We start from the raw sequence: 54,917 nt of genomic DNA, 5'->3' as shown, positions 1-54,917 counted from the left end.
GGCATCTGCCCGTGAACGAGGTCCACCTGCCCCTCGCCAAGCGCAGCACGCAGGCGCCGAAAGCGGTCCTCGGCGCTCGTCAGGTCCGAAACCTCGCTTTCCGCGACCAGCGGGCAGACCCAATAAGCCTGCCGCCCCTCCTTCAAAGCTGCGCGCAGCCTTTCGACCACCTCGTCGTAGCGAGCCGCGGCGACGAGCGCGGTCTTCACCGGAGTTCGGCCCGGCGGCTTCTCGTCCAGGATCGAGACGTCCATATGGCCGTATTGGGCGAGGCTCAGCGATCGTGGGATCGGCGTCGCCGTCATCACCAGGGTGTCGACCCGCTCGCCCTTCTGTCCCAAGGCAAGACGTTGGCTGACACCGAAACGGTGCTGCTCGTCCACGATGGCGAGGCGCAAGTCGGCAAAATGCACGTCGTCGCTGAAGACGGCATGCGTACCCACGAGGATGTGGATGTCGCCGTTCTGCAGGGCGGCGAGTTTGGCGGCCCGCTCAGCGCCCTTGTCGCGGCCGGTCAGGATCTCGATCACGACACCGGCCTGCTCGGCGAGCGGGGTCAGGCTCTCCAGGTGCTGGCGTGCAAGAATCTCGGTCGGCGCCATCATCGCGCCCTGCCCGCCCGCCTCGACCGCCGCCAGAAGCGCCATGAAGGCGACGAGCGTCTTGCCCGACCCCACATCCCCCTGCAGCAGCCGCCCCATCCGGTGCGGCGAGGCCATGTCCTCGGCAATCTCGGCGATGGCCCGTTCCTGCGCGCCGGTCAGGGAATAGGGCAAACCTGCGCGCACCCGGGACGACAGCCGTCCTGACGGTCGGCTCACCCGCCCCACCTTCCGCCGCCTGTCCGCCCGAACGAGCGCGAGCGTCAGTTGGTGGGCGAAAAGTTCGTCATACGCGAGCCGACGCCGCGCCGGAGCGACGGTCGCAAGGTCACTGTCGGCGTCGGGGGCGTGGGCCGTCGCAAGCGCGCGGCGCCAGTCGGACCATCCTTCGGCGGCGATCACGCCGGGGTCGATCCATTCGGGCAATTCGGGTGCGAGGCCGATCGCCCCAGCGACCGCCTTCGCCATGCCCCGCTGGGTAAGGCCGTTGGTCAGGGGATAGACCGGCTCGTACCGCGGCAGCGTATCGGCCTCGTTCGTGTGCAGGATGTAGTCGGGATGCGCCATCTGCGCGATGCCGTCGAACAGCTCCACCCGCCCTGAAACGATGCGCCGCTGACCCTCGGGGAGCATCCGCGTCAGCCAGTCGCCCCGTGCGTGGAAGAAGATCAGGAGGAACGAAGTCCGCGCGTCCTCGACCTCGACCCGCGCGGGTCCGCGCCCCGCGGCCGGCCGATGACGCCCCACGGTCACTTCGACGGTGACAGTGCCCGGCAGTTCGACATCGCGAATGGACTCCTGCCGGCGACGGTCGATCCCGGCATGGGGCAGCGTGAAGATCAGATCGCGGGGAGTCGCGATCTTCATCTGCGCGAAGATGCGCGCGCCCTTGGGCCCGACGCCCGGCAGAACCGTGAGATCGGAGAACAGCGGCCAAAGGGCCTGGGGCCGGCTCATGCGTCTCCGATGAGGGCGAGCCAGCCGTCTTCGTCGAGGGTTTCGACCCCGAGATCGGTCGCCTTCTTCAACTTCGATCCCGATCCCGGCCCCGCGATCAGAAGGTCGGTCTTGGCCGAGACCGATCCCGCCACCTTGGCCCCAAGCGCTTCGGCCCGTGCCTTCGCCTCGGCCCGCGTCATCTTCTCGAGCGAGCCAGTGAAGACCAGGGTCTTGCCGGCGACCGGGCTTCCCTCGGTGTGCGGCCGAGAGACGTCCTCGATCGTCAGATGCGAGACGAGGCGGTCGATTGAGGCGCGCTCTGCCTCCTGCGAGAAGGTCGTGACCAGGGACCGCGCGAGGACCGTTCCGACCCCGTCGATGGACATCAGTTCTTCCCATGCCGGTCCTTCGCAGGGTTCGGCGGCGAGCATCGCGGCCTCGAACGCCGACCAGCTGCCGTAATGCCGCGCGAGGAGACGGGCGTTCGTCTCTCCGACATGGCGGATGCCGAGCGCGAAGATGAGCCGGTCGAGCGGGATCGACCGACGATCTTCGATCGCTGCGAACAGGTTGCGGGCCGAGGTTTCACCCCACCCCTCCCGGTTCTTCAGCTGGCGGTGATTTCCCGGACCGAAGCGCTCCGCGAGCGTGAAGATGTCGGCCGGGGTCTCGATCCAGTCGTCACGATGGAATTCCTCGACCAGCTTCGCCCCCAGCCCCTCGATGTCGAAGGCGGCCCGCGACACGAAATGCTTGAGCCGCTCGACCGCCTGGGCCGGACAGATCAGACCGCCCGAGCAGCGTCGCACCGAGTCCCCTTCCTCTCGCGGTGCGTCCGAGCCGCATTCGGGGCAGGTCGTCGGGAAATCGAAGGGCTGCGCATCCCTTGGCCGACGCGACAGGTCCACTTCGGCGATCTTGGGGATCACGTCGCCCGCCCTGTAGACCTGCACCCAATCGCCCTCGCGGATGTCACGCCCCCCGCGGATCTGTGCGCCCTTGGCGTCGCGGCCGGCGATATAGTCCTCGTTGTGCAGGGTCGCGTTCGAGACGACGACTCCGCCGACGGTCACTGGCTGCAACCGCGCCACCGGGCTGAGCGTGCCGGTTCGCCCCACCTGGATCTCGATGCGCTCGAGCACGGTCCAGGCGGTCTCGGCGGGGAACTTGTGCGCGATTGCCCAGCGCGGCGTGGTGGAGCGGAAGCCCAGCCTGGTCTGGTAGCCCAGGTCGTTCACCTTGTAGACGACCCCGTCGATATCGTACCCAAGCGTGGCGCGACGCGCTTCGATCATGCGATAATGCGCCAGAAGGGCCTGGGTGTCTTCGCACAACTGGGTCAGCGGATTGGTCTGGAAACCAAGCGTCGCCAAGCGCTCGACCGCGGAGGTCTGTGTGTCCGCGAGAGGCTGAGAGATCTCGCCGTAGGAATACGCGAAGAATCGGAGGGGTCGCGCAGCAGTGATCTTCGGGTCGAGCTGACGCAACGACCCGGCGGCAGCGTTGCGTGGGTTCGCAAAGACCTTGTCGCCCTGCTGCTCCGCCCGCGCGTTCAGCGCTGCGAAATCCGCGTGGGTCATGTAGACCTCGCCGCGCACCTCGAGGACAGCGGGCGCACCGCCCAGGCGCCGCGGGATGTCGCCCACAGTCAGGGCGTTGTCGGTGACATTCTCGCCGACAGTTCCATCGCCGCGGGTTGCCGCGTGGACCAGAGCGCCCTCCTCGTAGCGGAGCGACAGCGACAGGCCGTCGATCTTGGGCTCGGCAGTGAACGCAAGAGGCGCGGTTTCGGGCAGACCCAGATAGCTGCGTACCGAGCGGACGAAATCGGTGACGTCCTCCTCGTGGAATGCATTGTCCAGCGACATCATCCGCCGCGCGTGGCGAATTTTGCCGAACCCGGATTTTGGCGCCGCTCCGATCACGTCGCTCGGGGAATCACGCCGCTTGAGGGTTGGAAATCGCGCCTCGATCGCAGCGTTTCGCTGTTTCAGGCGATCGTATTCCGCGTCCGAAGCGGTCGGTGCATCCTGGCCGTGATACGCGTCATTGGCCTCGGCGATGATCAGCGCGAGGCGCCCAAGCTCGAGGCGCGCGGCCTCTTGCTCCAACTCCTCGACCGGGATCTCACCGGACGCCCCATCGGTCTCAGTGGCCATATCCGCCCCCAACTTCCGCACCAGCCTTGCCGGAGGTTCTAGGCACGCAGGCGGAGGTCGTCCAGAAGCACGGTCAGCCGGCGCGGGCGACCGGGTCGAGCGATTTCTCCGGCTCGGGATCGCGCAGGACGTATCCGCGGCCCCATACGGTCTCGATGTAGTTCTTGCCGCCGGTGGCTTCCGCGAGCTTCTTGCGAAGCTTGCACACGAAAACGTCGATGATCTTGAGCTCGGGTTCGTCCATGCCGCCATAAAGATGATTCAAGAACATCTCCTTGGTCAACGTCGTCCCCTTCCGCAGGCTCAGAAGCTCGAGCATCTGATATTCCTTGCCGGTCAGGTGGACCGGCTGATCGTCGACCTCGACCGACTTCGCGTCCAGGTTCACCGCGATCGGGCCCGTCCGGATCACCGACTGCGAATGCCCCTTCGAGCGGCGGATGATCGCGTGGATTCGGGCAACCAGCTCCTCCCGATGGAACGGCTTGGTCAGGTAATCGTCGGCACCGGACGCGAAACCCTTGACCTTGGTCTCCGGATCATCGGCACCGGTCAGGATCAGGATCGGCGTGTCGATCCGGGCCATCCGCAATTGGCGCAGCACGTCATAGCCGTGCATGTCCGGCAGACCCAGGTCGAGAAGGATGAGGTCGTAGTCGTACAGCTTGGCGAGATCGACACCTTCCTCGCCCATATCAGTCGTATAGGTATTGAGGTTGGCGTGCCCAAGCATCATCTCGATGCTGCGCGCGGTGGTCGGGTCGTCTTCAATCAACAATATACGCATCGACCACTCCGTTTTCGCTGCCCGTTCATCCTTCACCGTAAATCATTAACCTAAAGTTACCGAATCGGCGATCGCTGATCTAGATAACCGAATACAGCTTACGGTTGTCTATACTTTTGCACACGTGTCGCCCGAAGAGCGGCTTCCCCATGCGTGGAAACAGCGCGCGTCCAGCTCTCCAGTTCCTCGTCGGACAAGTCGTACATCCCCATCGCCTCGTCCTTGGTGATGAGCCCTGCCATCACGGCCCGCACGACAGTGGCCTTCCGACTGGCGACCCAGCGTTGCGTGCCAGCGTCCGGCAGATCGGCGCGCGTCATCGACTTCCCCCCCGGCAGGGCCACAGCCCGCGGTCCCGATAATTTCTTCAGATACATCCCGTTCCCCTTCCGTTCCCAATTCGACCTTGTGCCGGAACGGTTTAAAGGGTGGTGAACGCAGGCCTTGAGAATCCACGGCATTTTCCCTACCTACCAGACCTCTGCAGAAAATTTCGGGGACCCAAATGGCCTTGGACGCCACCGCATTGAATTCGCTGGGTTTTGCAAAGCCCCCAAGCGAAACCCGCGTGATCGTCGCCATGTCGGGCGGGGTCGACTCATCCGTCGTCGCGGCCGAACTTGCGTCGCAGGGGTACGATGTGGTCGGGATCACGCTGCAACTCTATGACCACGGCGCAGCGCTGGCCAAGAAGGGCGCGTGCTGTGCCGGCCGCGACATCCACGACGCGCGCCGCGTGGCCGAGACGATGGGCTTTCCCCATTACGTCCTCGACTACGAGAACACCTTCAGGGAGTCCGTGATCGACGAGTTTGCCGACAGCTACCTGGCCGGTGCCACGCCCGTGCCCTGCATCCGGTGCAACGAGCGCGTCAAGTTCCGCGATCTTCTTGCCACCGCCAAGGATCTCGACGCCGATTGCATGGCGACGGGCCACTATATTCAACGCCGCACCGGCATCGCCGGGCCGGAGCTGCACCGTGCTGCCGACCCGAACCGGGATCAAAGCTACTTCCTGTTCTCGACCACGCCAGAGCAGCTCGACTACCTGCGCTTCCCGCTGGGTCACCTGTCGACGAAGGCCGAAACGCGCGGCCTTGCCGCGAAGCACGGGCTCAGCGTCGCGGACAAGCCCGACAGCCAGGACATCTGCTTCGTACCCAACGGCGACTACGCGAGCGTCATCGAGAAGCTGCGTCCCGGCGCGGCAGACCCGGGCGAGATCATCGATGTGGACGGGCATGTGCTCGGCACCCACGAGGGCGTGATCCACTACACGGTTGGGCAGCGGCGCGGTCTGGGGATCGGCGGGCTGGCCGAACCGCTCTATGTCGTGAAGCTCGACGTCGAGAAACGCCACGTCATCGTGGGCCCGAAAGAGCTGCTCTCGACCCGCATCGTCCCGGTGCGCGAGATCAACTGGCTGGGTGACGCCCCGTTCACCTCGCAGCCCGAATGGCATCTGGGGGTGAAGGTCCGCTCGACCCGCCCGCCGCGCGACGCGATCGTGCGTCCGATCTCGGACACCGAGGCCGAGGTCGAGCTGATCGTCGCCGAGGAAGGCGTCTCGCCCGGTCAGGCCTGCGTGTTCTACGACACCGAGAGCACGCGCGTCTTCGGCGGCGGGTGGATTCACCGGGGCTAGGACATTCCGCGGCGCAGGCCCTTGCGCCCGCTTTGGCTCTGCCGCAATCAGGCGGCATGACACCCGTTCTCTGCATCGGCAGCGTCCTGTGGGACGTGATCGGCCGGACCCCCGCGCATATGTCCGTCGGTTCGGACGTTCCGGGCCACATCATCCGCGTACCGGGCGGCGTCGCGTTGAACATCGCGTTCGGGCTCGCTCGCTTCGGCGTGGGCTGCGAACTTCTCACGGCGGTCGGGCGCGATATCGACGGCACGGCGCTGCTTGAAGAGGCGCGGCAACGCGGCATCGGCACGGCGCATGCCTATGTCTCGGACGACCTGCCGACGGACCGCTACATGGCCATCGAGGGAGCCAACGGCCTGGTCGCGGCGATCGCCGACGCCCATTCGTTGGAACGGGCAGACGACAAGATCCTGACCCCCCTCGTCGATGGGCGGTTCGGCACCGAAGCCGCGCCGTTCGAGGGGGTCGTGGCGCTCGACGGGAACCTGTCCGAGGGGCTGCTGGGCCGGATCGCGAAGGGGCCGTGGCTGTCGGCCGCGGACCTGCGCATCGCGCCCGCCTCGCCCGGGAAGGCGCACCGACTGGCACCGCTTCTCCGGATGCCGGGCGCCACGTTCTACGTCAATCTCGAAGAGGCCGGCCTGCTTCTCGGCGCGCGCCCAAAGACGGCTGCGGACGCCGCACGGGGTCTGTCGGATCGGGGCGCGGCTCGGGTCGTCGTGACCGACGGGCCCCGGCCGGCCGCCTCGGCGCGGGATGGCGTGGTTCTGACGGCTACCCCGCCCGAAGTCCTCGTCACCCGCGTGACCGGGGCCGGAGACACCTTCATGGCCGCCCACATCGCCGTCGAACGCGACGGAGCAGAGCCGGCGGCAGCGCTTGAAGCCGGGCTTCAGGCCGCGGCACAGCACGTTTCAGGAGACATCGCCACATGACCGGACCGTTCGAACAGACCGAAGAGGTGCGCGCAGCGCTCGACGCCGGCGCCCCCGTCGTTGCGCTGGAGAGCACGATCATCACCCACGGGATGCCTTGGCCGCGCAATTTCGAGACGGCCCGCCAGGTCGAGGACGAAATCCGCGCCCACGGCGGCACGCCGGCCACGATGGCCGTGATCAAGGGCGTCCTGCATATCGGCCTGACCGAGGGCCAGATGACAGACCTTGCGAAGGCCAGGGATGTCGCGAAGCTCAGCCGCGCCGACCTGCCGGTTGCCATGGCGACGCGGACCACCGGCGCGACCACCGTGGCCGCCACCATGATCGCCGCGCGCCTCGCCGGGATCGAAGTCTTCGCCACGGGCGGCATCGGCGGCGTGCATCGCGGCGCCGAACGCAGCTTCGACGTCTCGGCCGATCTGCGCGAACTCAGCGAAACGCCCGTTACCGTGGTCGCGGCCGGTGCCAAGGCGATCCTCGACCTGCCCAAGACGTGGGAGATGCTCGAAACCCTGGGCGTGCCGGTGATCGCCGTCGGTCAGGACGTGCTGCCGGCCTTCTGGTCGCGCGGGTCCGAGCACCCGGCGCCGCTCAGGCTCGACCGTCCCGCGGACATCGCCGCAGCCCATGTGATGCGCGGCGCGATGGGATTGCCGGGCGGCCAGCTGGTCGCGAACCCGATTCCCGAAGCGGACGAAATTCCTGCCGAAACCTTGGCACCGATCATCGAGCAGGCGCTTTCCGAAGCCATCCGCGACGGCGTCTCGGCCAAGGCCGTCACGCCGTACCTGCTGTCGCGCATCTTCGAATTGACCGAGGGCCGCTCGCTCGAGGCGAACATCGCCCTGGTGCTCAACAATGCACGTCTCGCCGCCGGGATCGCCCGAGAGATCGGCATCCTCCGCAAGGAAATCGCCGGAGCCACAGACGCGCCGTTGTAGCGCTCGCGTCGGTCGCGTATCTCTCGCGCATGAGCCCCGAACCCAAACCACGACGCCCCGGACCGCTCGCCAAGGTGCGGGCCAATTTCCTGACGGGCCTGGTCGTCATCGCCCCCATCGGGCTGACGATCTGGCTTGTCTGGGCGGTGATGGGCTGGGTGGACAGCTTCGTGCTGCCGTTCGTTCCGGACCGTTTCAAGCCCGAGCCCTATATCGGGATCAACCTGCGCGGCGTGGGCGTCATCTTCTTCCTGGTCTTCACCGTCATCATCGGCTGGCTGGCCAAGGGGTTCATCGGCCGGTCGCTCTTGCGCTGGGCCGAAAGCCTGGTGGACCGCACGCCCATCGTGCGCTCGGTCTATTCCGGCCTGAAGCAGATCGCCGAGACGGTCTTTGCCCAGAGCGAGACGAGCTTCGACAAGGCCGTGCTGGTCGAATATCCGCGCCGCGGGTTATGGGCCATCGCCTTCGTATCGACCGACGCGAAGGGCGAGATCGCCGATGCCATCCCGACCTCGGACGGCAAGGTCGCCGTGTTCCTTCCCACCACGCCGAACCCGACCAGCGGCTTTCTTCTCTTCATCGGCCGCTCGGAACTGATCGAGCTGGACATGAGCGTCGAGGACGCCGCGAAACTGGTCATATCGGCGGGCCTCGTCTACCCGCCCCCGCGTCCCCGGTCCGAGGCCGGCGGACGCATCGCGGCCGAGTAGCGCGGTCATGCCCCGCGCCCTGCCGCTCGTCCTGCTGCTATTCCTGCTGGGATGCGCCCGCGGCCCGGCCGAGCTTCCGCCTCCGCCCGAAGGCAGCCTGCGGGTCGCCAGCTACAACGTCCACTACATCGACCTCAACGCGGAAAGCGGCGACTGGTCCCTCGCCGATTGGGAGCAGCGCAAGGCTCCGCTCGACGCCGCTTTCAAGTCCGTCGGCGCCGACATAATCGCCTTCCAGGAGATGGAGAGCTTTTCCCGCGGGTCCGATGGCGGAACCAACCTCGCCCTCGACTGGCTTCTCGCGCGGAACCCGGGCTACCGAGCAGCCGCCGTCGGCGATTGGCGCGACTTTCCGTCGACGCAACCGATCCTCTACCGGTCCGACCGCCTGAGCCTCGTCGACCAGGGCTGGTACTTCTTCTCGGAAACGCCGGACACGATCTATTCGCGCAGCTTCGACGGATCGTACCCGGCCTTCGCCTCCTGGGCGCGGTTCGAGGATGAAATCGGGAAGACGATCCATGTGACGAACGTGCATCTCGACGCGTTCAGCCGCGAGAACCGCCACCGCTCGACCGAGCTTGTCACCACGCGCCTGCGCCCCGTTCTGGATGCCGGAGAGACTGCCATCCTCGCCGGCGATCTGAACGCGATCCGCCTGATGGGTCCTGTCCGCGATCTGAAGGCCGCCGGCCTGACCTTCGCCGACATCCGCGGCGCGACCTACCATTTCGACCGGGGGCTGAACCTCTTCGGCGCCATCGACCACATCGCCTTTAGCGGGGCCCGCGTCGTTCAAGGCCCCTACGTGCTGCGCCACCGCTTCGAAGGCGAGTGGCCCAGCGACCACTACCCGGTCGCCGTCGACCTGGCCTACTGACGCCGCGACGACCCCGCTACATCGACAGGTTCACCGCGCCGCCATCCAGCAGGATATTCTGCCCGACGATGAATCCGGCGTGCTGCGAGCAGAGGAACGCGCAGGCGGCACCGAACTCGGCCGGGGTGCCGTAGCGACCGGCAGGTATCGAGGCCTCTCGCTCGGAACGAGCCTCGTCGCGCGTGATGCCCTTCTGCTTCGACACTCCGGTATCCAGCGCGGAAGCGCGGTCCGTGTCGTGGATGCCGGGCAACAGGTTGTTGATCGTGACGCCCGACCCGGCCACCTGCCGCGCGGTCCCCGCCACGTATCCGGTCAGCCCCGCCCGGGCCGAGTTGGACAGGCCAAGAGCCGGGATCGGTGACTTGACCGATTGCGACGTGATGTTCACCACCCGGCCCCAACCGCGCTCCATCATCATGGGCAGGCAGGCTTTCATCAGCGCGATGGGGGTCAGCATGTTGGCATCGAGTGCAGCAATGAAGTCGTCACGATCCCAGTCGGCCCACGTGCCGGGGGGCGGACCGCCGGCATTGGTCACGAGGATGTCCGGCTCACCCGCGGCATCGAGAACCCGCGACCTACCCTCTTCGGTGGTGATATCGGCCGGCACCTCGGTCACCGCGACGCCGAACTCGTCCCTTATCGAGGATGCCGCCGCAGCCAGCGCCTCGGCGCCGCGCGCGTTCATCACCAGATCGACGCCTGCCGCGGCCAGCGCCCGGGCGCATCCCAGGCCGAGCCCCTTGGACGACGCCGTCACCAGCGCCCGCTTCCCACCGATTCCAAGATCCATCCGTGTGCTCCCCTATCATTTCGCGGAACCCTAGGCGGCGGCCCCTGCCCCGTCCAGAGCGCCAGCCAGGACGTAAGGGAACATGGGTTCCGACGCCCGTTCATCTTTTGTCGAAAGAATTCGTCCATTATGTTGATGTAGTCCACCCTTCGATTAGCACTGACCGACCGCTTCACTGCGGCAGGTCCACTATTTCGAAAGCGCTCCTTTGCCGGCTTCCATCCCGCCGAACCCTTACCGAATCCTGCCCGTCCATGGCGCCCGCGATCTCATCGCATCTGACGGGGCCAACCTGGGCGACCCTCTTGGCCCGGCCGAGGATCTCGTCGCCGGGGATGTCTACCAGTTGTCGATCGGCGCCGTGTGCAGCAGCCTCGTTCTGTCGCCCTGCGAAAACGGCTCGTTCCATGTCGCGCCATCGAGCGAGGTCGGCCGTGCCGGCGCTGCCATCACGCTCGATTCATGCGTGACCTTCATGTCCCCGGACGGTTCGGTCGTCGAGGCCCTGCTGCTCTCGGAATTCCGGCCTGGCGGCTCGATCTGCGACATCCATATCTACCCGCTGGCCGAGATGTCGCCCCGCAGCGACTACGCGATCGTGGCGATTGACCGGGACACCGCGATGACCCGTTTCGCCGAAACGACCTGCGTGTCGTTCACGCGCGGCACCCACGTCACCATGGCCAACGGGTCCCAACGGGCCATCGAACATCTGAATACGGGCGACCGCATCCTGACCCGCGACCATGGCGTGCAGCCGATACGCTGGATCGGGCGGCGGACAGTGCGCGCTCTCGGTGCCCTCGCCCCGATCAGGATCCGCAAGGGCGCTCTGAACAACTCTCGCGACCTGATCGTCAGCCCGAACCACCGGCTGTTCGTCTATCAGCGCAAAGATCGCCTGGGCGCGGGCCGGGCCGAGGTGCTCGTGAAGGCCAGCCACCTGCTCGACGGGGACGCAGTGACGCGGACGTGCGGCGGTTTCGTGGACTATTACCAGATGCTCTTCGACCGGCACGAGATCATCTATGCCGAGGGCATTGCGGCCGAGACGTTCCTCGTGGATCACACCACGCGGCGCGCCCTGCCACTCGATGTGCCGGTCGAAAGCAACGCGGGCGAAAGCACCTACGCGATCGAACTGGACCACCGCCACTTCCGCTCGGAGCGCGCGACCGATCTTCTGCGCCGGGCCAGCATCGGCTGAACCGGACGAATGCCACGCGACGGGCTTCATCGCAGCCCTGACACCCGATTGCGCCCTGCCCCTCGGGCAAATATATGCGCCCCATGCTCGACCGTTCGCACAACGCAGCTCCGCTGCCCCCCGAGATCGCCCGTCGCCGGACATTCGCGATCATTTCGCACCCCGATGCCGGCAAGACGACGCTGACCGAGAAGTTCCTTCTCTACGGTGGCGCGATCCAGATGGCCGGACAGGTCCGCGCCAAGGGTGAGGCGCGCCGGACGCGCTCGGACTTCATGCAGATGGAGAAGGACCGCGGGATCTCGGTCTCGGCCTCCGCCATGTCGTTCGATTTCGGTGGCTATCGCTTCAACCTCGTCGACACTCCGGGCCACAGCGATTTCTCCGAGGACACCTATCGCACGCTGACGGCTGTCGATGCCGCGGTCATGGTGATCGACGGCGCCAAGGGCGTGGAAAGCCAGACGCAGAAGCTGTTCGAGGTCTGCCGTCTGCGCGACCTGCCGATCCTGACCTTCTGCAACAAGATGGACCGCGAAAGCCGCGACACCTTCGACATCATCGACGAGATCCAGGAAAACCTGGCCATCGACGTCACGCCCGCCTCGTGGCCCATCGGCGTCGGACGCGACTTCCTCGGCTGTTACGACATGCTGAACGACCGGCTGGAACTGATGGACCGCGCCGACCGGAACAAGGTGGCCGAGAGCGTGCGGCTTCAGGGCCTCGACGACCCGAAGATGGAAGAGCACGTCCCGGCCCACCTGTTGGAGAAACTCCGCGAAGAGGTCGAGATGGCGCGCGAGCTTCTGCCCGCCTTCGACGCGCAGGGGCTTCTGGACGGCGTCCTGACCCCGATCTGGTTCGGCAGCGCGATCAACTCGTTCGGCGTGCGCGAACTCATGGACGGAATTGGCCGCTTTGGCCCCCAGCCGCAGCCCCAAAAGGCCAGCCCCCGCCAGATCGCGCCCGAGGAAGAGAAGGTCGCGGGTTTCGTCTTCAAGGTGCAGGCGAACATGGACCCCAAGCATCGCGACCGGGTGGCATTCGTGCGCCTCGCCTCGGGGCACTTCAAGCGCGGCATGAAGCTGACCCATGTGCGCACAAAGAAGCCCATGGCGATCACGAACCCGGTGCTTTTCCTTGCCTCGGATCGAGAGCTGGCCGAGGAAGCCTGGGCCGGCGACATCATGGGCATCCCGAACCACGGCCAGCTTCGTATCGGTGACACCCTGACCGAGGGCGAGGCGCTGCGGGTGCAGGGTATTCCCAGTTTCGCGCCCGAGCTTCTGCAGAACTGCCGCGCGGGCGACCCGATGAAGGCCAAGCACCTCGACAAGGCGCTGATGCAATTCGCCGAAGAGGGTGCTGCGAAGGTCTTCAAGCCGATGCTGGGCGCGGGCTTCATCGTCGGCGTCGTCGGCGCCCTGCAATTCGAGGTTCTGGCGAGCCGGATCGAGCTGGAATACGGTCTGCCCGTCCGGTTCGAGCCCTCGCAGTTCACTTCCGCGCGCTGGATGCACGGCCCCAAGGACAAGATCGAGGCCTTTGCGCAGGTCAACAAGGGCCACATGGCGCGCGACAATGACGGCGACCTCGTGTTCCTGACGCGCCTGCAATGGGACATCGACCGGGTCGAGCGGGACTGGCCCGAGCTGACCCTGACCGCCACCAAGGAGATGATGACGTGATCCCCCGGGATCGCGTCGCCGCAGCGCTCGACCTGCCTTCGGATACCGACGCGCTGCCGCCGGGGGATCTTCCGGTCGACCGCTTCGCCGAGCGGTTCCTCGGCGCGCTCGACCGGCCTGAGGGGGATGAAACAGACGTCTGGACGGTGGACCTGTTCGATCACCTCGTGATCGCCGAGCCCGAGCTTGCCTGCGCCGCCTTGTTCGCCTGTCTCGACCTGGCACCCGAGCGCGCCGAGGAACTGGGCGCCGGGCCGCTCGACGATCTGGTGCGCCGCTCTGGTACCGAGGCTATCGGATGCTTGGAGGCGGCTGCCCCCGGCCGCCCGGAGCTGCGCCGCGCCATGCGGCAAGTCTCCGCCGAAGAGATCGAGCACCCGTTCCTCAAAGCGCGCATCCTGGCGATTCGTGACTGAGACGGCTTCCAAAAGGAGCGATTCCGCAACATAGTCGGGCCATTCAAAGAAGAAGATTGTGAGGCGGTCGAAACCGCCCACCCGATGAGGTGCAGGCCAATTGAACGTCCAGACCAAGCCCCCCCGCCAGAACAGGATGGCCCCGACCGGCGAGATCATGTCCCACCCGGCCCGCGGCCAACTCATGGGAAATCGCGGCTGTCTGCATGACGACAACGGCCGGCTGCGACAGGCCCGGTGGAAGACCAAGGCCTGGATCAGCTGCCAGTTGGAGTTTCGCGGGCGCCGGCGCCGCATCATGTCCCCCCGCAGCTATACCGAGCTGTTCTTCCTCGACGAGGCCACAGCCCTGGCGGCCGGACATCGGCCCTGCTGCGAATGTCGGCGCGAGGCCGCCATGGCGTTCCGCCACGCCTGGCAGAAGGGGGTCGCGGAAGTCGCGCGCATGTCCGAGATCGACGCGACCCTGCACACCGCCCGCATCGTGCCTCACACCCGCCGGCAACGACGGATCAGCGCCGATATCCGCGACCTGCCCGCCGGCGCCTTCATCCTCCACGACGGTCAGCCGCACCTTGTCCGCACCGGCTGCGTGCTGCCCTGGTCGCCCGACGGGTACGGGATGCCGACCGCCCGCCCGCGCATTCCTGTAACCGTGCTGACCCCGGCCCCGATCCTGAAAACCCTCGCAGCGGGATACCGGCCAGAGATGGCGGGCGCCTTCGCGTAGTTGTTACGTTGTAACTCCATACGAAGCAGACCCGAGACCGGAGAGACCCCATGCGCCCTGACCTGTTCGTCGTACTTGCCTTGATCGCCAGTCCGCTCGCGGCGCAGCACGACGATCACGACCACCTGGCCGAGGGCGACGGCATCCGCGTCCTGCATGCCTGGACCAATGCCGGCGAAAGCGACGAGATGCGCGTATACTTGGAAATCGAGAACGACCGCGATGCCCCCGTCTTCCTCACCGGGGCAGAGACCGAGATCGGCGGGACTGGCCAGGTCGTCGGCGCCGCCATGAAGGCCGACGGGGATCCGACTCCCCTGCCCGGAATCGAGATCGCCGCCGGCCGCGACATGACCCTCTCACCCGAGACCGTCTATGTGCAGATCGACGGCGTCGAACCGCGCAACGAAGGTGACGAGGTTGCGCTGCACCTGCTGTTCAGGGACAGTCCCGAGGTTGAAATCCATGTCGAGACGCTTTCACCCGATGCGCGCACTCATCCTCACGCTGGTCACGCTCACTAGCCCCGCCCTCGCCGCGCCGCAGGGATGGAGCTTGCTCGAAACGATCGAGATACGCGAAGAGATCGACGGCGACGAGTGGCGTGCAGTGAAGACATTTCCCGACGCCGTTCACGACCGGGCGATGGGCTTCCGCATCACCGGCTACGTCGTCCCCATCGAGGCCGAAGCCTACATCACGACATTCCTTCTGGTGAAGGACCCGGCCAACTGCCCCTTCTGCGGCACCGCCACGGACGCCCCCGTGATCGAGGTGCACCTGTCGAAGCCCCTTCCCGACATGCCGGAATTCGCCGAGATCACCGTCGAGGGCGACCTGGAGTTCGTGGACGACCCCCACACTCTTCAGGCCGTGATAATGCGTGATGCCCGGAAGGTGCAGGCGGATTGACGCTAGGGCCTTGCGTCTATAGGTAAACACCGGGTCGCGATGCGCGCGGCCTTTGGCTAGGACGCTCGTTCCCGCGTCCTGAACCGGTGGCCCGGCCACCCTCGATCCGGACGCACATGACGAAGTTTTCAGACCTAAAGCTGGGCCCCAAGGTCCAGAAAGCCATCGAAGAGGCGGGATACGTTGTCCCGACGCCAATTCAGGCACAAGCCATCCCTGCGGCCCTTGAAGGCCGCGATATCCTGGGAATCGCCCAGACCGGCACCGGCAAGACGGCCTCTTTCACGCTGCCGATGATCACGCAGCTCGCCCGCGGCCGGGCCAAGGCGCGGATGCCCCGCAGCCTGGTCCTTGCGCCGACGCGCGAGCTTGCGGCGCAGGTGGCCGAGAATTTCGACACCTACTCCAAGCACGTGAAACTGACCAAGGCGCTGCTGATCGGTGGCGTCTCCTTCAAGGAGCAGGACGCCCTGATCGACAAGGGCGTGGACGTTCTGATCGCGACGCCGGGCCGGCTGCTCGATCATTTCGAACGCGGCAAGCTTCTGCTGACCGACGTCAAGATCATGGTGGTGGACGAGGCCGACCGGATGCTCGACATGGGGTTCATCCCCGATATCGAGCGCATCTTCAGCCTCGTGCCCTTCACGCGGCAGACGCTGTTCTTCTCGGCTACCATGGCGCCCGAGATCGAGCGGATCACCAACACGTTCCTGTCGAACCCGCACCGGGTCGAGGTCGCCCGCCAGGCCACCGCGTCCGAGACGATCGAGCAGACGGTCCTGATGTTCCGCCCCTCGCGCAAGGACCGTTCCGCCTCGGAAAAGCGCAAGGCGCTGCGCGAGTTGATCGATGGCGAAGGTGACCGGTTGAAGAACGCGATCATCTTCTGCAACCGCAAGACGGACGTCGATATCGTCGCGAAATCGCTGAAGAAGTATGGCTACGACAGCGCTCCCATCCACGGTGATCTGGACCAGTCGCTCCGCAATTCCACGCTGGAGGGGTTCCGCGGCGGCGACTTGCGGATCCTCGTGGCCTCGGACGTGGCCGCGCGGGGGCTCGACGTGCCGAGCGTGACGCATGTCTTCAATTTCGACGTGCCGTCCCATGCCGAGGATTACGTGCACCGCATCGGCCGGACAGGCCGAGCCGGACGCGACGGCAAGGCGATCACGATCTGCCAGCCCTCGGATGAGAAGAACCTCGAGGACGTCGAGAAATTGCTCGAGCGGACGATCCCGCGCATCGAGGTCGAAGCCACAGCAGCGCCTGTCCACGAAGCGGCGCCGGTCGAAGCGCCCCAGTCAGTGGTCGAGGCACCGTCGCCAGCCGAAGAGAAGCCTGCCGAACAGCGCGCTCCCGAAACGGCACAACCTGATGAGAAGCCCGTGGATCAGAGGCCGACCGACAAGCGGCGCGGCAGCCGCACGCGCAACCGGGGCCAGGATGACAAGTCCGGGCCGGTCGTCGGCATGGGCGACCACCTGCCATATTTCATCGAGAAGAGCTTCGAGGAACGGTTCGGCTCATAAAGAGGCCGCGGGTAATCCCCGCGGCTTTTGAATCGAATGCCTCTTGGCAAGGTCTCGTTCAACATTTCGTGTCACGCTTCTGGAAAGAAGCAAGATGATGCGACATGACCCTCCAGCCAGCTACAGAAGATCCTGATAGACGTGGCGGGCATTGCCTGCCCGTCGCCCTGCCCGGCCAGTTCATCGTCAACGGCCGCGGCTCACCATGCACGATCGTGGATATCTCGCGGAACGGGGCAAGCATCACGCTTGCCAGCGGCCTGCCCGACACCGCCGACTGCCTCATAGCCCGCCTTCGGATCGACGGGCTACGGCTCTTCGATGTTCGGATTCGTTGGTATTCCGACCACGGCATCGGACTAAGCTTCGAGAAAGGCCGCCTGTCCGATGCCGAGATCTCTGAACTCAGCTCAGCCGGCTGATGACGACGGTCACCTCTGGCTTACGCCCGATTTCAGCATTTGCCGATTGGCGGGCTACACGTCGAATGAGCTCGTCGAGCCTATCATCGTCGAGGATGATCTTGTCGTCGGCCCGCTGTAGCGCTTGATCCAGATCCGCTTCCATCACGTCGGAAAGCGACGCACCGGAAGACCCCAGTTCCGGCAGTCCCTTGAGGTCCACCCACGGCTCGCCCAACGGACTGTCGTCTTCGTCGAGGACGAGCGAGACCACCGCATGGCCGTTCAACGCCATCCGGATACGGTCGCGCACGACCCCGTCGAGAGCGCCAACCTGCACCGTGCCGTCAAGATAGACTCGGCCGGTCTCCACATACTCCACGATTTCGGGCTTGTTTCCGGACAGCGACACGCAGGTGCCGTTCGGCGCCAGGACGCCAAGTCTTCCGCCCGATTCGGCCAGCTTCACATGCTCGCGCAGATGGCGATGCTCACCATGCATCGGGATGACGATCTGAGGTTTGACCAACTCGTGCATCGCAACCAGGTCAGGCCGGTTCGCATGGCCGGAAACGTGGTAGCGCCCGCCATCATCGTCCTGGATATCCACACCCTTCTCGGAGAATGCGTTCATGATTTCGATGACGCCGCGCTCGTTACCCGGGATCGTCTTGGACGAGAACAGGAACGTGTCGCCCTCTTTCATCGACAGCCCCATGTACTTCCCGCGGGCAAGCTGAGCCGATGCGGCGCGCCGCTCGCCCTGGCTGCCGGTCACGATCAGCATCAGGTTTTCGCGCGGCAACTGCCCCGCATCCTCAGGGCTGACGACGCTCGGAAAATCGGGCAGCACGCCAGCTTCGGTCGAGGCTTCGATCATCCGCTGCATGGCGCGACCCAGAAGGCAGACCGACCGCCCCGCTGCAACCCCCGCATTGGCGAGGGTTCGCACCCGCGCGACGTTCGAGGCGAATGTGGTCGCGACCACCATTCCCCTCTGTTCGGCTACGAAACGCGCGATCTCGGGGCCGACCGTCGACTCGGACCGGCCTTCGTGGTGGTTGAACACGTTGGTCGAGTCGCAGACCAGCGCCTTCACACCCACCTTCGCCACCGACGCCCACAGGTCCCGGTCGAACGCCTCGCCCACGCCCGGCTGGTAGTCGATCTTGAAATCGCCCGTATGGACCACCCGGCCTTCGGGCGTATCGATCACGAGGGCCGAGCTTTCAGGGATCGAGTGCGAGATCGGAAGGAAGCCCACCTGGAACGGCCCGAGGGCGATGGTGTCGGGCCATGGCTTCATGGTCTGGACCTTGTCCGGGTTGTGCCCGGCCTCTTCCATCTTCCGGCGCGCGTGGATCGCGGTGAAGGCGCGCGTATAGACCGGTGCGTCGAGCTTGTCCCAAAGTTGCCCGATCGCGCCGACATGGTCCTCATGGGCGTGGGTGATGAAGATCCCGTCGATCCGGTTCTTGCGCTCTTCCAGCCACGACACATCGGGGAAGATCAGGTCGACCCCTGGCGTCGTGTCCATGTCCGGGAAGGTCACGCCCAGATCGACGACGATCAGACGCTCCTGTCCCGGCTTGCCGTAGCCATAGACATAGCAGTTCATGCCGATTTCGCCCGCCCCACCGAGGGGCAGGTAGATCAGTCTTTCTTTCGCAGCCATTATTCTTGCAATTCCTTGTTGTACCGATGAATCACGGTCAGGCCGTGCATCGTCAGATTGTCCTCGAACACGTCGAACAACGTGTCCCCTTGCTGGAAAAGAGGCGCCAGCCCGCCCGTTCCGATGACCTTCATGGGGCGCGCGCGCTCATCCTTTATGCGCTGCACAATCCCGCCCACGAGGCCCACATATCCCCAGAAAACTCCGGACTGCATGCAGTCGACGGTGTTCTTGCCCACAACTTGGGGCGGCATCGTCACGTCCACAAGAGGCAGCGCCGCCGCGGCCTCGTGCAACGCCTGGAGCGACAGGTTCACCCCCGGAGCGATCACCCCACCTTCATATGCGCCATCCTCGCCGACGACATCGAAGGTCGTCGCAGTTCCGTAATCCACCACGATCAGGTTGCCACCGTGCAGATCGAATCCCCCGGCAGAGTTTACCAGCCGGTCAGGGCCAACCTGCGTCCCCGGATCGACCCGCGGTGCGACCGGCAGGGCGCAATCCGGTTTGCCGACCACGATCGGGCGGCAGTCGAAATATCGGTTGCACAGGACGCGCAGGTTGAACACGACGCGCGGCACGGTCGAGGACACGATGACTTCGTCGATGGTGACGTCCTCAAGCCCCCTCAGCTTCATCAGCGTCGAGAGCCACACGAAATACTGGTCGGCGGTGCGCCGGACCTCGGTCGCGGTGCGCCACGTCTCGAGGAACCTCTCCCCGTTCCAGATCGCGAAAACCGTATTCGTGTTGCCGACGTCGATCGCCAGAAGCATGGGCTAGGCCTTGTTCTCAGAAGAAGATGTCCGCGGCCGAGATACGGCGCTCTCCATCGGGGGTGGAGAGGACCAGGCGCCCCGCCTCGTCCACGCTCTCGAACCGGCCGGTGATCTCTTCCTGCGGCAGGCGAGCGGTGATGACCTCTCCCAGCCGTGCGGCATGGCGGAGCCACGACTCGCGGATGGTATCGAAGCCAAGCTGCGTGAGCATGTCCTCTTGCGTGGCGTAGAACCCGGCGAGTTCGGTGAGGAAGAGCTCCACATCCACGTCCTCTCCGACGGCAGTCGGCGGAAAGGCGGCGTCGCGGATGCCGCCGGGTGTGTGCGAGAGGTTGACCCCGATCCCGATCGCCAGCCAGTCGATCTGATCCCCCCGGGACGCGCTTTCCAGAAGCAGGCCCGCTACCTTGCCATTGTCCAGCAGGACGTCATTCGGCCACTTCATCGCTAGGCGGGACCGGTGCACATGGAGGGCGAGCGCCTCGAACACCGCGTTGGCCGCCATGAACGAGCGAAGCGCCGCCCAACCGGCCGTGCCCGTCGGCCGCATCAGCAAGGTTGCCGTGAAGTTCCCCTCGGGGCTGGCCCAGCGTCGTCCCTGGCGCCCCCGCCCGCCGGTCTGACGGCGCGCGAGGATCCAGGTGGGGCGCTTCAACTCGCGGGCGAGGCGCACCGCCTCGCCATTCGTGCTGTCGCATGTCTCGAGGACGATACGGTCGTAACCTTCAGGCCAGTTGGGCTCAGTTGACAAGGGCAACCGCTGCCAGGCCGGCCGCGCCCTCCACGCCGAACAGGGTCGCGATACCGACAACCATCACCAGCGCCGATCCGACCGCCAGCCCGGTCAGGAGCGGCGAGCGCGACCGGTCGAGCCCTTCGTTCTCTTCCCCGAAGAACATCAGGTAGACGATCCGCAGGTAGTAGTAGAGCGCAATCGCCGAGGCGATACCGCCCAGCAGCGCGAGCCAGCCCAGGCCAGCCTCGATTGCCGCCGAGAACACGTAGAACTTGCCCCAGAACCCCATCAGAGGCGGCAGCCCACCCATGGCCCACATCAGCGCAGCGAGCGCATAGGCACGTGCGGGATCGGTCTTCGAAAGCATGTTCAGCGAACTGAGCGAGGTGACCGGCTTGCCGTCCCGCTCCATCGAGAGGATGAACGCGAAGGTGCCGATATTCATCGTGACGTAGATCGCCATGTAGATCAGCATGGCCTGCACCCCGAAGACGGTCCCCGCCGCGAGGCCCATCAGCGCGAAGCCCATGTGGTTGATCGACGAGTAGGCCATCAGCCGCTTGATGTCGGTCTGTCCGATCGCCGCCACGGCACCCAGGAACATGGATGCGACCGACAGCGCCGCAACGATCTGCTGCCAGTCCCCCACGACTCCACCGAAGGCGTCGAAAACCACCCGTGCGAAGAGGCCAATGGCCGCAACCTTCGGAGCCGTGGCGAAGAAGGCGGTGACTGGGGTGGGCGCGCCCTCGTAGACGTCGGGCGTCCACATGTGGAACGGCGCAGCCGAGATCTTGAACGCGAGACCCGACAGGATGAACACCAGCCCGAACAGAAGCCCCAGCGATGCCTGGCCCTCGACGCTTGCGATGATGCCCGCGAACAACGTGGTTCCGGCAAACCCGTAGGTCAGCGACGCACCATAGAGCAGCAGGCCCGAGCTGAGCGCGCCCAGCACGAAGTACTTGAGGCCCGCTTCGGTCGAGCGAACGGAGTCGCGCCGCAGCGACGCGATCACATAGGCCGCCAGCGACTGCAGTTCGAGGCCGAGATACAGTGTCATCAGGTCCCCGGCCGAGACCATGACCATCATTCCGACGACGCTCAACGTCACGAGGACCGGGTACTCGAACCGGAGAAGGCCGCGCCGCTCCATGTAGTTCTGGCTCATGGCGAGGACGGCTGCGGCCGACAGCAGAATGGTCACCTTGGCGAAACGCGCAAAAGCGTCGTCGATGAACAGCCCTCTGAACGCGAAGCGCGAGGTGGGGCCCGACACGCCGATCCAGAAAGCGAAGACCACGAACACTGCAACCGTCACCCAGACCAGCATCGGCGCGATCCGATCCTTGCCGGTATAGACGCCGACCAGAAGCGCACCCATGGCGTAGATCGCCAGGGCGAGTTCGGGCAGGATGGTGGAGAAATCGGCGGAAGTCATCGCGGCGTCCTCAATGTACAACGTCTGCGGCGGCGGTCGCGGTCATCAGACCAGCCTCGTCCAGAGCCGCCTCGTAGGTGTCGAGAAGCCCCGCGACAGAGGGGCCGACGATATCGGTGACAAGCGGCGGGTAGACGCCCAGCAGGATCGTCATCGCCACGAGGGGCGCGAAGATCCACTTCTCTCGGGCCGTGAGGTCCCGCATGGACTTGAGGCTCTCCTTGATCAGGTCGCCCAGCATCACCCGGCGATAGAGCCACAGCCCGTAGGCCGCCGACAGGATCACCCCCGTGGTCGCGACGAAGGCGACCCACGTGTTGGCCTGGAACATGCCCATCAGCGTCAGGAACTCGCCGACGAAGCCGCTGGTGCCCGGCAGGCCGATATTGGCCATGGTGAACAGCAGGAAGATGAGGGCGTAGGCCGGCATCCGGTTTACCAGGCCGCCATAGGCGTCGATGTCGCGCGTGTGCATCCGGTCATAGACCACGCCCACGCAGAGGAAGAGCGCGCCCGAGATGAAGCCGTGGCTGATCATCTGGAAGATCGCCCCGTCGAGCCCCTGCTGATTGGCCGAGAAGATCCCCGCCGTCACGAAGCCCATATGGGCGACCGACGAATAGGCGATGAGCTTCTTCATGTCCTCCTGCACCAGCGCCACGAGCGAGGTGTAGACGATCGCGATGGCCGACAGCCACAGGACGAACGGTGCCAGCACATCCGAAGCGACCGGAAACATCGGCAGCGAGAACCGCAGGAACCCATAGCCACCGAGCTTCAGAAGGATCGCCGCCAGCACCACGGACCCCGCAGTCGGCGCCTGAACGTGGGCGTCGGGCAGCCAGGTATGGACCGGCCACATCGGCATCTTCACCGCGAAGGATGCGAAGAAGGCCAGCCAGAGCAGCGTCTGCAGCCCGCCCACGATCGTGAACCCGAAGACCGAGATCACGTCATAGCTGAACTGATGGGTCAGCAGCGCCGGAATGTCGGTCGTCCCTGCGTCGACATACATCGCCAGCATCGCGACCAGCATCAGGACCGAACCGAGGAAGGTGTAGAGGAAGAACTTGAACGCGGCGTAGACCCGGTTCGCCCCGCCCCAGATGCCGATGATCAGGAACATCGGGATCAGGCCGGCCTCGAAGAAGAGATAGAACAGGATCAAGTCCAGCGCGACGAAGACGCCCAGCATCATCGTCTCGAGCACGAGGAAGGCGATCATGTATTCCTTCACCCGCTCGGACACGTCCCACGCGGAAAGGATGACGAGCGGCATGAGGAACGTCGTCAGCAGCACGAAAAGCACGCTGATGCCGTCGACGCCGACCTTGTAGGTCAAGCCGGCGATCCACTGTCGCTGCTCGACCATCTGGAACCCGCCGCCCGGCTCGAACTGGGCGAGGATCAGAAGCGAGCCGAGGAACGACGCGGTCGTCGCGATCAGCGCCAGGTACTTGGCGTTCCGGCGCGCGGCTTCGTCGTCACCGCGCAGGAAGAGGGCGAGGATGATCGCCGCCACAGTAGGCAGGAAGACGACGATCGAGATCAGGCTATCCATCTTACTCGACCCCTCCGAGAGTCATCCAGGTCAGCAGGATCGCGACCGCGAGGACCATCGCGAAGGCGTAGTGAAAGAGATATCCGGACTGCGCGCGACCCGCGAGGCGGCTGAAGAACGGGATCACCCCCATCGCCAGCCCGTTGATGCCTCCGTCGATGACGTTGCCGTCGCCGCGCTTCCACAGCGTCCGGCCGAGCCAGGAGGCGGGGCGCACGAAGAGGAAGCCATAGATTTCGTCGAAGTACCACTTGTTCAGCAGGAAATCGTAGAGAGGCCGCTGCGCGTTGACGAACTTGGCCGGAAGGTCCGGACGGCGGATATACATCTGGAACGCCACGAGGAACCCGAGGAGCATCGCCACGAACGGGCTGACCTTGACCCAGATCGGCGCGTGGTGCGCGTCGTCCATCACGTGGTTGTCCGGTGCCATGTAGATCGCGCCGTCCTCCCATCCGCCGGCCATTACGCCGCCATGAACGCCTTCGCCGCCGCCGGTATCCTCGGTCGGTTCCACCAGGGCTGCTGCGGCATCCTCGAAGTCGCCCTCGGCCAATTCCGTCGCGGCGGGAATGGCGCCTTCGCCCTGCCCCTCGGCTTCGGTCGCGCCGTGTTCGTCTGCCTCGACGGCTTCGGCGTGGGCCGGGATGCCGAAAAAGCGGTTGACCTGCGCGTGGTCGCCGAAGAACGACCCGTACCAGACCATGCCCGAGAAGATCGCCCCGAGCGCCAGGACACCCAGCGGGATCGTCATGATCGACGGGCTCTCATGGGCGTGCTCGTGCGTGTGACGGTCACCGCGGGGCTCGCCGTAGAAGGTCAGGAACATCAGGCGCCACGAATAGAAGCTGGTCATGGCTGCCGCGAGGACGAGAAGCCAGAACGCATAGAATCCGGGGCCGGAATGCGCGCCCCAGGCGCTTTCGATCACGGCGTCCTTCGACAGGAAGCCGGCGAAGCCGATATGGGTCAGCGGAATGCCGACGCCGGTGATGGCGAGGGTACCGATCATCATCGCCCAGAACGTCCTGGGCATCTTGTCCTTCAGCCCGCCATAGTTCCGCATGTCCTGTTCGTGGTGCATCCCGTGGATGACCGAACCCGCGCCGAGGAACAACATCGCCTTGAAGAAGGCGTGGGTGAACAGGTGGAACATCGCCGCCGAATAGACGCCCACCCCGGCGGCCACGAACATGTAGCCAAGCTGCGAGCAGGTGGAATACGCGATGACGCGCTTGATGTCGGTCTGCACGAGACCAATCGTCGCCGCAAAGAACGCGGTCGAGGCGCCGATGATCGTGATGAAGGCGGTCGCGTGCGGCGCGAACTCCATCAGGGGCGACATCCGGCAGACCAGGAACACACCCGCCGTCACCATGGTCGCCGCATGGATCAGGGCCGACACCGGCGTCGGGCCCTCCATCGCGTCGGGAAGCCAGGTATGCAGGAAGAGCTGCGCCGACTTGCCCATGGCGCCGATGAAGAGCAGCACCGCCACGACCTCGGCCGCGTTCCACGTGGCCCAGAGGAAGTGAATCTCGGTCGCAGCAATCTCGGGTGCGGCGGCGAAGATGTCGTTGAACTGGATCGAGTCGACCAGGAAGAACAGCGCGAACATGGCCAGTGCGAAGCCGAAATCGCCCACCCGGTTCACGACGAAGGCCTTCATCGCCGCGGCATTGGCGGAGGGCTTGCGGAAGTAGAAACCGATCAGGAGGTATGAGGCGAGGCCGACACCCTCCCAGCCGAAGAACATCTGCACGAGGTTGTCGGCCGTCACCAGCATCAGCATCGCGAAGGTGAAGAACGACAGATAGGCGAAGAAACGGGGGCGGTAGCTCTCGTTGTCGCGGAAGTTCTCGTCATGGGCCATGTAGCCGAACGAGTAGATGTGGACGAGCGCCGACACCGTGTTGATGACGATCAGCATGATCGCCGTCAGCCGGTCGAGCCGGATCGCCCAGTCGGTCGACAGGCTGCCCGACTCGATCCAGCGCAGGATCTGGATGCGCTGCAGTTCGCCGTCGTGACCGAGGAAGACGATCCAGCTGAGAAGCGCCGCCAGCACGACAAGGCCGGTGGCCGTCCACTGCGCCGGCTTCTCACCGATGAACCGATGGCCGAAGCCGCAGATCAATGCGCCGATCAGCGGCGCGAACAGGATGATCGTCGCCATGCGCTCAGCCCTTCATCATGTTGACGTCTTCCACGGCGATCGTGCCGCGGTTTCGGAAGAAGCACACGAGGATGGCGAGGCCGATCGCCGCCTCGGCCGCCGCAACCGTCAGCACGAACAGCGTGAACACCTGCCCCACCAGATCGCCCATGTGGGTCGAGAACGCGACGAGGTTGATGTTCACCGCCAGCAGGATCAGCTCGATCGACATCAGGATGATGATGACGTTCTTGCGGTTGAGGAAGAGGCCGAAGATGCCGATCACGAAAAGCGCGGCAGCGACCGTTAGGTAATGTTCAAGTCCGATCATTCTGTCCCTCGGCTCGGTTTGGCTCGGTCCTAGACCTTTGCTGTTCCGGCGTCCATGCGCTGCGGCATCGGTTGTAGAGGCCTCGGTGCGCCACCGTCACAGCGCTTATCCCAGGCCCTGGCCCGACTTCACGTCCCGCATCTCCATCGTCTTCTTGGGATCGCGCATGATCTGCTGCACGACATCCTGCCGCTTGACGTCCGTACGGTGCCGCAATGTCAGCACGATCGCCCCGATCATCGCGACCAGCAGGATCAGCCCCGAAAGCTGGAACAGAAGCAGGTACTCGTCATAGACCAGTTGCCCGATCGCCTGCGTGTTCGACGCGCCGCCGAACGCCTCGCGCGATGCGGCGACATTGACCGCCGCCAGGTCCGACGCCTCCCAGACGCCGAAGACGATCCCGAGCTGCATCAGGATCACGACCCCGATCAGCAATGCGATCGGCACGAACTTGGCCATCTCGGCCTTGAGCGAGGCGAAGTCGACGTCGAGCATCATCACGACGAACAGGAACAGCACCGCGACCGCGCCTACATAGACGATGACCAGAAGCATCGCGACGAACTCGGCGCCCATGAGGACGAAGAGGCCGGCAGAGGAGAGAAAGGCCAGGATCAGCCACAGGACCGAATGCACGGGATGGCGCGCCACCACGGTGAAGAGTCCGGCCGCGACCACGAGGATCGCGAAGACATAGAAGGCGAAATCGGCGGGTGTCATGGCGTCGGTCCCTCAGCGATACGGCGCGTCGATTTCAAGGTTGCGAGCGATCTCGGATTCCCACCGTTCGCCGTTCTCGAGAAGTCGCGCCTTGTCGTAGTAGAGCTCTTCCCGGGTCTCGGTCGAAAACTCGAAATTCGGCCCCTCGACGATGGCATCCACCGGGCAGGCTTCCTGACAGAAGCCGCAATAGATGCATTTCGTCATGTCGATATCGTAGCGCGTCGTCCGCCGCGAGCCGTCCTGGCGCGGTTCCGCGTCGATCGTGATGGCCTGCGCCGGGCAGATCGCCTCGCACAGTTTGCAGGCGATGCAGCGTTCCTCGCCATTCGCGTAACGGCGCAGCGCATGCTCACCGCGGAAACGGGGCGACAGGCGGCCCTTCTCGTGCGGGTAGTTCAGCGTCGCCTTGGGCGCGAAGAAGTATTTCAGCCCAAGGCCCAAGCCCTTCCAGAAGTCGAAGAGCAGCCAGTAGCGACCGGCGCGGGCATAGTCGAAGGTGTCAGCCATGGTTCAGCCTCCTACCGCCCAGCGGGCATAGAAGCCGCCGAACAGTTCGAAATGGGCAAGAAAGGACACGAGGACGACCCAGACGAGGCTGAACGGAAGGAATACCTTCCAGCCAAGCCGCATCAGTTGGTCGTAGCGAAAGCGCGGCACCACGGCCTTCACCATCGCGAAGAGGAAGAAGAAGAACGCCATCTTCAGCACCATCCAGAACGCGCCGTCGGGCAGCCCCGGGATGGGCGACAGCCAGCCGCCGAAGAACAGGATCGCGGTCACGGCGCTCAGCAGCCACATGGCGATGTATTCGCCGGCCATGAACAGCAGGAACGGCGTCGAGGAGTACTCGACCTGGTAGCCGGCCACGAGCTCGGATTCGGCCTCGGGCAGGTCGAAGGGGGGGCGGTTCGTCTCGGCCAGGCACGAGATGAAGAACAGGAACACCATCGGGAAGTGCGGCAGCCAGTACCAGTTGAACAGGCCGAAATCGCCGTCCTGCGCCCGCACGATGTCGCTGAGGTTCAGCGAGCCGGTCGAGATGATGATACCGATGATGATGAGGCCCAGCGACACCTCGTACGAGATCATCTGCGCGGCCGACCGGAGCGAGCCCAGGAACGGGTATTTCGAGTTCGACGCCCATCCGCCCATGATGACCCCGTACACCTCGAGCGACGAGACGGCGAAGATGAACAGGATGGCGACGTTGATGTCCGCCAGGACCCAGCCCTCGGCGAAGGGGATGACCGACCAGGCGACCATGGCAAGCACGAAAGACACGAGTGGCGCCATCAGGAAGACCGTCCGGTCCGATCCGGCCGGAATGACGATCTCCTTCAGGACGTATTTCAGCGCGTCGGCAACCGACTGCAAGATGCCGAACACGCCGACAACGTTCGGGCCGCGGCGCATCTGGACCGCCGCCCAGATCTTGCGGTCGGCATAGACCAGAAACAGCAGCGAGATCATCACGAAGGCCACGATCATGACGCATTGAGCGACAAGGACGAGCGTGATCCCGACCGGTGTTGCAATGAAGCCTTCCATAGGCAGATCCTCAGGTCAGATCGTGGGGATGCCGTCCTCGCGGCACCTAGCCACTTCGATTTCGGCGTCCAGCGTGCGTGCGCCGGGCGGCAGCGCGGGCGAGACGGTGTAAACCGCATCTCCGCGCCAAACGCCACCCTCTTCGGACACAATCGTGCGGATATGCCGCGCGAATCCGTAGCCTCGGATCAGCGCGTATTGTGCCGCGACACAGCGGGCATACGCCCCGGCGTCACGTTGGTCCCTTGCCCCTTGCATCTCGACTAGGAAGTTCACGAGGTCTGTGTCGAGAAGCCGCGTCTGGCTTCCCAGATATGTTGCGTCTTCGGGTGGCAAGACGGGTCGTTCCGGCAGTGCCTCGGGCGGCGCGCCCGCGACACAGGCCGCGAGCGCGCCGCAAAAGGCGAGGGGCAAGCGCATATTCACTCGGCCGCGAGAGGCGCCTCCTTGCGGGACCGTGCCTTCTGGCTCAGCTCGCCCATCAAGGCGCTCGCCCGCATGATCGGGTTGGCGAGGTAGTGATCCTTGACCGTGGCCTCAAACCCGCCGGACCCGATGTCTCGAGCATCGATGAGGCCAAGCTCGTTCAGCGGAACCTCGTCGATCGCCTTCAAATGCGGAACCTCGCCCCAAAGCCTCTGGCGAAGCTCGCGAATCGAGTCGTAGGGCAGCTTGCTGCCCAACTCGGCCGAGAGCGCGCGTAGGATCGCCCAGTTCTCCTTCGCCTCGCCCGGAGGGAAGTTCGCGCGGATCGCCAGCTGCGGGCGACCTTCCGTATTCACGAAAATGGCGGTTTCCTCGGTGTAGCAGGCGGCCGGCAGGATGATGTCGGCGCGATGCGCTCCCCGGTCGCCATGGCTGCCCTGGTAGATGACGGTCGGCCCGGCGGGGATATCGATCTCGTCGACGCCGAGCGCATAGACCACCTCGGCCCCGTCAAGCGCAGCCTCGATCCCGCCCTCGGTGACGGCGTTCACATCCATTGCGCCGACGCGGCTGGCCGCCGTATGCAGAACCAGCAACCCGTCGCCCAGCTCGCCCGCCTTCTTCACGATCGCCGCACCATCTTCACGACGCAGCGCACCCTGCCCCACGATCACGATGGTCTCGCCCTCGATCTCGGGCAGGGCGAGCCCGGCAAGATCCGACGCGTCGGTTCCGATATGGGCATATTCATAGGTCAGATCGGCACCCTCACCGATCACGGCGACATCCGCCCCATGAATCCAGGCCTTGCGGATGCGCGCGTTCAGCACGGGCGCTTCCGTTCGCGGGTTCGAGCCCACGATCAGGATGCGCGCCGCATCCTCGATCGCGCCGATGGACGTCGTTCCAGAATAGGCGCCCCGATTCCCGGGAACCAGCGCCTCGCCGTGAAGACGGCTCTCGACGCGGCCGCCCTGCCCTTCGACCAACTCCTTCAGCGCGTAGACAGCCTCGACCGGCGCGAGATCACCGACAAGACCGGCCACCTTGCCGCCCTTCATGGCGGCAGCGGCCTTTGTCAGCGCCTCGGACCACGAGGCCGGACGCAGGCGGCCGTTCTCACGCAGGTAGGGCTTGTCGAGGCGCTGTCGCTTAAGTCCGTCCCATACGAAACGCGAGCGGTCGGCCAGCCATTCCTCGTTCACGCCGTCATGGTTGCGCGGCAGGATCCGCATGACCTCGCGGCCCTTCGTATCAACCCGGATGTTCGAGCCGAGCGCATCCATCACGTCGATGGTCTCGGTCTTGGTCAGCTCCCACGGGCGGGCGGTGAAGGCATAGGGCTTCGAGGTCAGCGCGCCCACCGGGCACAGGTCGATGATGTTGCCCTGCAGCTCGGAATCGAGCGTCTGGCCGAGGTAAGAGGTGATCTCGGAATCCTCGCCGCGGCCCGTCAGGCCCAGCTCGGGCATTCCGGCGACTTCGGTGATGAAGCGCACACAGCGGGTGCAGGAGATGCAGCGCGTCATGTGGGTGCCGACGAGCGGGCCCAGGTCCATGTTCGTCACCGCGCGCTTCGGCTCGCGGTAGCGCGAGAAGTCCACGCCATAGGCCATCGCCTGGTCCTGAAGGTCGCATTCGCCGCCCTGGTCGCAGATCGGGCAGTCGAGCGGGTGGTTGATGAGCAGGAACTCCATCACCCCCTCGCGGGCCTTCTTCACCATGGGCGAGGTCGTCTTGATCTCGGGCGGCTCGCCGTTGCGACCGCCGCGCAGGTCGCGGACCTGCATCGCACAGGAGGCGGCTGGCTTCGGCGGCCCGCCGACGACTTCCACGAGGCACATCCGGCAGTTGCCGGCGATCGAGAGCCGCTCGTGGTAGCAGAAGCGGGGAATTTCGATATCCGCAACCTGCTCGCAGGCCTGCAGAAGGGTCATGGCGGGGTCGACCTCGACCTCGCGTCCGTCGATGATGATCTTGCGCAGATCGCTCATGCCCGCATCTCCTGGTGTCGTCTCCCGAGGCATGGACCGCCTCGTTCAGCGGTGACTTAATACGGATCGAGGACGGCTGAAACCGTCACTTGCCACGTATTCGCGTTTTGTCGCGGGGCACAGGTCACTGGCAGGTGCCAGAGAACCTCCAGCTTTCCAGATTCTCGGGGGCATACCGCTCGCGCTCGGATATCCGGGCCACGACGACCTCGCCGGGGTCCTGCCCGCACAGGCCCGCAGCCGCTGCAGCCGCCTCGCCAATCGCAATCTCGTAGGGGACGATGTTGGGCGTGACGAAAACGGCGAACCGCTCGGATGCCCTGGCATAGGTGACCGTGTGCGGGACGCTTCGCGGCAGGTAGCTCGGATAGTGCCCGTCGACGATCGGGACCTCGCACAGGTGGAACTTGTCCTTGGGATAGCACGGCGCCTCGACGACAACGACGAGGCCGCCGGCCAACGCCGAGGCCGGGCTGAGAAGTGCCAGGCAAAGAGCAAGATAACGCATCAATTCCCCTTCAGAAGTTTGCCGGCCGCAGTGCCACGGGCCATCTCCTCGCGGCCTACCTGACAATATCCGGCCGGATTGCCCGGTGTCGCACCCCGGGCGACGAGGTCGGCGACGATCTCGGCCTCGAGCTGCGAGCGAGCGGCATCGTTGTCCTTCAGGGCCTCGATGTCGTCTTGCGTATACCCCGATTGAAGCGCGTAGGATTCCAGCGATTTGAGGAACGTATAGGCGCGCACCAGACGCGGCGTGATCGATGGGCAGTTTTTGCGAATCTCGTCGGCCAAGCCGATCGCGTAGAATCCCTGCCGCACGGTCGGGTCCTGTGCAAGCGATTGCGCCGCCGCGGCCTGCAGGCCCGCCGTCAAAAGGCATATGGCTGCAAAGAAAACTCTCATCCTCGATACTCTCCGCCCATATGGTGGACGCCCCGCGCACGGCATGCCCAAGAAAACAATATGACCTTCCCTGTTGGCCATGCAAGGCGGCCGCAAGCAGACTTACCGCCCGATGCAGCGCCCCGAATAGACCGGCAGGCCGGCCTCGGTCGCGGTAGCCGTCCACGCCGCGGGGTTACCCGCGGGCGCATCCCATGCAATTCGAGACGACCCGAAATACCGCAGGCAATGGCGCGTGCCGTAGAATCGTACCGTTTCGCGGCTGGCTTCCAGCGGCACCCCGGGCGCCTCGACCACGACCGAGAACTCCTCGGCCCCTCGATCCGCGATCAATCTCGCGTCATAGGGCAACGGTTCGGCCGGACGCGTAGCCCCGAAGGAGGGCAGCGAGGGGATCGGGATGCGTCCGCAACCGGCAAGGGCCGCGGAGACGAGCAAGAGACAGACCAGACGCGACACGGTGCGGCGACCTCCATTGGGGTTCACGAGGACGTGGGCCCGGCATACAGGGCGGAACGCCCCGCGACAATTCCGGCCACTGAACACAAGCCGTTGTTTCGCATGAAGGGGTTAATCCCGTCCAAAGGGTTGCAGTGCGACACGATCATTCGGCCGCGATCACGCGCTTGTGCTTGATACGATCCTCGATCTCGTCGCGGAAGTGACGGATCAGGCCCTGGATCGGCCAGGCCGCGGCATCGCCAAGCGCGCAGATCGTGTGCCCCTCGACCTGCTTGGTCACGTCGAGCAGCATGTCGATCTCTTCCACCTCGGCCTCGCCACGCACCAGTCGCTCCATCACGCGCATCATCCAGCCGGTGCCTTCGCGGCAGGGCGTGCACTGGCCGCAGCTCTCGTGTTTGTAGAAGGCGGCGAGACGCCAGATCGCCTTGATGATGTCGGTGGACTGATCCATCACGATCACCGCCGCCGTGCCGAGACCCGACTTGTTCTCCTTGAGCCAGTCGAAATCCATGATGCCTTCGCGCATGGTCGCGCCCGGCAGGCAGGGTACCGACGATCCGCCCGGAATCACCGCCTTGAGGTTGTCCCAGCCGCCCCGGATGCCGCCGCAGTGCCGATCGATCAGTTCCTCGAACGAGATCGACATGGCCTCTTCGACGACGCAGGGCTTGTTCACATGGCCCGAGATCGCAAAGACCTTCGTGCCCGCGTTGTTCTCGCGCCCGAACGAGCTGAACCACGACGCCCCGCGCCGCAGGATCGTCGGCACCACGGCGATGGATTCGACGTTGTTCACCGTCGTTGGGCAGCCGTAAAGGCCGGCGCCGGCCGGGAATGGCGGCTTGAGGCGCGGCATTCCCTTCTTGCCCTCGAGGCTTTCGATCAGCGCCGTTTCCTCGCCGCAGATATAGGCGCCGGCGCCATGGGCCAGGTAGAGGTCGAAATCCCAGCCCGAACCGGCAGCGTTCTTGCCCAGGAGCCCGTCGTCATAGGCCTCGTCGATGGCGCGCTGCAGCGCCTCGCGCTCGCGGATATACTCGCCGCGGATGTAGATGTAGCACGCATGCGCGTTCATCGCGAAGGACGCGATCAGGCAGCCCTCGATCAGCGTATGCGGATCGTGCCGCATGATCTCGCGATCCTTGCAGGTTCCCGGCTCCGACTCGTCCGCGTTCACCACGAGGTACGAGGGGCGCCCGTCCGTTTCCTTCGGCATGAAGGACCACTTCATGCCGGTGGGGAAACCCGCGCCTCCGCGGCCGCGCAAACCGGATTCCTTCATCTCCTGGATGATCCAGTCCCGGCCCTTGCCGATGATGTCGGCGGTGCCGTCCCACTGCCCGCGCGACTTCGCGCCGGATAGAGTCCGGTCGCCCATGCCGTATAGGTTGGTGAAGATCCGGTCCTTGTCGTCGAGCATCGCTTCGCCTCGTCTAGTCGGTGGCCGTGGGGGTCGCGCCCTATTTGCGCTCGTCGCGCCGCTTTTGCCAGATGCGAATGGTCGCGACCAGTGCCCAGGCGAACGCAGCCAATGCCAAACCGTCGAAAATGAACACCAATCCCGGCGGCAATCCCAGCGACGCGCCGGTCAACTGCGCGCCCATCCACAGGATCATCGTGAAGGCGAGGACCACCGCGATGGTCCGCGCGCGACGGGCGATCTCCATGTCGTTCCTGTCTGACATGGGGCGGTGTCTACGCCGAAACCGCGCGCGCGACCAGCCCCTGCCCGGTCACGTCCCGAAGGCGCGTCACGCGTCCGCCTCGCTCAACTCACGCGCCTGCTCGACCCATGCGTCACGGCTAGCACGGCCCTTGAAGCCCTCCAGATGCTCGTCGATCCAGGCCAGCTCCTGGGTGCTCCAACCGGCGATCTGGTCGAGATGGTAGATGCCGATGCCGTTCAATGTCTCTTCGAGCTTCGGCCCCACGCCCCTGATCCGCTTGAGATCGTCCGCCCCGCCCTCGCGCGGCGCGTCGAGACGAGCCGGAGGACGCCCGATCGCATCGTTCGGCGCGTCCTCCTCAGGATCGTTCGTCGGGGCGCTGTCTTCAGACGAGTCGGTCGCCTCGACGATCTCTTCGGTTGGCAAGCGGGTACCGGCGCCGTCCTCGTCCCCCGCGGTCTCGGTCGTGGAGGGGGCGTCCGTCGCACCGGTCTCGCCTTCGGCGTCAGACGCGCTGTCCGTCCCGGACAGTCCCCCGGTCCCGGCGGACGGAGCGGATCCCACCGCGTCCCCGGCATCGTCGCGGTTCGGTCCCGCGGATGCATCCGAGACCGCGGCACCTTCGGGGCTCGCGGCCCCCACAGGCGCGACGGCGGTTCCGTCGGAGTCGGAACCCTCGCCCGCCCGTTCCGTGCCGAGCGTGGCCGGGGCTGCTTCCGTCACCGGCACTCCGGCCGTGCCGGGCTCGGATCGGGCACTGTCTGCATGGTCGTCGGTAGCTTCCGCCCCCCGGTCCGCGCGCAGAAGCAGAAAGGCCGCCACCGTAGCCGCCACGACGAGCGCCAGAAATAGGGCCGGAGAAATGGTGACGCCGACGACGATCAACAACGCCGTGAAGACGACGAATCCGATCCCCCCCGCGACGGCCGCGATGGCCAATACAGCGCTCGAGCTTCGTCTCTGCATCGTGTTCTCCCCTGCTCTCATGGCCATGGTACGGCCGCCTCACAGGGAAGCTAGTGCGCGGTCAGCGGTCTGTCTGCCCTTCGCCGGACAAGTCCTTCGCCTGTCCGACCCAGTCGTCGCGGCTCGCGCGGCCACGGGAGCCGACGATATTGCGATCGACCCAGGCCAGTTCCTCGGGCGTCCAGGCGGCGATCTGGTCGTAATGGTAGAAGCCCATCCCGTTCAGCGTCTCGGCCAGCTTGGGGCCGATTCCCCTGATCCTCTGCAGATTGTCCCCACCAGACCCGCGCGGGGCATCGAGGCGCGGCGGCTCTTTTGCTTCGCTCTCGGGCGCGTCCGCTCCGGCCGATCTGGCAGGCTCGTCGGCGGGGTCGTCCGACAACGGACCCTCGGCTGAGTGGGTCGGGCTTTGGCGGGACCTGGCGGTCCTGTCCACCTCGGTTTCTCCGGCGGGATGATACCCCCCGCCCTCGGGAGTGGAGTCCCCGGCCTCGGCGGTACCGGCAATACCACCCTCATCCGGACGGCCCGCATCGTCGGCGTCGGATTCCTGTATGGTCGTGGCTTCTTCGTTGACCTCTTTGCCCGCGCCGGGCTGTGCGCCAGGAGTCGGCTCATCGCTCATGCCGCTGGGCGACAGGAGGTCGTCGTTCACCGCCGGCGGCGCCGCGGCGGCCGAGTCCATCGCCGGATTCCACGGCGCACGCAGCGGCACCTCGGTTCCGTCGATCCGCTTGAGCGTGTCGCCGATCTCGGTCGCCAGGGCCACCGAGGCATTGGCCGCGTTGGCCTTGTCCATCTGCAGCGTCGTCGCGCCACCCGCAGGCTCGGAGGCGAAGCGTCCAATCTGAGAGCCCGGCGTCGGCACCTCGCCCGCTGCCATGCGGTCGAGCAGGCCCGCGAAGCTCTCGGCCGTCAGATCCTCGTAGTAGTCTTTGCCGATCTGGGCCATCGGCGCGTTGGCGCAGGCGCCAAGGCACTCGACCTCCTCCCACGAGAAGTTGCCGTCTGGCGAAAGCTGATGTGCCTTCGACGCGATTTTCTCGCGGCAGACGCCGATCAGGTCCTCTGCGCCGCAGATCATGCACGAGGTCGTGCCGCATACCTGGATATGGGCGACCGCGCCGACCGGCTGCAGCTGGAACATGAAGTAGAAGGTCGCGACCTCGAGCGCACGAATATAGGCCATGCCCAGCATCCCCGCGACACTCTCGATCGCGGGGCGCGAGAGCCAGCCTTCCTGCTCCTGCGCGCGCCACAACAGCGCGATGACCGCCGACGCCTGGCGCCCCTCGGGATATTTCGAGATCTGCGCCTCGGCCCATTTCTGATTTCCAGGCGTGAAGGCGAAGCTTTCGGGCTGCTCGTGATACAGGCGGCGGAGCATGGCGGGCCTCTTGTGATCCGTGTCGGGGCTGATCTAGCGAAGGTTTGCGGGAAGGGGAAGGCGAAGGGCCGCATTCGCGGCGTCTCGCGTCCCTCTCAGAAATACCGCAAGGTCAGGAACAGGCAGACGAACACGGCGATGCCCGACGGGACCATCATCCGGTTGCAGGCCCGGGTGAACCAGGTGTCGTGGCGGCCCTGCCCCATCCAGACGAGAAAGCAGGTCAGGAACGACAGGATCGCGAGCGGCGTCCCGATCAGAAGGAGCCATGCGAACGCGACGGCCATACGCTCCCCCTGCCCCGGACCGCCGCGGCGTCAGCGGTCCACCTCTCCGAACACGATGTCGAGCGAGCCGAGGATCGCCGAGACGTCGGCCAGCAAGTGCCCGCGGTTGAGGTAGTCCATCGCCTGCAGGTGCAGGTAGCCGGGTCCGCGCAGCTTGGCGCGGTAGGGCTTGTTGGTTCCGTCCGCGACGAGGTACACGCCGAATTCGCCCTTCGGCGCCTCGACACAGGCATAGATTTCGCCCTCGGGAACGTGGAAGCCTTCGGTGTAGAGCTTGAAGTGGTGGATCAGCGCTTCCATCGACGTCTTCATGTCGCCCCGGCGAGGAGGCGCAACCTTGCCGCTTGGCTGCACCGGGCCCTTGCCCTCGGGTGCCCGCAGCTTTTCGACAGCCTGGAGCATGATCTTCACCGATTCCCGCATCTCCTGCATGCGGAGCAGGTAGCGGTCGTAGCAATCGCCGGCCTTGCCAACGGGGATCTGGAACTCGAATTCGTCATACAGCTCGTAGGGTTGAGACCGGCGAAGGTCCCACGCCAGGCCCGATCCGCGCGCCATGACGCCGGAGAAGCCCCAATCCTGCACATCCTCGACGCTGACGATGCCGATATCGACGTTGCGCTGCTTGAAGATGCGGTTGTCGGTGATCAACCCGTCGATGTCGTTCAGCACCTTCGGGAAGGTGTGGCACCATTCCTCGATATCGTCGATCAGGTCGGGCGGAAGGTCCTGGTGAACGCCGCCGGGCCGGAAATACGCGGCGTGAAGACGGGCGCCGCTCGCGCGCTCGTAGAAGCCCATGAGCTTCTCGCGCTCTTCGAAACCCCAGAGCGGCGGCGTCAGCGCGCCCACGTCCATGGCCTGCGTGGTCACGTTCAGAAGGTGGTTCAAGATGCGGCCGATCTCGCAATACAGTACCCGGATCAGCGAGGCGCGGCGCGGAACCTCGGTTCCGGTCAGCCGCTCGATCGCGAGGCACCACGCATGTTCCTGGTTCATCGTGCCGACATAGTCGAGCCGGTCGAAATAGGGCAGGTTCTGAAGGTAGGTGCGGCTTTCCATCAGCTTCTCGGTCCCGCGATGCAGCAGGCCGATATGCGGGTCCACACGCTCGACGATCTCGCCGTCAAGCTCGAGCACCAGCCGCAGCACTCCGTGCGCCGCCGGGTGCTGAGGTCCGAAGTTGATGTTGAAGTTGCGGATCTTCTGTTCGCCCGTCTGGGCGTCGTCGAATTTGGTTCCGTCCATCATTTCAGACCTTCGTCAGGTGTTTCAGCCACCCCGCGGGCGGCGCGCCCGTACCATGGGCTACAACGTCGTATGTCAGGGCCGTGGAGTCCACGCCCTTCGCGATCAGGCGCGGTCGTCGAAGGCGTCCCGGAAGGCGACAATCCACAAAAGGATCAGCGCCCCCACCGGCAGGATCGCCAGTAGCGACACCCATTTCGAGATGCCGTAATTCGGCAGGATCCGCCAGAACGGCACCACCAGGAGAACCGCGAGGAACAGGAATCCGGTCAGCATGTTGCCCGTGGCCATGGAACCCATCATCACGTCCGCCCTCCGGTCCCAACCATCTCAGGCGCCTTCCTTCGACTTCTCGTCGCCCGGAAGCACGTAGTCGGCGCCTTCCCACGGGCTCATGAAGTCGAACTGCCTGTATTCCTGCACCAGGTCGACGGGCTCGTAGACCACGCGCTTGGCGGTCTCGTCATAGCGAACCTCGACATAGCCGGTCGTCGGAAAGTCCTTGCGCAGAGGATAGCCGCGGAAGCCATAGTCGGTGAGGATGCGGCGCAGGTCGGGATGGCCGGTGAAGATGATCCCGAACATGTCGAACACTTCGCGCTCGAACCAGTTGGCGGAGGGATGCACGCCGGTGACCGAAGCGGCCATCTCGTCCTCGCGGATCTGCGCCTTGAGGCGGATCCTGTGGTTCTGCCACATCGACAGGAAGTGATAGACAAGGTCGAACCGCGCCTCGCGGGCCGGGTGATCGACCGCGGTGATGTCGACCAGCGTCGTGAAACGGCAGGTCTTGTCCGTCTTCAAAAACTCGACCAGCGAGCGGATCGAGGCGAGCGCGACATCGACCGTCAACTCGCCATTCGTCACGTGGTAGCTCAGCACGCAATCCGGCCGGGCGTTCTTCACGTGCTCGCCCAATTCTAGAAGGGCCGTGTCGGGCATGGTCGCCTCCTTAGCGGGTGATGGTGCCGGTGCGGCGGATCTTCCGCTGCAACTGCAGGATACCGTAGAGCAGCGCCTCGGCCGTCGGCGGGCAGCCGGGCACGTACAGGTCCACCGGCACCACGCGGTCGCAGCCGCGCACGACCGAATAGCTGTAGTGATAGTAGCCGCCGCCGTTGGCGCAGGAGCCCATCGAGATCACGTAGCGCGGTTCGGGCATCTGGTCGTAGACCTTGCGCAGCGCCGGAGCCATCTTGTTGGTCAGCGTGCCGGCGACGATCATCACGTCCGACTGCCGCGGCGAGGCGCGGGGTGCGACGCCGAACCGTTCCGCATCGTAGCGCGGCATCGAGGTGTGCATCATCTCGATCGCGCAGCAGGCCAGGCCGAAGGTCATCCAGTGCAGCGACCCGGTCCGGGCCCAGTTGATGAGGTCATCGGCGGTGGTCAGCAGGAATCCCTTGTCCGTCAGCTCGCGGTTGAGCACCTGCGTGGCGTGCTCCTGGTCGGGACCAGCGGTCATGGCGGTCTTGGGGGTCGCGCCCGGGGTCACAGACATCTCATCATCCTCTTGCGGGAAGCGCGGGCCGACGCTCGGGGCGCGGATGCTCCGCTTTGCCACAAGCACGTATAATCGCGTGCCCCCGGCGTCAACGCGCAGCCGTCTGCGCGGATTGTCTCAGCTAGAAGCCGGCGTGGCGAACAAACCCTGCAGCGGCCCATTCGAAATCGTCACTCCCAGTCGAGAGCGCCCTTCTTCCATTCGTAGGCGAACCCGATGGTCAGGACGCCGAGGAAGGCCATCATCGACCAGAACGCCGCGTCCGTCATGGTCGAGAACGTCGTCGCCCACGGGAACAGGAACGCGATCTCGAGGTCGAAGATGATGAACAGGATCGAGACCAGGTAGAACCGCACGTCGAATTTCATCCGGGCGTCGTCGAACGCGTTGAAGCCGCATTCATAGGCCGACACCTTCTCCGAGTCGGGGTGCCGCACCGCAAGGATCGCCGCGGCCAGGATCAGCACCAGGCCGAGGGCGATCGCCAGCCCGAGAAGGATGAGGATCGGAAGATAGTCCCTGAGCATCGCGTCCATGGCGGTCCCGCCCTCCTTCAATGGTCAGGGCCGCAAATATCCCCCGGCATGGCTCGGGTCAACGCCCTATCCCGACGGGCAGATGACGCCAATGTCGCGAAACCGGACGGATCGTCCTGGCCCTGGCCTGATCCCGCGGCCTCAGTCCCAGGCCGGGTAGAAGTCCCGCTCGAACAGGAGTTCGGCCCCCTGGGGCGGCAGCGCGTCCTGAAACGACTCGCGCTCGGTGATCCGGTCATACCAGCGGGCCGTTTCAGGGAATTCATCGATCTGCGCGAAATGTCGTGCCATGTACACCGCCTGACCGACGGCAATGTCGGCGGCCGAAAAGCCGCTCGTCAGCAGATAGTCGCGATTTTCGACCGGGGTCGAAAGGCGGCCCTCGATCGCCGCATAGCATTTGCGCAGCCGCGCGGCCTCGAGCCGCATGATGAGGGGCGAGCGCATCTCGTCCTCGTAGAGCGCCACATGCTGTTGCGTCAGCGCCGCCGCATGCTGGGTCACGGTCTCGGCAAAGTGCAGCCACACGAGGAAATCCGGTCGGTCGATATCGCCCGGGGGTCGTCCGAGGCCCCGCTCGGGAAACCGCTCGCAGAGGATCTCTGCGATGGCGCCGGTTTCGAAGTAGACTTCACCGTCGAGTTCCAGCGCCGGCACCCGCCCCGCCGGGCTGAGCGACAGGTATTCCGGCTCACGCAGCGACCGATCGAAGGCGTGAACCCGCAGGCTGAAGGCCAGATCCAGCTCGTTCAAGAGCCAGAGGGTCCGCATCGAACGGGTCTGGTGGCAGTGATGGAGAACGATCATCGAGTCTCGCTTCTGTCTTGCTTGCGCATGGGGCGCCAAGTGGACGCGGCCGGTGGCGTGCCGCGCGCCTGGCGCCGGATAGCCGGGCGCGCGCAGATCTAGGGCGGCGGCGGGAGATGTGCCAGCCCCAGTTTTCACGGCCATGCTCGGGCCAGCAGAGATCGGGGTCAGCCCGGAGGGTCGAAGGCAGAGCCCCTCTCGCGCCATCCCAGCTCGCGCAGTGCCGCGCGATGGTGTTCGGCGGATCCTTCCGAAAAGCAGCAAAAGATCACATCGATCCCGCTGCCGTGCGTGGCGACGGTTTCAACCGCGACGCGGGCGGCCTCGCCCGACGGGTAGCCGTAGACCCCGGTCGAAATCGCCGGAAAGGCGATACTGCGACACCCCAGTTCCCGAGCCACCTCGAGCGATCGTCGGTAACATGACGCGAGCGCCTCTGGCTCGTCACGGTCGCCTCCGTGCCAGACCGGCCCAACGGTGTGGATGACGTGATCGGCCCTCAGCGCATGACCGCCCGTCGCCTTGGCGTCGCCGGTCTCGCACCCGCCAAGCCTGCGACACTCCTCGAGCAGTTGCGGCCCTGCCGCCCGGTGGATGGCGCCGTCCACGCCACCCCCGCCCAGGAGCGAGCGGTTCGCGGCGTTGACGATGGCATCGACCTCAAGCGTCGTGATGTCCGCGACGCGCACTTCCAGCATCACGCGCTCCTCTCCTCCAATGGCTCACCGTCGGGAGTCCTAATCCTCGGAATCGCTGTCGCTCGTCGCGGGCTCGTCCTCGGCCGAGGTCGCTTCTTCGCTGCTCGAAGATGACGTCTCTTCGGTATCGGACGCTTCGTCATCCGGCTCCGGCGCCGCCGTTTCAGGCCTCGGTTCAGGAGGGACGGTCTGTCGCGCTGGATCGTCACTTGCCGCGCTTTCGGGCATGTCAGGGGCCGGCGGCGGCGCATCCGCCGTTACGGGACCGGCCTGCGCCTCGGCGCCGAAGATCCGCTCGGCAAAGGTGCGGACGGCCTGAATGACGGGCTGGTCGGGATTTTCGCGGCACCGGACGGCAATTCCCGACACCACGTCGATAGGGTCGTCCGGTGACAGCGTCGCGTCTTCGAGCACCTCTTCGCCCGCATCGATCCGCCCCGCCATGTAGCCCATCGCCCAGTCACCCGCCTGTCCCAGGTAGGCCGCGTTCTCGGCACCGACGATGGCCCCGCAGGCAAGCCGCCCCACACCGCCTACCGGTGGTTCGGCCTCGGAATCCGGGGATCCGTCGTCCTGCGCGAAAGCAGGCAGGGCCACGAGACTGAAGATCAGGGCGTATCGCATGTCGGTTCTCCGTTGCGTCGTCTGGCGGTCCGCGGCAGGACCTTCTTACAGGATATTACGAGGCAGGCCGATGTTACGTTCCCGTATCAATCAGATCATCCGCGACGCAGACGAGCTGATCCGCTCTCACGGCTTCACGTTGCCACCCTTTGGAGCATGGTCCGACGCGGACGTCCGCGCCGCTGGACCCCAGAGTCACATTGTCGCCCGCCGGCTTGGCTGGGACGTGACGGATTACGGCTCCGGGCGGTTCGACGAGATGGGCCTCGCGCTCTTCACCCTGCGCAACGGCACGCTGAAGGATCTCCGCGCGGGGCAAGGCATGTGCTATGCCGAGAAGCTCCTGATCTCGCGCCATGACCAGTTGAGTCCGATGCACACCCACGTCGTGAAGGCCGAGGACATCATCAATCGCGGCGGCGCCATCCTCGCGGTCGAGCTGTTCGGCAGCACCCCCGACGGCGAATTCGCCCCTGACGCCGGTGGCACGGTCCTGTGCGATGGCGTCGAGCACACCTTCACCCCCGGCGAGGTCCTGCAACTGGCGCCCGGCCAGTCTGTGACGCTACGCCCCGGCGACTGGCACGCCTTCTGGGGCGATGGTGGTGACGTTCTGGTCGGCGAGGTCTCGACCGTCAACGACGACGAGACCGACAACATCTTCCGCGATCCGATCGGCCGCTTCGCGCAGGTCGAAGAGGACGAACCCGCCTACCGGCCCCTCGTCTCGGACTACGATCGCCTCTGCGGGGCGTGACGCACGGCCGGCCCCACGTCCGGTGCCGGCTGTCCTATCCATTGGTCCTCTCCGTCCGGGAACGTCAAATCCCGTTCAAGCGCGTGGCCGGATTGCAAAGTCCTGCGCCTCATCGACCAACGCCTCGAGGGGTTTCGCGATGTCGAGCGGCAGGACGTCGGCACCGGCTGGCGGTTCGAGATCGGCAAGCTGGCTGTCGATCAGGCTGGCGGGCATGTAGTGCCCGGGTCGTGCCGTCATGCGCTCTTCCACCAGGTCGCGCGCACCGTGCAGGTAGATGACGTCCATCTTACCAAGCTGGTCCTCGAGGCGCGCCCGGTAGACGTGCTTGAGGGCCGAGCAAGCGATGACAGCCGGAGATTCGCGTGCAAGGGCCGCCTCTGCCACGCGGTCGAGCCAGCCCCAGCGATCCGCGTCGGTCAACGGCTCGCCCCGCGCCATGCGCGCGACAGCATCGGGCGAATGGTATTCGTCAGCTTCGACAAGAGGATTGGCCAACCGTTCCGCCAAGCGCCCGGCAACGGACGACTTGCCCGTCCCGCAGATGCCCATGACCAGTACGTGACGCATGTTCACCCCCTCAGCGAGCGACAGTGTTTTCGTGACTGCATGGCATATGCACAGGGCTGCCATCGGGCAAGAATGAAATGGCCGAGCCGGAACCTCCACGGTCGCGGCGAGCCGAGCCCTGCCTGCCAGAGCCGGCTGCCCTGCGACGCAAGTCAAGGACCTGTCGGAGGTTCTCGAAGACAGGTCGATCGGCTTTCGGCCCCCGCGATGCATTCAAGCCAGCAGGGCGACAGCGTAGCGGCACAGGCGATCACCGGTCACCCCGCCAGGAAGCGGCTGAGCGCTTGCTGGAACATCTCGGGCCGTTCGCGCATCGGCCAGTGGCCGGTGGGCAGCGCGAGGTAGCGGCAGTCGGGAATGCGCTCGCGGGCGCGCTTGACGTGGACTGCCGGGACCAGCCGGTCGTACCGCCCCGCGACCAGAAGGGTCGGTGCGCCGATCCGGTGAAGCTCGGGCGTCAGGTCCGACTTCAGCCTGGCAGACGTCATTTCGGAGGCGAGGAAGGCATCGAAGCTGCGCCGTTGCACCTGCTGCCGGGCAGTGACGCGCAGTTCTTCGACCGCCTTGCGGCTGACCCGGTGCGGATCGCCGTAGCTCAGCCCCAAACCCAATCGAGCCGCGCGCGGACTGGCCGCGGCGATCCTGTAGGCCAGTGGCAGCGCCCCGGCCCGCAATGCCGCCCAAGCCAGCCGGTGATGGGGTGCACGCGACATCACGCCATAGGGACAGACGGCCACGAGACGGCGCACTCGCTCCGGCGCGTGGATCGCAACCCACAGCGCCATGCCACCGCCCATGCTGACCCCACCAAGATCCGCGCGCGCGACCCCCACCGCATCGAGAAAGCGCACCACCCAGTCGGCGAGGCGCGCCAGGTCCGGCCGCCCGCCGAGGGAGGCGCTGTCGCCGTATCCCGGCAGGTCCGGAACGATGACCCGGTGACTCTCGCGCATTGCCGAGGCCGTCAGCCGCCACGTCAACTCGGCCTGATCGAACCCCGCGCCGTGCAGCAGGACGAGCGGCGGCGCCTCGCGCGGCCCCGCGTCCACGTAGGCGACCGCGCGACCCGCAACCTGCGTGTGGCGATCTGCATAGGGCACGAACGAATCAGCTCGCGGCCTGTTCGTCCAGCCGTGCGACGCGCGCGCCCTGCTTGGCCGATGTGACCACGCCGAGGCTCTTGAGCTTGCGGTGCAGCGCCGACCGCTCCATCCCCACGAAGTTCGCCGTGCGGCTGATATTCCCGCCGAAGCGGTTGATCTGGGTCAGCAGGTACTCGCGCTCGAACAATTCGCGCGCCTCGCGCAGGGGCAGCGTGGCGAGCGAGCCCGAAAGGACCACCCTGCCCTGCTCGTCCGCCGGCTGGGCGTCGGGGCCGGGCAGTTCGGTGACGGCGATCTCGCCCTGTTCGGCGTCGCCCAGGATCAGCACACGTTCCATCATGTTCTTCAGCTGCCGGACATTGCCGGGCCAGATCATCGTCTGCAGCATCGCGGACGCTTCGCCGGACAGCTTGCGCATCGGCAGGCCCTGCTGGCGGTTGAACAGGCGCAGGAAGAAGTCGGCGAGTTCGGGGATGTCCTCGCGCCGGTCGTCGAGCGCGGGCACCTCGATCGGCACCACCGCGAGGCGGTGATAGAGTTCCGAGCGGAACTTGCCCTCGTCACACAGCGCCTGCAGGTCGCGGTTCGTCGACGAGACGAAGCGGATATCCACGCGGATCTTGTCCGCGCCGCCGACGCGGGTGAACGCCTGGTCGACCAGCACGCGCAGGATCTTGGACTGGGTGCCCAGCGGCATGTCCGCAACCTCGTCGAAGAACAGCACGCCCCCGTCGGCCTGCTCCAGCAGGCCCGGCTCGAGCCCGCGCTCGCCCTCGCGGCCGAACAGGGTTTCCTCCATCCGCTCGGGCTCGATCGCGGCGGCGCCGACGGTCACGAAGGGGTAGTCCGCGCGCCCGGAATTGGCGTGGATGTAGCGGGCGGCGAGTTCCTTGCCCGAGCCAGCGGGCCCGGTCAGCATGACGCGGCCGTTGGACCTCGTGACCTTGTCGAGCGAGGATTTCAGCGCGCGGAATGCCGGCGACGACCCCACCAGCTCGGGCGGCTCGGCATCGCGGCGGCGCAGTTCGACATTCTCGCGGCGCAGGCGCGAGGTCTCCATCGCGCGGCCGATCACCACCATCAGCTGGTCGATGTTGAACGGTTTCTCGATATAGTCGTAGGCGCCCTGCTTGATGGCCGCGACCGCGATCTCGATATTGCCGTGCCCCGAGATGATGATGACCGGCATCCCCGGGTAGTCGCGCTTGGCGATCTTGAGGATGTCGATCCCGTCCATGTCGGAATCCTTGAGCCAGATGTCGAGGATCATCAGCGAAGGCGGCTCCTTCTCGATCTCGGCCATGCACTCGCCCGAATTCGATGCCTTGCGGCAGGTGTAGCCTTCGTCCTCGAGGATATCCGCAACCAGTTCGCGAATATCGCGCTCGTCGTCCACGATCAGGATGTCGCCCATGAGTAGTCCGCCTCCTTTTTATTTGTCGTCTCTGCCGGCGCCTCTGCCGCCGGCAGCCGGATTTCCGCCCGCGCGCCACGATGGGCGCCGGGGGTGAACGGGTCGGCATCGACCAGGACAAGGGTGCCGCCGTGTTCTTCGATGATCTTCTTGACGATGGGCAGGCCCAGGCCCGTTCCCTCGTCGCGCGTGGTCACATACGGCTCGAAAAGCCGCGCGCGGTCCTCGGGCAGACCGATGCCGTTATCCTCGATGGTGATGAGGATCCCCGAGTGCTCGGCCGCCATGGTCACGCGCACCTCGGGGCGATACCCGTCGGGCGCGCCTTTCTTGATCAGGCTTTCCGTCGCCTCGCCCGCATTCTTGATGAGGTTCGTCAGCGCCTGCCCGATCATCGTCTCGTCGATCTCGGCCGTGACAGGCGCGGGTGGCAGGTCCGCGCGGATCTTCACCCCTTCCTGCCCCGCCTGCTGAAGCAGCACCGCGGATTCGACGATCCGCGTCATGTCGTGAAAGCGCCGGTCGGGCTCGGGCATCCGGGCGAACTGGCTGAACTCGTTGACGATGCGGCGCAGGCCTTCGGCCTGGCGCACGATCACCTCGGTCATCTGTTCGAGCTTCTCGGGCTCGGAGACTTCGCGGCTGAACTTGCGCTTGATGCGCCCCGCGGACAGCTGGATCGGGGTCAACGGGTTCTTGATCTCGTGTGCGATGCGCCGCGCCACGTCGCCCCAGGCCGCCATGCGCTGCGCCGCGACAAGGTCCGAGACGTCGTCGAAGGCCACCACGAACCCCTCGAGCGCGCCGTCCTCGGCCCGCCGTGTGGACATGCGCACCAGCAGCGCCTCGAGCACGCCGCGCCGCGAAACCTTCACCTCGGCCTGGACGCTTTCGTCGCGGCCCTCGGCGATGCGCTCGAACAGGGCGCCGAACTCGGGGATGGCGACGGTCAGGTGGGTTTCGCGCCCGCCTTCCTCGTCAAGCGCCAGCAACCGCTCGGCCGAGCGGTTCACGAAGGTCACACGGCCCTCCGGATCGACCCCGACGACACCTGCGGTCACCGATGACAGCACGCTGTCGAACAGGCGGCGGCGGCGGTCGATCTGATCGGCCGTGTCGAGCAGCGTCTCGCGCTGCGCCTTGAGCTGCCGGGTCATCTGGTTGAACAGCCGGCCGAGCAGCGAGATCTCGTCATCGCCGTCATCCTCCTTGACCTGAACGTCCAGATCGCCCGCCCCCACACGCTCGGCCGCGTCCGCAAGCTGCCCCACCGGGCGCGACAGGCGCTCGGCGAACCAGAGGCCCAACCAGATCGCGGCGAGGATCAGGATCACCGCGAACCCGATATAGAGAAGCCCGAACTCGAACAGCAGCTTCCCGCGGTCCGCTTCCAGCTGATTGTAGAGCCGCACCGAGTCCTGAGTGTCGTCGAGCAGCGCCAGAAGTTCGCCGTCCACGTCGCGCGAGACGTAGAGGTAGCGATCCTCGATCCCGCCAAGCGCGACGAGGGCGCGGAACTCGTTGATGTCCCAGTCCTCGATCACCACCGTCTCGCCGTTCGCGGCGGCCTCGATCGCGCCCTCGGGCGGGGTTTCGTAGTCGAAGAGATACGAGCCTTCGCCCCGCGCGCGGATCTCGGTCGTGCCGTCGATGACGTAGGCTTCGCTCAGGCCGCGCTGGATCTGCACCTGGCCTTGCCCCAGAAGCTGGCGCAGTTCGCCGTCGGACAGCTGGGCCCGGCCCAGTTGCGCGGCCGCGAGATAGCGCGCCAGGGCGTCGGCATCGGTGGCGAGACTGTCGCGCTGCTCGTCCTCGTAGGCTTCGGCGGCGGCAAGCGAGGCCCCCACCACCGACCGGATGCGGTCCGAAAACCACCCTTCGAGCCCGAAATTGATGGTCACCGCGGCAAAAATCGCGACCGTTACGGTGGGCACGAGCGCGATCAGGGCGAAGACGCCGGTCAGCCGCAGGTGCAGGCGCGATCCGGCCGATTGTGCCCGCCGCGCCGCGACCATCCGGGCCAACGTCATCAGCACCAGCGTCGCCAGCGCGATCACGTAGACGAGGTCGGCCAGCAGGACCAGCCGCAGCGCCAAGCCGGTCGAGCCGCCATCGAGCGGACCAAGCACCAGATAGGTGGCGACGGCCAGCACCGGCCCGAGTGCGACCAGCCCGATCGTGGCCGCGTTCTGCAACCTCTTGCGCCGCCGCAACCGTACCAATCGGTCCCAGCCAGGCATCCCGACAGGATGCGCCATGGACGACTCCCGAAACACAGGCGCACCACGTGCGCCGTTACCGCTCTACGTGGCTCGTTGAAGGTGGGGTCTTTGCCCCATCGGCCACGCTATTGTTGCAGCTTTACATCAACTTCCGGCGGCGTGTCACGCTAATATCGAGGTCCGTGATCTTCTTTCTGAGCGTATTGCGGTTAATTCCCAGCAAATCGGCGCATTTCGCCTGGTTGCCGCCTGTCGCGTCCAGCGCGATCTCGATCAGCGGCGCTTCGACCTCGCGCAAGATGCGTTGGTAGAGGCCGGGGGCCGGCAGCACCCCGCCATGAAGGTCGAAATATCGGCGCAAATGCCGCGCGACCGACGCTTGCAGGCGGTCGCCGTCGCCGCCGCCCTTCAGGGGCTCCATCGCGGGCTGGTTGCCAAGCACCGCCTCGGCTTCGTCGCGGCCGATCTCGCCCTCGCCGCCGGTCAGCGTCAGGCGCCGCACGGTGTTTTCGAGCTGGCGCACGTTGCCGGGCCAGGAATAGCGCCGGATCAGCTCCATCGCGTCGTCCGAGAACACGCGCTGCGGCATCCCGTCCCGCTCCGCCTTCAGCAGGAAATGTTCGGCCAGAAGCGGGATGTCCTCGACCCGTTCGCGCAATGCGGGCAAGGTCAGCGTAACCCCCGCCAGACGATAGAACAGATCCTGACGGAAGTGCCCTGCCTCCATCCGCTGGGCCAGATCGCCCTGCGTGGTGGCCATCACCCGCGGCGCCCCCTCGCGGAGCGTATCGAGCATCCGCACGGTCCTGACCTGCGCCTCGGGATCGAGATCTCCGACCTCGTCGAAAAGGATCGTGCCGCCGCGTGCTTTGGACAGCATGGTCGCAGGTCCGTCGATCGACGTGAAATCGGCCGCGCCGGCAACGACGAACGGCATCGAACGCCGGTCCGAGAAATCGTGGACCGCTCGCGCGACAAGGCTTTTGCCTGTGCCGCTTTCGCCCATGACCAGAACCGGCAGGTCCGTGTTCATCACGCGCGCGACGAGGCGGTAGAGCTCCTGCATCGCCGGGGTGCGCCCGACGAGGGGCAGATCCCCCGCGGCACCGGGGCTCTCGGCCCGCCCTGGCGCAATAGCCTTGCGCGGCGAGTCGAGCGCCTTGGCCGCCCGTTTCATCAGGTCCGGCAGATCGAACGGCTTGGGCAGGTAGTCGAACGCCTCCTTCTCGGCCGCCTTGATGGCCGTGGTGATCGTGTTCTGCGCCGAGATCACGATCACCGGCAGGCCCGGCCGGCGTTGGGTGATCTCGGGCAGCGCGTCCAGCCCGTTGCCATCGGGCATGACCACGTCCGAGATCACGAGGTCGCCCTTGCCCTCGTCGACCCACCGCATCAGCGTCACCATGGACGAGGTCGCGTGGACCTTGCAGCCCGCGCGGGTCAGCGCCTGGGTCAGCACGGTGCGGATGGTGCGGTCGTCGTCGGCGACAAGAACGGTGCCGTCCATGGTCTCTCCTCAGGTATCGGGGGCTAGCGGAAGCGACATGCGGAACGCCGTCCGCCCGGGGCGGCTTTCCACGGCGATCAGACCATCATGGTCGCTGATGATCTTCGAGACGAGCGCGAGGCCAAGCCCGGTGCCGTTCTCCTTGCCGGACACGAAGGGATCGAAGATCGACTCCATCAGGTCGGCGGGCATGCCGGGGCCGTCGTCGATCACCTCGACCTGCAACGGCACGACGGCGGTATCCCCGTCCGCGAGGCGCACGCGCAAGCCGTGGTCGTAGAAGGTGCGCACGGTGATCGTCCCGCCCTCGGGTCCGGCAGCCTCGGCCGAGTTCTTGATGATGTTGAGGAACACCTGCTGCAGCTGGTCCTGGTCCACGTGTGCGAACGGCAGCGAAGGGTCGTATTCCGCGACCAGCCGCATATGCGCGGCAAAACCAAGGGCGGCGCTTTTCCGGGTGCGGTCGAGGATGTCGTGCAGGTTCACCGCGCGCCGTTCGGGCGGGCGCAGGTTGCCGAACTGCTCGACCTGGTCGATCAGCGCGACGATCCGGCGGCACTCGCCCACGATCAGGTCGGTCAGCTCGCGGTCGGCGCTGTCGAGGCTCATGGCCAGCAGCTGCGCGGCGCCGGTGATCCCGGCCAACGGGTTCTTGATCTCGTGGCCCAGCATCTCGGCCATGCCGATGGCCGACCGCGCCGACGAGCGCGCCTGCTTCGCCTTCTGCAGCCGTCCCGCAACCTGTTGCGGCGTCAGAAGCAGCAGAACGTCGCCCTCGGTCCCCAGCATCGGGGCGACCTGGATGTCGCAGGTCTCGGGCGGGCGGTTGCCCGAGCTGACCATGACCGTGTTGACGAAGAGCGGGCCGCCGTTGACGCGCACCCGGCCGAACGCCTCGTCGAGGGGCGCGTCGATGAAGATGCGGTCGAAGACCGGCGCGGCTCGCAACAACTTCGCCGACGTCATGAGGAAATCCTCGGCCGCCGCATTCACGTCGAGGATGCGGTCATCGGCGTCGAGCAAAAGCGCCGGAAACGGCAGGGATGCCCAGAGCTGACCGTCGAACGTCATCGCGGGACCTCCGCTCCATCCGCGCGCGCTGACGTGCCGATCATGCTGCGACCCTCGCATCGCCGAGCGCATCGGGCAGAAGCGCCGCGACCCGCTCGGGACTGCCGGCGGTCAGGATGGCGCGGCGGAACGACGTCTCCGGGGCCAGCGCATCAAGGTACCAACCCAGGTGCTTGCGCACGACCTTGGCGCCCAGTTCGCGGCCGTAGAAGGCGCAGGACGCCTCGACATGGCCCGCGACGAGTTCCACGACCTCCGCCGGACCCGGCAGGTCGGGAGCGGGGGTACCGTGGATCGCGGCGGCGATCTCGGCCAGAAGCCAGGGACGGCCCTGCACGCCACGGCCGATCATCACGCCGTCGGCGCCCGAGGCCTCCAACGCCGCGCGGGCGTCGGCGCTGGAACGGATGTCGCCATTCGCGACCACCGGGATCGAAACGGCGCGCTTGACTGCGCCGATCGCCGCCCAGTCGGCGCGGCCGGTGTAGAACTGGCAGCGCGTACGTCCGTGGACGACGATCATCCGCACGCCGGCCGCTTCGGCCCGCGCGGCGATCTCGGCGGCGTTCATCATTCCGTCGTCCCAGCCGAGCCGCATCTTCAGCGTCACCGGCACCTCGACCGCCTCGGCGACGGCCTCGATCAGCGACAGGGCGTGGTCCGGCTCGCGCATGAGCGCCGAGCCGGACAGCCCGTTCACCACCTTCTTGGCCGGACATCCCATGTTGATATCGACGATCCGCGCGCCGGCCCCGACGACCCGCCGTGCGGCTTCGGCCATCCACCGTGCCTCGCGTCCGGCGATCTGGACGCTGGTCCGTCCCCGATCCAGCCCCAGCGCGGCCCGTTCGCGCACGCCCGGCTTGCCCTGGACCATCTCCTGGCTTGCGACCATTTCACTCACCACGAGGCCGGCGCCGAAACGGCATACGAGGTCGCGGAACGGCAGGTCGGTGATACCGGCCATCGGGGCCAGGAAAACCGGCGGAGCAAGGTCAAGCGCGGCGAATGGGGAGGTCACGGGGTGTTCGATGCCTAATCTATAAGCGTTTGCACATTCGCTTATCGCCCCCGGAAAACCAAGGCAAATCGGGATCCAAGTCGGACACGCGAAAAACACGATCTGCCCAAAAGTCGGGCAACAATTGCCGCATCCGCAAGGTAAACGCTTCAAATGCACGGTAAACGTGAAGGAATCGTCATGCCCAATGTGTCCACGACTGCCGCTGTCCTCGTTGCTGCAGGGCGCGGATCACGCGCCGGGGGAGGCCTTCCAAAACAATGGCGTACGCTGGGTGGCCGCACCGTCGCCGCCCATTCGATCGACGCGTTCCGCGCCCATGCGCGGGTCGATCACGTCGTCCTGGTCCTGCACCCCGACGACATGGGACTCGCGCCGGGGTGGCAAATGTGGCCGGACATGGACGTCGTGGCGGGTGGCGCCACGCGGGCCGAATCCGTTCGGGCCGGGCTGGATGCACTGCTGTCCATGGCGCCGCAGCACGTGCTGATCCACGACGTCGCACGCCCGTTGGTGACGGCCGACCTGATCGACCGGGTGATCGATGCGTTGGCCGAAACTCCGGGCGCGGCCCCTGCCCTGCCGGTGGTCGATGCGCTCTGGCTCGGCGAAGACGGCCGTGTTGCCGGGACGCAGGACCGCACCGGGCTGTGGCGCGCACAGACGCCGCAGGGGTTCCACTACTCAGCCATCCGCGACGCACATGCCGCGGCCGACTCGGATGCAGCCGACGATGTCGCCGTGGCGCGGGCGGCGGGGCTGGACGTTTCCATCGTCGAGGGCGATGAAAGGAACCTGAAGATCACCGGGCCCGCCGATTTCGCGCGGGCCGAGCAACTGCTGCGAGGTCCAATGGATATCCGCGTCGGCAACGGCTTCGACGTCCACGCCTTCACCGAAGGGGACCACGTGATTCTCTGCGGCGTCGAGATCCCGCATGATCGCGCCCTTCTCGGGCATTCCGATGCCGATGTCGGGATGCACGCGGTGACGGATGCGATCTACGGCGCGCTCGCGGCGGGCGACATCGGGCGCCACTTTCCGCCCTCGGACCCGAAATGGAAGGGTGCCGAAAGCCGCATCTTCCTCGCCCATGCCCGCGATCTGGCGGCACAGCACGGGCTGAGGCTGGGCAATGCCGACCTGACGCTGATCTGCGAGGCACCCAAGATAGGCCCGCACGCCGAAGAGATGGCCGAGCGGCTCGCGGAGATCCTCGAGGCGGACGCCTCGCGCATCTCGGTCAAGGCAACCACGTCCGAGAAACTGGGCTTCCCGGGCCGCCAAGAGGGGATCGCCGCCATCGCCACCGTCTCGCTGCTCTCGATATGAGCCGAATCGTCGCCACCTTCTTCTTCGTCGGCCTCATGAAACCGGCGCCCGGCACATGGGGCTCGCTGGCCGCCCTGCCCGCCTTCTTCGCGCTGCACGTGCTGGGCGGGCCGTGGCTCTGCGTGATCGGAATCGTGGTCGCCTATGCGCTTGGCCACTGGGCGACGGCGCGCGAGACGGCGCGGGTCGGGATCGAGGATCCCGGCTGGATCGTGATCGACGAGGTGGCGGGGCAATGGGTCGCCCTCTTGCCGCTGACCTTCGGCGCGGCGAGCGTGGGCGTGGGAATCGGCGCGCTCTGGCCCGGCTGGATCGCGGCGTTCGCCCTGTTCCGGCTGTTCGACATCTGGAAACCCGGCCCGGTCGGCGCCGTGGACCGACGCGGCGACGTGACGGGCGTAATGCTCGACGATATCGTCGCCGGAGCAATGGCGGCGATCTGCGTCATTCTGCTGGCCGTGATCGCACATGGAGCGATCCTGCTGTGACCCTTGCCGAGGCAGTCCTTGCGGCGGCCAAGGCGCGGGGGGCGCTTCTTGTCACGGCCGAAAGCTGCACCGCCGGCATGATCGCCGCGGCCCTGACCGATCCGGCCGGCGCCTCTTCGGTGTTCGACCGAGGCTTCGTAACATATTCCAATGCCGCCAAGATCCAGATGCTGGGCGTTTCGGAGGCGACGCTCGCGGCCCGTGGCGCCGTCTCGGAGGAGGTCGCACGCGAGATGGCCGAAGGAGCGAGGTCGCGCTCGGGCGCCACCCATGCGGTCGCCGTGACCGGCATCGCAGGCCCAGGCGGATCGGAGCACAAGCCCGAGGGGCGGGTCTGTTTCGGCCTCGCCACCGAAGAGGGCACCCGAACCGAAACGGTAGAGTTCGGCGCAATCGGTCGCGGCCCCGTCCGCGCCGCCTCCCGCGATCACGCCCTGCGCCTTCTGGCCGACTCCCTGGGCTGACTTAACCGTAGCGCTTGGAGGCCTCGCGTTCGAAGGCGCGCACGATGCGCTGCATCGCGTCGTTGAAGAACATCTGCGCCGCCGAGCCCAGTATGCGGCTCTTGAACTCGAAATCCACGTCAAACAGCACTTCGCAGCCGCCGCCCTCGACATCGCGGAAGGCCCAGGTCGAGTTCATGTGACGGAAGGGGCCGTTCAGGTACTCGGTGTCGATCCGCATCTCCTCGCGATCCCTGGTCACGCGACTGCGGAACCGCTCGCGGAACACCTTGAACGAGATCACCAGGTCGGCCTCGAGCACCTCGCCGGTATCGGTCTCGCGCTGCGAGGTGATCCGGGCGGCCGAGATCCAGGGGATGAAATTCGGATAGCTCTCCACGTCGCCCACCAGATCGTACATCTGCTGGGCCGTGTAGGGCAGCTTGCGGGTTTCGTGATGCTTCGGCATATCTCTCCGGGGTCGGCCTCGCCGAGGATTTCGACCGATCCGATCCATAAATCAAGGGCTGCGGCATGGAGCGACCGAATTACCACGTCGAAGAGATGATCTCGGCCAAGACGATCGCCGCCCGGATCGAGGCCCTCGCCCGCGAGATCGAGCGGCATTTCGCCGGCACAGAGCAGCTTGTCGTGGTCGGCCTCCTGCGCGGGTCCTTCGTGTTCATCGCCGACCTCGTGCGCGAGTTGAAGCTGCCGGTCGAGGTCGATTTCCTCGAGGCGTCGTCCTACGGCAACTCGATGGAAAGCTCGCGCGAGGTGCGCATCCTGAAGGACCTGCGCGGCAAGATCGCCGGCCGTGACGTGCTGGTGGTCGAGGACATCGTGGACACGGGCTTTACGCTGCACCACGTTCTCGGGCTCTTGCGGCAGCGCGGTCCCGCCCGGCTCGAGACCATTGCGCTTCTCGACAAGCCGTCGCGGCGCGAGGTCGATGTCAAGGCAACTTGGACCGGCTTCGAAATCCCTGACGAGTTCGTCGTGGGCTACGGTATCGACTACGCGCAGCGCGACCGGAACCTGCCGCACATAGGGCGGGTGGTCATGGAGTGATCCAATTGGCCATCATGGGAACTTGACGCGCGCGCGCTAGGTGCTGTGATGATTTCGTTCGACCACATTTCAACAGGGAACATAACGATGAGAAGACTGATAGCCACGTCCCTCGCTCTCGGGACCATCGCCACCGTCGCCCTTGCCCAG

The 54,917-nt window shown here is 65.9% G+C and carries 59 protein-coding genes (1 of these 59 running past the window's edge); 18 read left to right on the top strand and 41 right to left on the bottom strand.

Annotated elements, in window-relative coordinates; all coding sequences use genetic code 11:
• From recG to sciP, 4 genes are all read right to left on the bottom strand, one after another.
• Positions 1–1,559, bottom strand: partial view of an ATP-dependent DNA helicase RecG gene (recG, locus tag PAM7066_RS14520; RefSeq protein ID WP_085854955.1) — the 5' portion only. 526 nt of this gene lie to the left of the window's left edge; only the first 1,559 of its 2,085 coding nucleotides appear in the window; the start codon lies at positions 1,557–1,559; its stop codon lies off the left edge, out of view.
• On the bottom strand, positions 1,556–3,700 hold the full coding sequence (gene ligA, locus PAM7066_RS14515) for an NAD-dependent DNA ligase LigA (RefSeq protein ID WP_085854954.1): 2,145 nt from the start codon (positions 3,698–3,700) through the stop codon (positions 1,556–1,558). The genes recG and ligA overlap by 4 nt, the downstream gene beginning before the upstream one ends.
• A gap of 73 nt (positions 3,701–3,773) precedes the next feature.
• On the bottom strand, positions 3,774–4,487 hold the full coding sequence (gene ctrA / locus PAM7066_RS14510) for a response regulator transcription factor CtrA (protein ID WP_085854953.1): 714 nt from the start codon (positions 4,485–4,487) through the stop codon (positions 3,774–3,776).
• Positions 4,488–4,585: 98 nt separating this feature from the next.
• Positions 4,586–4,864, bottom strand: coding sequence for a CtrA inhibitor SciP (gene sciP / locus PAM7066_RS14505; RefSeq protein ID WP_085854952.1), 279 nt, complete (start codon positions 4,862–4,864; stop codon positions 4,586–4,588).
• Positions 4,865–4,992: 128 nt separating this feature from the next.
• On the opposite strand from sciP, the gene mnmA reads away from it, so the two are divergent.
• Genes mnmA through PAM7066_RS14480 form a run of 5 tightly spaced genes read left to right on the top strand, consistent with a single transcriptional unit; the run spans position 4,993 to position 9,610 of the window.
• On the top strand, positions 4,993–6,132 hold the full coding sequence (gene mnmA / locus PAM7066_RS14500) for a tRNA 2-thiouridine(34) synthase MnmA (protein ID WP_085854951.1): 1,140 nt from the start codon (positions 4,993–4,995) through the stop codon (positions 6,130–6,132).
• Between the two features lie 56 nt (positions 6,133–6,188).
• Positions 6,189–7,073, top strand: coding sequence for a PfkB family carbohydrate kinase (locus tag PAM7066_RS14495; RefSeq protein WP_085854950.1), 885 nt, complete (start codon positions 6,189–6,191; stop codon positions 7,071–7,073).
• Complete coding sequence (locus tag PAM7066_RS14490; protein ID WP_085854949.1) at positions 7,070–8,017, top strand: pseudouridine-5'-phosphate glycosidase; 948 nt, start codon at positions 7,070–7,072, stop codon at positions 8,015–8,017. Before PAM7066_RS14495 ends, PAM7066_RS14490 begins: the two co-directional genes overlap by 4 nt.
• Positions 8,018–8,046: 29 nt before the next feature.
• Positions 8,047–8,730 (top strand): DUF502 domain-containing protein, encoded by a 684-nt coding sequence (locus PAM7066_RS14485; protein ID WP_085854948.1) that lies wholly within the window; start codon positions 8,047–8,049, stop codon positions 8,728–8,730.
• A gap of 7 nt (positions 8,731–8,737) precedes the next feature.
• Positions 8,738–9,610 (top strand): endonuclease/exonuclease/phosphatase family protein, encoded by an 873-nt coding sequence (locus tag PAM7066_RS14480; RefSeq protein WP_085854947.1) that lies wholly within the window; start codon positions 8,738–8,740, stop codon positions 9,608–9,610.
• Positions 9,611–9,626: 16 nt separating this feature from the next.
• Here the strand turns inward: PAM7066_RS14480 and PAM7066_RS14475 are convergent, their stop codons facing one another.
• Positions 9,627–10,406, bottom strand: a complete 780-nt coding sequence (locus PAM7066_RS14475) for an SDR family oxidoreductase (protein ID WP_085854946.1) — start codon at positions 10,404–10,406, stop codon at positions 9,627–9,629.
• 208 nt (positions 10,407–10,614) lie between these two features.
• Between PAM7066_RS14475 and PAM7066_RS14470 the strand changes: the two genes are divergently transcribed.
• The 8 genes from PAM7066_RS14470 to PAM7066_RS14435 all read left to right on the top strand — a co-directional run bounded on the left by PAM7066_RS14470 (position 10,615) and on the right by PAM7066_RS14435 (position 17,319).
• The gene (locus PAM7066_RS14470) at positions 10,615–11,613 is read left to right on the top strand and encodes a Hint domain-containing protein (RefSeq protein WP_090929471.1); all 999 of its coding nucleotides are present in this window, start codon (positions 10,615–10,617) and stop codon (positions 11,611–11,613) included.
• An 83-nt stretch (positions 11,614–11,696) separates the two neighbouring features.
• Entirely contained in the window at positions 11,697–13,304 is a 1,608-nt protein-coding gene (locus PAM7066_RS14465; protein ID WP_085855065.1) for a peptide chain release factor 3, read from the top strand.
• Positions 13,301–13,720 carry a hypothetical protein gene (locus PAM7066_RS14460; RefSeq protein WP_085854945.1) on the top strand — a complete coding sequence of 140 codons (420 nt, stop codon included), beginning with the start codon at positions 13,301–13,303 and terminating at the stop codon, positions 13,718–13,720. Before PAM7066_RS14465 ends, PAM7066_RS14460 begins: the two co-directional genes overlap by 4 nt.
• Before the next feature lie 136 nt (positions 13,721–13,856).
• On the top strand, positions 13,857–14,450 hold the full coding sequence (locus tag PAM7066_RS14455) for a wnt family protein (protein WP_085854944.1): 594 nt from the start codon (positions 13,857–13,859) through the stop codon (positions 14,448–14,450).
• A gap of 50 nt (positions 14,451–14,500) precedes the next feature.
• A complete protein-coding gene (locus PAM7066_RS14450; protein WP_085854943.1) occupies positions 14,501–14,974 on the top strand; it encodes a copper chaperone PCu(A)C in 474 nt (157 codons plus the stop codon).
• Positions 14,937–15,362 carry a DUF3299 domain-containing protein gene (locus PAM7066_RS14445; RefSeq protein ID WP_139215030.1) on the top strand — a complete coding sequence of 142 codons (426 nt, stop codon included), beginning with the start codon at positions 14,937–14,939 and terminating at the stop codon, positions 15,360–15,362. The genes PAM7066_RS14450 and PAM7066_RS14445 overlap by 38 nt, the downstream gene beginning before the upstream one ends.
• A gap of 116 nt (positions 15,363–15,478) precedes the next feature.
• Complete coding sequence (locus PAM7066_RS14440; RefSeq protein ID WP_085854941.1) at positions 15,479–16,897, top strand: DEAD/DEAH box helicase; 1,419 nt, start codon at positions 15,479–15,481, stop codon at positions 16,895–16,897.
• Positions 16,898–17,001: 104 nt separating this feature from the next.
• Positions 17,002–17,319, top strand: a complete 318-nt coding sequence (locus PAM7066_RS14435; RefSeq protein ID WP_085854940.1) for a PilZ domain-containing protein — start codon at positions 17,002–17,004, stop codon at positions 17,317–17,319.
• On the opposite strand, the gene PAM7066_RS14430 is transcribed toward PAM7066_RS14435, so the two are convergent.
• The 28 genes from PAM7066_RS14430 to PAM7066_RS14295 all read right to left on the bottom strand — a co-directional run bounded on the left by PAM7066_RS14430 (position 17,303) and on the right by PAM7066_RS14295 (position 41,768).
• A complete protein-coding gene (locus PAM7066_RS14430) occupies positions 17,303–18,973 on the bottom strand; it encodes a ribonuclease J (RefSeq protein ID WP_085854939.1) in 1,671 nt (556 codons plus the stop codon). The two genes, PAM7066_RS14435 and PAM7066_RS14430, sit on opposite strands and share 17 nt — an antisense overlap.
• Positions 18,973–19,752, bottom strand: coding sequence for a type III pantothenate kinase (locus PAM7066_RS14425; protein ID WP_085854938.1), 780 nt, complete (start codon positions 19,750–19,752; stop codon positions 18,973–18,975). The genes PAM7066_RS14430 and PAM7066_RS14425 overlap by 1 nt, the downstream gene beginning before the upstream one ends.
• 16 nt (positions 19,753–19,768) lie before the next feature.
• Complete coding sequence (locus PAM7066_RS14420) at positions 19,769–20,506, bottom strand: biotin--[acetyl-CoA-carboxylase] ligase (protein WP_085854937.1); 738 nt, start codon at positions 20,504–20,506, stop codon at positions 19,769–19,771.
• Positions 20,496–21,932, bottom strand: a complete 1,437-nt coding sequence (gene nuoN, locus PAM7066_RS14415; RefSeq protein WP_085854936.1) for an NADH-quinone oxidoreductase subunit NuoN — start codon at positions 21,930–21,932, stop codon at positions 20,496–20,498. The genes PAM7066_RS14420 and nuoN overlap by 11 nt, the downstream gene beginning before the upstream one ends.
• 10 nt (positions 21,933–21,942) lie before the next feature.
• Positions 21,943–23,493, bottom strand: a complete 1,551-nt coding sequence (locus PAM7066_RS14410) for an NADH-quinone oxidoreductase subunit M (RefSeq protein WP_085854935.1) — start codon at positions 23,491–23,493, stop codon at positions 21,943–21,945.
• A gap of 1 nt (position 23,494) precedes the next feature.
• Complete coding sequence (nuoL, locus tag PAM7066_RS14405) at positions 23,495–25,669, bottom strand: NADH-quinone oxidoreductase subunit L (RefSeq protein ID WP_085854934.1); 2,175 nt, start codon at positions 25,667–25,669, stop codon at positions 23,495–23,497.
• A gap of 4 nt (positions 25,670–25,673) precedes the next feature.
• Positions 25,674–25,979 (bottom strand): NADH-quinone oxidoreductase subunit NuoK, encoded by a 306-nt coding sequence (gene nuoK / locus PAM7066_RS14400; RefSeq protein WP_085854933.1) that lies wholly within the window; start codon positions 25,977–25,979, stop codon positions 25,674–25,676.
• 105 nt (positions 25,980–26,084) lie between these two features.
• Positions 26,085–26,702, bottom strand: a complete 618-nt coding sequence (locus tag PAM7066_RS14395; protein WP_085854932.1) for an NADH-quinone oxidoreductase subunit J — start codon at positions 26,700–26,702, stop codon at positions 26,085–26,087.
• A 12-nt stretch (positions 26,703–26,714) separates the two neighbouring features.
• Positions 26,715–27,212 (bottom strand): NADH-quinone oxidoreductase subunit NuoI, encoded by a 498-nt coding sequence (nuoI, locus tag PAM7066_RS14390; protein WP_085854931.1) that lies wholly within the window; start codon positions 27,210–27,212, stop codon positions 26,715–26,717.
• A 3-nt stretch (positions 27,213–27,215) separates the two neighbouring features.
• Positions 27,216–28,253, bottom strand: coding sequence for an NADH-quinone oxidoreductase subunit NuoH (nuoH, locus tag PAM7066_RS14385; protein WP_085854930.1), 1,038 nt, complete (start codon positions 28,251–28,253; stop codon positions 27,216–27,218).
• A 15-nt stretch (positions 28,254–28,268) separates the two neighbouring features.
• Positions 28,269–28,673: a YNQ4 family lipoprotein gene (locus tag PAM7066_RS19025; protein ID WP_085854929.1), complete on the bottom strand. Its 405-nt coding sequence runs from the start codon at positions 28,671–28,673 to the stop codon at positions 28,269–28,271.
• Between the two features lie 2 nt (positions 28,674–28,675).
• Entirely contained in the window at positions 28,676–30,673 is a 1,998-nt protein-coding gene (nuoG, locus tag PAM7066_RS14375; RefSeq protein ID WP_085854928.1) for an NADH-quinone oxidoreductase subunit NuoG, read from the bottom strand.
• Between the two features lie 124 nt (positions 30,674–30,797).
• Positions 30,798–31,181: a hypothetical protein gene (locus PAM7066_RS14370; protein WP_085854927.1), complete on the bottom strand. Its 384-nt coding sequence runs from the start codon at positions 31,179–31,181 to the stop codon at positions 30,798–30,800.
• The gene (locus PAM7066_RS14365; protein ID WP_085854926.1) at positions 31,181–31,549 is read right to left on the bottom strand and encodes a DUF5333 domain-containing protein; all 369 of its coding nucleotides are present in this window, start codon (positions 31,547–31,549) and stop codon (positions 31,181–31,183) included. The genes PAM7066_RS14370 and PAM7066_RS14365 overlap by 1 nt, the downstream gene beginning before the upstream one ends.
• A gap of 132 nt (positions 31,550–31,681) precedes the next feature.
• Positions 31,682–31,912 carry a hypothetical protein gene (locus tag PAM7066_RS19180; protein WP_139838418.1) on the bottom strand — a complete coding sequence of 77 codons (231 nt, stop codon included), beginning with the start codon at positions 31,910–31,912 and terminating at the stop codon, positions 31,682–31,684.
• Positions 31,913–32,183: 271 nt separating this feature from the next.
• A complete protein-coding gene (nuoF, locus tag PAM7066_RS14355) occupies positions 32,184–33,464 on the bottom strand; it encodes an NADH-quinone oxidoreductase subunit NuoF (protein ID WP_085854924.1) in 1,281 nt (426 codons plus the stop codon).
• A 40-nt stretch (positions 33,465–33,504) separates the two neighbouring features.
• Complete coding sequence (locus PAM7066_RS14350; RefSeq protein WP_085854923.1) at positions 33,505–33,729, bottom strand: DUF5337 family protein; 225 nt, start codon at positions 33,727–33,729, stop codon at positions 33,505–33,507.
• A gap of 66 nt (positions 33,730–33,795) precedes the next feature.
• Entirely contained in the window at positions 33,796–34,677 is an 882-nt protein-coding gene (locus tag PAM7066_RS19015; RefSeq protein WP_175484687.1) for a helix-hairpin-helix domain-containing protein, read from the bottom strand.
• Positions 34,678–34,738: 61 nt separating this feature from the next.
• A complete protein-coding gene (locus PAM7066_RS14340; RefSeq protein ID WP_085854921.1) occupies positions 34,739–36,064 on the bottom strand; it encodes an NADH-quinone oxidoreductase subunit E in 1,326 nt (441 codons plus the stop codon).
• Between the two features lie 95 nt (positions 36,065–36,159).
• The gene (locus tag PAM7066_RS14335; protein WP_085854920.1) at positions 36,160–36,351 is read right to left on the bottom strand and encodes a hypothetical protein; all 192 of its coding nucleotides are present in this window, start codon (positions 36,349–36,351) and stop codon (positions 36,160–36,162) included.
• A 30-nt stretch (positions 36,352–36,381) separates the two neighbouring features.
• Positions 36,382–37,599, bottom strand: coding sequence for an NADH-quinone oxidoreductase subunit D (locus tag PAM7066_RS14330; protein WP_175484688.1), 1,218 nt, complete (start codon positions 37,597–37,599; stop codon positions 36,382–36,384).
• A 105-nt stretch (positions 37,600–37,704) separates the two neighbouring features.
• Entirely contained in the window at positions 37,705–37,902 is a 198-nt protein-coding gene (locus PAM7066_RS14325; RefSeq protein ID WP_245749715.1) for a hypothetical protein, read from the bottom strand.
• A 27-nt stretch (positions 37,903–37,929) separates the two neighbouring features.
• Positions 37,930–38,541, bottom strand: a complete 612-nt coding sequence (locus PAM7066_RS14320) for an NADH-quinone oxidoreductase subunit C (protein WP_085854918.1) — start codon at positions 38,539–38,541, stop codon at positions 37,930–37,932.
• Positions 38,542–38,551: 10 nt separating this feature from the next.
• Entirely contained in the window at positions 38,552–39,064 is a 513-nt protein-coding gene (locus PAM7066_RS14315) for a NuoB/complex I 20 kDa subunit family protein (protein ID WP_090929480.1), read from the bottom strand.
• A gap of 209 nt (positions 39,065–39,273) precedes the next feature.
• Complete coding sequence (locus PAM7066_RS14310; protein WP_085854916.1) at positions 39,274–39,639, bottom strand: NADH-quinone oxidoreductase subunit A; 366 nt, start codon at positions 39,637–39,639, stop codon at positions 39,274–39,276.
• Between the two features lie 141 nt (positions 39,640–39,780).
• Positions 39,781–40,446: a glutathione S-transferase family protein gene (locus tag PAM7066_RS14305; RefSeq protein ID WP_085854915.1), complete on the bottom strand. Its 666-nt coding sequence runs from the start codon at positions 40,444–40,446 to the stop codon at positions 39,781–39,783.
• A gap of 167 nt (positions 40,447–40,613) precedes the next feature.
• Positions 40,614–41,144, bottom strand: a complete 531-nt coding sequence (locus PAM7066_RS14300) for an O-acetyl-ADP-ribose deacetylase (RefSeq protein ID WP_085854914.1) — start codon at positions 41,142–41,144, stop codon at positions 40,614–40,616.
• A gap of 39 nt (positions 41,145–41,183) precedes the next feature.
• Entirely contained in the window at positions 41,184–41,768 is a 585-nt protein-coding gene (locus PAM7066_RS14295) for a hypothetical protein (protein ID WP_085854913.1), read from the bottom strand.
• A gap of 70 nt (positions 41,769–41,838) precedes the next feature.
• Between PAM7066_RS14295 and PAM7066_RS14290 the strand changes: the two genes are divergently transcribed.
• Entirely contained in the window at positions 41,839–42,525 is a 687-nt protein-coding gene (locus PAM7066_RS14290; protein ID WP_085854912.1) for a D-lyxose/D-mannose family sugar isomerase, read from the top strand.
• A gap of 75 nt (positions 42,526–42,600) precedes the next feature.
• On the opposite strand, the gene PAM7066_RS14285 is transcribed toward PAM7066_RS14290, so the two are convergent.
• The 7 genes from PAM7066_RS14285 to dusB all read right to left on the bottom strand — a co-directional run bounded on the left by PAM7066_RS14285 (position 42,601) and on the right by dusB (position 51,433).
• Positions 42,601–43,095, bottom strand: coding sequence for a gluconokinase (locus tag PAM7066_RS14285; protein ID WP_085854911.1), 495 nt, complete (start codon positions 43,093–43,095; stop codon positions 42,601–42,603).
• Positions 43,096–43,352: 257 nt separating this feature from the next.
• Positions 43,353–44,195 (bottom strand): alpha/beta fold hydrolase, encoded by an 843-nt coding sequence (locus tag PAM7066_RS14280; RefSeq protein WP_085854910.1) that lies wholly within the window; start codon positions 44,193–44,195, stop codon positions 43,353–43,355.
• Positions 44,196–44,202: 7 nt separating this feature from the next.
• A complete protein-coding gene (gene ntrX / locus PAM7066_RS14275; protein WP_085854909.1) occupies positions 44,203–45,612 on the bottom strand; it encodes a nitrogen assimilation response regulator NtrX in 1,410 nt (469 codons plus the stop codon).
• A complete protein-coding gene (locus PAM7066_RS14270) occupies positions 45,597–47,870 on the bottom strand; it encodes a sensor histidine kinase NtrY-like (RefSeq protein ID WP_085854908.1) in 2,274 nt (757 codons plus the stop codon). The genes ntrX and PAM7066_RS14270 overlap by 16 nt, the downstream gene beginning before the upstream one ends.
• Positions 47,871–47,973: 103 nt before the next feature.
• A complete protein-coding gene (locus PAM7066_RS14265; RefSeq protein WP_085854907.1) occupies positions 47,974–49,341 on the bottom strand; it encodes a response regulator in 1,368 nt (455 codons plus the stop codon).
• 9 nt (positions 49,342–49,350) lie between these two features.
• Entirely contained in the window at positions 49,351–50,412 is a 1,062-nt protein-coding gene (locus PAM7066_RS14260) for a two-component system sensor histidine kinase NtrB (RefSeq protein ID WP_085854906.1), read from the bottom strand.
• A gap of 40 nt (positions 50,413–50,452) precedes the next feature.
• Positions 50,453–51,433, bottom strand: a complete 981-nt coding sequence (gene dusB, locus PAM7066_RS14255) for a tRNA dihydrouridine synthase DusB (RefSeq protein ID WP_276326089.1) — start codon at positions 51,431–51,433, stop codon at positions 50,453–50,455.
• A 180-nt stretch (positions 51,434–51,613) separates the two neighbouring features.
• Between dusB and PAM7066_RS14250 the strand changes: the two genes are divergently transcribed.
• The 3 genes from PAM7066_RS14250 to PAM7066_RS14240 are packed head-to-tail and all read left to right on the top strand — an operon-like array spanning position 51,614 to position 53,717.
• Positions 51,614–52,765, top strand: coding sequence for a bifunctional 2-C-methyl-D-erythritol 4-phosphate cytidylyltransferase/2-C-methyl-D-erythritol 2,4-cyclodiphosphate synthase (locus PAM7066_RS14250; RefSeq protein WP_085854905.1), 1,152 nt, complete (start codon positions 51,614–51,616; stop codon positions 52,763–52,765).
• Positions 52,762–53,253 (top strand): phosphatidylglycerophosphatase A family protein, encoded by a 492-nt coding sequence (locus tag PAM7066_RS14245; protein WP_085854904.1) that lies wholly within the window; start codon positions 52,762–52,764, stop codon positions 53,251–53,253. The genes PAM7066_RS14250 and PAM7066_RS14245 overlap by 4 nt, the downstream gene beginning before the upstream one ends.
• A complete protein-coding gene (locus PAM7066_RS14240) occupies positions 53,250–53,717 on the top strand; it encodes a CinA family protein (RefSeq protein WP_085854903.1) in 468 nt (155 codons plus the stop codon). Before PAM7066_RS14245 ends, PAM7066_RS14240 begins: the two co-directional genes overlap by 4 nt.
• A 1-nt stretch (position 53,718) precedes the next feature.
• Here the strand turns inward: PAM7066_RS14240 and PAM7066_RS14235 are convergent, their stop codons facing one another.
• Positions 53,719–54,165 (bottom strand): type II toxin-antitoxin system RatA family toxin, encoded by a 447-nt coding sequence (locus PAM7066_RS14235; protein ID WP_085854902.1) that lies wholly within the window; start codon positions 54,163–54,165, stop codon positions 53,719–53,721.
• Positions 54,166–54,230: 65 nt separating this feature from the next.
• Between PAM7066_RS14235 and hpt the strand changes: the two genes are divergently transcribed.
• A complete protein-coding gene (gene hpt, locus PAM7066_RS14230; protein ID WP_085854901.1) occupies positions 54,231–54,767 on the top strand; it encodes a hypoxanthine phosphoribosyltransferase in 537 nt (178 codons plus the stop codon).
• Positions 54,768–54,917 lie beyond the last annotated feature (150 nt).

The sequence above is a fragment of the Palleronia marisminoris genome, from assembly GCF_900172315.1.
Lineage (GTDB): Bacteria > Pseudomonadota > Alphaproteobacteria > Rhodobacterales > Rhodobacteraceae > Palleronia > Palleronia marisminoris.
Note: the sequence above shows the minus strand (reverse complement) of the source record. Positions and strands in the feature narration are given on the sequence as shown.

Excerpts from the sequence above, each read along its gene's own strand:
- ligA (WP_085854954.1), bottom strand. The coding sequence starts at position 3,700 with ATGGCCACTGAGACCGATGGGGCGTCCGGTGAGATCCCGGTCGAGGAG.
- ctrA (WP_085854953.1), bottom strand. The coding sequence starts at position 4,487 with ATGCGTATATTGTTGATTGAAGACGACCCGACCACCGCGCGCAGCATC.
- sciP (WP_085854952.1), bottom strand. The coding sequence starts at position 4,864 with ATGTATCTGAAGAAATTATCGGGACCGCGGGCTGTGGCCCTGCCGGGG.
- mnmA (WP_085854951.1), top strand. The coding sequence starts at position 4,993 with ATGGCCTTGGACGCCACCGCATTGAATTCGCTGGGTTTTGCAAAGCCC.
- PAM7066_RS14495 (WP_085854950.1), top strand. The coding sequence starts at position 6,189 with ATGACACCCGTTCTCTGCATCGGCAGCGTCCTGTGGGACGTGATCGGC.
- PAM7066_RS14490 (WP_085854949.1), top strand. The coding sequence starts at position 7,070 with ATGACCGGACCGTTCGAACAGACCGAAGAGGTGCGCGCAGCGCTCGAC.
- PAM7066_RS14485 (WP_085854948.1), top strand. The coding sequence starts at position 8,047 with ATGAGCCCCGAACCCAAACCACGACGCCCCGGACCGCTCGCCAAGGTG.
- PAM7066_RS14480 (WP_085854947.1), top strand. The coding sequence starts at position 8,738 with ATGCCCCGCGCCCTGCCGCTCGTCCTGCTGCTATTCCTGCTGGGATGC.
- PAM7066_RS14475 (WP_085854946.1), bottom strand. The coding sequence starts at position 10,406 with ATGGATCTTGGAATCGGTGGGAAGCGGGCGCTGGTGACGGCGTCGTCC.
- PAM7066_RS14465 (WP_085855065.1), top strand. The coding sequence starts at position 11,697 with ATGCTCGACCGTTCGCACAACGCAGCTCCGCTGCCCCCCGAGATCGCC.
- PAM7066_RS14455 (WP_085854944.1), top strand. The coding sequence starts at position 13,857 with ATGGCCCCGACCGGCGAGATCATGTCCCACCCGGCCCGCGGCCAACTC.
- PAM7066_RS14450 (WP_085854943.1), top strand. The coding sequence starts at position 14,501 with ATGCGCCCTGACCTGTTCGTCGTACTTGCCTTGATCGCCAGTCCGCTC.
- PAM7066_RS14445 (WP_139215030.1), top strand. The coding sequence starts at position 14,937 with ATGCGCGCACTCATCCTCACGCTGGTCACGCTCACTAGCCCCGCCCTC.
- PAM7066_RS14440 (WP_085854941.1), top strand. The coding sequence starts at position 15,479 with ATGACGAAGTTTTCAGACCTAAAGCTGGGCCCCAAGGTCCAGAAAGCC.
- PAM7066_RS14435 (WP_085854940.1), top strand. The coding sequence starts at position 17,002 with ATGACCCTCCAGCCAGCTACAGAAGATCCTGATAGACGTGGCGGGCAT.
- PAM7066_RS14430 (WP_085854939.1), bottom strand. The coding sequence starts at position 18,973 with ATGGCTGCGAAAGAAAGACTGATCTACCTGCCCCTCGGTGGGGCGGGC.
- PAM7066_RS14425 (WP_085854938.1), bottom strand. The coding sequence starts at position 19,752 with ATGCTTCTGGCGATCGACGTCGGCAACACGAATACGGTTTTCGCGATC.
- nuoN (WP_085854936.1), bottom strand. The coding sequence starts at position 21,932 with ATGACTTCCGCCGATTTCTCCACCATCCTGCCCGAACTCGCCCTGGCG.
- PAM7066_RS14410 (WP_085854935.1), bottom strand. The coding sequence starts at position 23,493 with ATGGATAGCCTGATCTCGATCGTCGTCTTCCTGCCTACTGTGGCGGCG.
- nuoL (WP_085854934.1), bottom strand. The coding sequence starts at position 25,669 with ATGGCGACGATCATCCTGTTCGCGCCGCTGATCGGCGCATTGATCTGC.
- nuoK (WP_085854933.1), bottom strand. The coding sequence starts at position 25,979 with ATGATCGGACTTGAACATTACCTAACGGTCGCTGCCGCGCTTTTCGTG.
- PAM7066_RS14395 (WP_085854932.1), bottom strand. The coding sequence starts at position 26,702 with ATGACACCCGCCGATTTCGCCTTCTATGTCTTCGCGATCCTCGTGGTC.
- nuoI (WP_085854931.1), bottom strand. The coding sequence starts at position 27,212 with ATGGCTGACACCTTCGACTATGCCCGCGCCGGTCGCTACTGGCTGCTC.
- nuoH (WP_085854930.1), bottom strand. The coding sequence starts at position 28,253 with ATGGAAGGCTTCATTGCAACACCGGTCGGGATCACGCTCGTCCTTGTC.
- PAM7066_RS19025 (WP_085854929.1), bottom strand. The coding sequence starts at position 28,673 with ATGCGCTTGCCCCTCGCCTTTTGCGGCGCGCTCGCGGCCTGTGTCGCG.
- nuoG (WP_085854928.1), bottom strand. The coding sequence starts at position 30,673 with ATGAGCGATCTGCGCAAGATCATCATCGACGGACGCGAGGTCGAGGTC.
- PAM7066_RS14370 (WP_085854927.1), bottom strand. The coding sequence starts at position 31,181 with ATGCGTTATCTTGCTCTTTGCCTGGCACTTCTCAGCCCGGCCTCGGCG.
- nuoF (WP_085854924.1), bottom strand. The coding sequence starts at position 33,464 with ATGCTCGACGACAAGGACCGGATCTTCACCAACCTATACGGCATGGGC.
- PAM7066_RS14350 (WP_085854923.1), bottom strand. The coding sequence starts at position 33,729 with ATGTCAGACAGGAACGACATGGAGATCGCCCGTCGCGCGCGGACCATC.
- PAM7066_RS19015 (WP_175484687.1), bottom strand. The coding sequence starts at position 34,677 with ATGCAGAGACGAAGCTCGAGCGCTGTATTGGCCATCGCGGCCGTCGCG.
- PAM7066_RS14340 (WP_085854921.1), bottom strand. The coding sequence starts at position 36,064 with ATGCTCCGCCGCCTGTATCACGAGCAGCCCGAAAGCTTCGCCTTCACG.
- PAM7066_RS14335 (WP_085854920.1), bottom strand. The coding sequence starts at position 36,351 with ATGGCCGTCGCGTTCGCATGGCTCCTTCTGATCGGGACGCCGCTCGCG.
- PAM7066_RS14330 (WP_175484688.1), bottom strand. The coding sequence starts at position 37,599 with ATGGACGGAACCAAATTCGACGACGCCCAGACGGGCGAACAGAAGATC.
- PAM7066_RS14325 (WP_245749715.1), bottom strand. The coding sequence starts at position 37,902 with ATGATGGGTTCCATGGCCACGGGCAACATGCTGACCGGATTCCTGTTC.
- PAM7066_RS14320 (WP_085854918.1), bottom strand. The coding sequence starts at position 38,541 with ATGCCCGACACGGCCCTTCTAGAATTGGGCGAGCACGTGAAGAACGCC.
- PAM7066_RS14315 (WP_090929480.1), bottom strand. The coding sequence starts at position 39,064 with ATGACCGCTGGTCCCGACCAGGAGCACGCCACGCAGGTGCTCAACCGC.
- PAM7066_RS14310 (WP_085854916.1), bottom strand. The coding sequence starts at position 39,639 with ATGGACGCGATGCTCAGGGACTATCTTCCGATCCTCATCCTTCTCGGG.
- PAM7066_RS14305 (WP_085854915.1), bottom strand. The coding sequence starts at position 40,446 with ATGATCGTTCTCCATCACTGCCACCAGACCCGTTCGATGCGGACCCTC.
- PAM7066_RS14300 (WP_085854914.1), bottom strand. The coding sequence starts at position 41,144 with ATGCTGGAAGTGCGCGTCGCGGACATCACGACGCTTGAGGTCGATGCC.
- PAM7066_RS14295 (WP_085854913.1), bottom strand. The coding sequence starts at position 41,768 with ATGCGATACGCCCTGATCTTCAGTCTCGTGGCCCTGCCTGCTTTCGCG.
- PAM7066_RS14290 (WP_085854912.1), top strand. The coding sequence starts at position 41,839 with ATGTTACGTTCCCGTATCAATCAGATCATCCGCGACGCAGACGAGCTG.
- PAM7066_RS14285 (WP_085854911.1), bottom strand. The coding sequence starts at position 43,095 with ATGCGTCACGTACTGGTCATGGGCATCTGCGGGACGGGCAAGTCGTCC.
- ntrX (WP_085854909.1), bottom strand. The coding sequence starts at position 45,612 with ATGGGCGACATCCTGATCGTGGACGACGAGCGCGATATTCGCGAACTG.
- PAM7066_RS14270 (WP_085854908.1), bottom strand. The coding sequence starts at position 47,870 with ATGGCGCATCCTGTCGGGATGCCTGGCTGGGACCGATTGGTACGGTTG.
- PAM7066_RS14265 (WP_085854907.1), bottom strand. The coding sequence starts at position 49,341 with ATGGACGGCACCGTTCTTGTCGCCGACGACGACCGCACCATCCGCACC.
- PAM7066_RS14260 (WP_085854906.1), bottom strand. The coding sequence starts at position 50,412 with ATGACGTTCGACGGTCAGCTCTGGGCATCCCTGCCGTTTCCGGCGCTT.
- PAM7066_RS14250 (WP_085854905.1), top strand. The coding sequence starts at position 51,614 with ATGCCCAATGTGTCCACGACTGCCGCTGTCCTCGTTGCTGCAGGGCGC.
- PAM7066_RS14245 (WP_085854904.1), top strand. The coding sequence starts at position 52,762 with ATGAGCCGAATCGTCGCCACCTTCTTCTTCGTCGGCCTCATGAAACCG.
- PAM7066_RS14235 (WP_085854902.1), bottom strand. The coding sequence starts at position 54,165 with ATGCCGAAGCATCACGAAACCCGCAAGCTGCCCTACACGGCCCAGCAG.
- hpt (WP_085854901.1), top strand. The coding sequence starts at position 54,231 with ATGGAGCGACCGAATTACCACGTCGAAGAGATGATCTCGGCCAAGACG.